The sequence below is a fragment of the Streptomyces sp. NPDC101151 genome (assembly GCF_044768335.1).
Lineage (GTDB): Bacteria > Actinomycetota > Actinomycetes > Streptomycetales > Streptomycetaceae > Streptomyces.
Map to the genome: position 1 here is coordinate 15,115 of NZ_JBIWPP010000042.1, position 49,552 is coordinate 64,666.

Sequence of the window (49,552 nt, forward strand, 5' to 3'; positions counted from 1 at the left end):
GGGGGGGGGGGGTGGGGGTGTGGCTGTGGGGGCCGGCCGGGCGGTCTTTGTGGGGGGGGGGCGGGGGGGGGGGGGGGGGGCCCCCGGGGGGGGGGGGGGGCCCCCCCCCCCCCCACGGACCCGTGGCCGCTGTCCCTGTCACCCATCGAGACACGAAGGTGTCCATGCTTCCCGCTGCCCCCGAGAAGGCCCCACCGTCACGCCCCGAGCGCACAGCCCGGACCGGACCGGAGCGAAGAAGGGCGAGGCGCCGCGCTCCGAGCGGGCTGTTCGAACCAGCGCAACTCGTCCGCTCCTTCCCCGAGGCGCTGCGTAAGCTCCACCCGCGCGTATTGGTGAAGAACCCGGTGCTGTTCGTCGTCTCCGTCGGCGCGGTGCTCACCACACTGTCGGCGTTACTTCACCCCACCGTCTTCACCTGGGTCATCAGCCTCTGGCTGTGGCTGACGGTCGTCTTCGCCAACCTCGCCGAGGCCGTCGCCGAGGGCCGCGGCAAGGCCCAGGCCGAGTCGCTGCGCAAGGCCCGTACGGACACGGTGGCGCTGCGGCTCCTGCACTGGAGCTACGGCACGAACCTCGCCGCCGCCCGCACGGAGGCCGTCGCCGCCACCGACCTGAAACCGCTGGACGTCGTGCTCGTCGAGGCGGGCGAGATGATCCCGGCGGACGGCGACGTCGTCGACGGTGCCGCCGCCGTGGACGAGTCCGCCGTCACCGGCGAGTCGGCGCCGGTCATCCGGGAGTCGGGCGGGGACCGCAGCGGGGTCACGGGCGGTACGACGGTCCTGTCCGACCGGATCGTCGTCCGGGTCAGCGCCCGACCGGGCCACAGCTTCCTGGACCGGATGATCGCCCTCGTGGAGGGCGCGTCCCGGCAGAAGACGCCGAACGAGATCGCACTGAACATCCTGCTGGCCTCCCTGACCATCATCTTCATCCTGGTGGTGGTCACCCTTCAGCCGATGGGCGAGTACGCGGACGCCGCCCAGTCGACGACCGTGCTGGTCGCGCTCCTCGTCACCCTCATCCCGACCACGATCGGCGCCCTGCTCTCCGCGATCGGCATCGCAGGCATGGACCGGCTGGTGCAGCGCAACGTACTGGCCATGTCCGGCCGGGCGGTCGAGGCGGCGGGTGACGTGAACACCCTGCTGCTCGACAAGACCGGCACCATCACCCTCGGCAACCGCGAGGCCGCCGCCTTCGTCCCGCTGCCCGGCGTCGACGAACGGCAACTGGCCGACGCCGCCCAGCTCTCCTCACTGGCCGACGAGACCCCGGAGGGCCGCTCCGTCGTCATCCTCGCCAAGGAGCGGTACGGGCTGCGGGCGCCCGCCGAGGGCGAGTTGACGAACGCCCGCTGGGTCGCCTTCAGCGCGCAGACCCGCATGAGCGGCGTCGACCTGCGCTGGGACAACGGAGCCGTGTGCGCCATCCGCAAGGGCGCCGCCCAGCAGGTGATCGAGTGGACGCAGATGTACGGCGGCCAAGTGCCGCCCGAGGCACGGATGTACGCCGACGCCGTGGCCGCGTCCGGCGGCACCCCGCTGCTGGTCGCCGTGCACGACTGGGACGGCCCGCGCGTCCTCGGCCTCATCCACCTCAAGGACGTCGTCAAGGACGGCATCCGCGAACGCTTCGCCGAACTGCGCCGCATGGGCATCCGCACGGTCATGGTCACCGGCGACAACCCGCTCACCGCCCGCGCCATCGCCCAGGAGGCGGGCGTAGACGACTACTTGGCCGAGGCGACGCCGGAGGACAAGCTCGCGCTGATCAAGCGGGAGCAGGAGGGCGGCAAGCTGGTCGCGATGACCGGCGACGGCACCAACGACGCGCCCGCGCTCGCCCAGGCGGACGTCGGCGTAGCCATGAACACCGGCACGTCGGCCGCGAAGGAGGCCGGCAACATGGTCGACCTCGACTCCAACCCGACCAAGCTGATCGAGATCGTCGAGATCGGCAAGCAACTCCTCATCACACGCGGTGCGTTGACCACATTCTCCATCACGAACGACGTGGCGAAGTACTTCGCGATCATCCCGGCGATGTTCGCGGGCTCGTACCCGGGCCTGGAGTCGCTGAACGTGATGGGCCTGCACAGCCCCACCTCCGCCATCACCTCCGCGATCATCTTCAACGCCCTGATCATCGTCGCGCTGATCCCGCTGGCCCTGCGCGGGGTGCGCTGCACACCCTCCTCGGCCCACGACCTGCTCCGCCGCAACCTCCTCGTCTACGGCCTCGGCGGACTCGCGCTCCCCTTCATCGGCATCAAGCTGATCGACCTGCTCGTGTCGGGGGTGCCGGGCCTTGACTGAGCCCCGCCAAGTTCCCCGTCAAGGACGCGTATGCTCACGTCAGAGCCCCGTCAGAGAACGAGGTTCCGCCTTGCCCGGCGGCTGCGGGACGGCTTCCATAGAGCCTGTGAACAGCGCCTGGCTTCTCTTCGACCGACCGCCGAGTCCCGCTCGGCCGTCGCGTCGTGTGCCGCGCTGACCGGAAGCGTCCGCGTCCCGCCGACGCTGTGTCCCGCCGACGCCGCTTTCCGTGACCCGAGGGGCGCCGTGATCGGCTCCGGCGCCCCTCGACCCACCTTCCTCACCGCACGCCCACCGCCCCTCGCCGGGCCGTGTCGGCGTGCCTGTATCCCCGGATGGGAACATGTCCGACTCAAACCTTTCCTCCCGCACCGTCCTGGTCACCGGAGCCACTTCCGGCATCGGCTACGAGACCGCCCGTCAGCTCGCCGAGCAGGGCGCCACCGTGCTGCTGCACGGCCGCACCGCCGAGGAGACCCAGGCCGCCGCCGACAGCCTCATCGCGACCGCGGGCATCGACGCCGCCCAACTGTGCACGTTCGCGGCCGACTTCTCGCGGCTCGACGAAGTGGAGACCCTCGCCCACCGCGTCGTCACCGAACACCCGCACCTGGACGTGCTCGTCAACAACGCGGCCATGGCCGCCCCCGAGCGGCACACCGTCACCGCCGACGGCAACGAGGTCGCCTTCCAGGTCAACTTCCTGGCCCACTACCTCCTCACCTGCCTGCTGGAGCCTGCGCTCACCAGCGACCCGGGCGGCCGGGTCGTCAACGTCTCCTCCTCGCTGCACCGCACGGCCTCCATCCAGTGGGCCGACCCCAACCGCGCCCGCCGCTACTCCCGCCTCGCCGCCTACGCCCAGTCCCAGCTCGCTCTGACCGTCTTCGCCGCCGACCCGCGCGTCACCGCGGTCTCCGTGCACCCGGGCGTCTGCGACACCGCCCTGCTGCCGCTGTACTCGCACGAGGGCGTCACTCCGGCCGAGGGCGCCGCGCACGTGGTCCGGCTGTGCGACCCGGCCGTCGAGATCGTCAACGGCGCCTACTACGACCGCGACGAGCGCGTCGACCCGGCACCGGCCGCGACCGAGGACCGCACCGTCAAGCGCCTCAACAAGCTCGCGGACCTGCTCGTCGGCCGCACCGCTTGAAGAACCCCCCAGAACGAAGGAACTGACAGACATGTCGAAGCGAGCCCGCAAGAAGAAGGACCGCCGCAAGAAGAAGGCCAACCACGGCAGCAAGGCCGGCCAGAGCTGAACGAGCGACGCAGGGGCGGGCGACTGGGAGAAGCGATGCCTGGTCGCCCGCCCGGCTCATGTCCATTCCCACACCTACGAGGCATTGATGATCGAGATCTCACCGCCGGACCCACGGGCGCTCGCGCGCTGGTTCCCCACCGGCTCCCCCGGACTCGCCACGATCGCCGAACACGTGCTGGCCACGGGAATCGGCCGCTGGTGGGGCGACCGGCCCGTCCAGCCGCGCACCGTCGCCGTCTCCTGCGCCGGCCACGTCGTGCTGCGCGGCAGCCCGGAGGAGCTCACGCCGAGTGTCCTCGCCCAGCTGGCCGGCAACCGCGTCGAAGCTCCGGCACGGTTCCTGCCCGCCCTCGGGGCAGCCTTCGACCGGCTCACTCCCTGGGAGCGCATGGTCTGGACACTCCAGGCCACGCCCCAGCCCGCCACCGTCCCGCACGCGGTGACCGTACGGCATCTGGAACCAGCGGATGCCGACGCCGTGCACGCCCTCGGCCCGGACGCCTCCTGGCTCTCGGCCAGCTGGGGCGGACCGCGCGGCCTCGCCGCCTCCGGACACGCCTGGGCGGCAGTGGGCCGCACCGGCCGCATCCTGGCGGTGGCCTGCACCTACTTCCGCGGCACCGGATACGAGGACGTAGCCGTGTACACCGTCCCCGACCGCAGACGCCACCACCTTGCCCTGGCCTGCGTCACCTCCATGTGCGCGGACATCACCTCCCGCGGCCACGCCCCAAGCTGGAACTGCTCGGTACACAACCGCGCCAGCCGCCTCCTGGCCTGGAATTCCGGGTTCCGCCTGGTCCGCGAATACGTCCACTACGCGGTGGGGAGCCCGGTGTCACACCATCGGCTCAGCGCCTAGCGACGCCCCCGAAAAAGAAGGAGACACCAGTGCCCAGGAAGCCGCCTCTCCTCACCCTCCCGATCCTCGAAGGCAGCCACGAGCTCACGATCACCCGGCTCAAGCGCGCAGACGACTCCTTCACCGTCCACTACCGGATCTCGCCGCCGCTCCCCGAGACCGACGGCGAGTCCCTCGTAGTGCCGCTCCTGGAGGCTTTGGACGACCTCGGCAACGAGTACGACGACCGCGGCGGCGCCTACGGCACCCATCCGGACGGCACTTTCACCGACGGCAGCCTCACCGCCCAGCCCTCCCTGCATCCGGACGCGAGCAGCCTGCAGGTCCGTATCACCTGGCTGAGGGGCGGCGAGGAAACGTCGTGCGACATGACGCTGGATGTCAGGCCCTGACCCAGGAGTCGGTCCTCCTCTTCGGTCGGGGCGAGGCGGCCCCGTCACCCGCGAGGTCCTGCGCGAGGCGGAACCGGACCACCGGCAGCGACTGTGCGCGTGCACGCCGGCTGAGGCAAGATGACGCGTATAGATCCTGTCAAGATCGCCCCGGAGGGCGTTAGGACTCCGTCAGCAGCGGTCGCCGGACCACGTACGGCGGCCTAGCGTCGGCGACATGCGACGGAGCAGACCGGCGGGCCCGGCCGGCGATCGCCACTGGCGTGGCAGCACTCGGCTCGCGGTGAGCTGCGCCCTGGTCTTCTGCACCATGAGCCTCTTGGTCGACTGGGACGCGGGAAGCCTGACGCCGCTCCGCGCCCTGCTCTGGTCCACCTTGTCGACCGCCGTATGCGCCGTACTGCTGCCGCAGCAGGTGAGTGCGGGTCCTGGCTGGCTGGCGGTACGGACCCTCTGGCGCCGGCGCATCGTCCGCACCGACGCGCTGGCAGTCGTACGGCAGTACGACGGCGTCTCCTCCCACCTGGTCCTGCGGGATGTCTACGGCCACCGCCTGGAGCTCGACCCACGCGTCCTCGCCGCCAATCCCCTGCTCTGGCACGAACTCGACACGGGTGTCCGCCGCTCTCTGGAGCGCGGAACGCTGCGCCACGGAGTGGATGTCCTTAACCGCCTGGGCCACCGCATCGACGACGAGACCGTGCAGGAGGTTCTCCGGGCTTCCGGCCTTTCCTGACCTCGCAATAACCGGAGACCCCACCGCGACCGACCGGCTCATCGGGGGAATCGCCATCCGTTCCAATCCGTATGAAGATCGCTAAGCCCTTGTCATTCCCAGCAGCCACAGAGTGCACGACCCCTACGGTCAAGCAAGTTCAAAGATCGCAGTGGCGTTTCGTACGGGGGAGGGTCTCGCATGGCGTGGGATGAATGGGAACAGCTCAAGGCAGAGGCGAAGCAGCGCAGGGCAACCCACATGCAGCTGAACCAGGTGGCCGACCCGGGCGGAGGCGGAGGACCCCACCATGGCGATCTGACGGTGTGCGAGAAGGACCTGAAGGCCGTGGGTGACGCGGCCTTCTCGCTGTATACGGACTTCAACCAGTACAGCGATCTCGCGCGCATCTCGTCGATGAAGGCCGCCGGAGGGCTGATGGATCAGGGGTTCCTGATCGGAGAGGCCCTCGACCATGTGGCGACGCGGTGGGTGGACCAGGTGCAGTCGCTGCTCGACGCGTGCGTGCACATCTACTCCCATCTGGACTTCACACAGGCTGTCCACAAGGGCGACGACGAACGGATCTACGCCACGATCAGCAGCATCTCCACACTCGACAACGGCTTCGACCAGCACCGGGGCTACTGATGGATCTGAACGTACTGCTGCATGGCAACTTCGCCCAGCTCGGCTCAGCGATCTCCGACTGGGAGTCCATGACCAAGAAGCTGGAAACCCTCGAACGGGACGCGCGTGACAACCTCAAGACCAAGGCCGTGAAGGCGCGCTGGGAGGGAATCAACGCCACGGTCTCCCGGGAGTTCGTGTCGAAGACGGCCGACGAGTTCACGGACGCACACACACAGGCCCAGAGCGTCACCAACATCCTCCGCGACACCCGTGAAGAGCTCATCGACTACCGCACTCATCTCGAAGAGGCCATCGAGCGCGGCCGGAAGAAGAACCTGACGGTGGTCGACGACGGATGCGGGATGTTCCACGTCCAGATGATCGTCCACCCCGACCGCGCCGCAAAGGGCACGACGGTGCCCGACCACGACGAGCTCGACGCGGAGTTACTGCGCGACGAAGTGAAGAGGATTCTCACCAAGGCCACGGAGAGCGACAGTTCCGCCGCGAAGGTCCTCAAGTCTCTGGTCGACAGTGTCAAGGCCGGTTTCGCCGACTCCGACTACCGAGACCGGGACGAGGCCGTTGACGCGGACAGCAAGGCCGTACAGGACAAGAAGAACGCAAAAGAGGCTGCAGACCTGTACGCCCGGCTCGACGGGCTGTCCGACGACGAGATGAACCGGCTCGCCAAGCTGACCGAGCAGGGCAAGAACTCCCCGGTCTTCGCCGGCGAGCTCATGAAGGACTTGAACTTCCGCGGTCGGGACGGGCAGGAGGCTCTGCTTCTGCTGGCCGGCAACCTGGAGGGCGGCGGCCGTGACGGCCAGGTGTCGTCCGCCGAACGCCGCCTGCGGGATGCCCTGTCGGCCAACCTGGCCACCGCCACCCGTCCCGACGCCCCGCTAGGCCCCAGCGGCGGTGTCCCCTCGGACTGGACCGAGAAGCTCCTCAAGACGGCCCGTGAGGGCAACGGCCTGCCCGCGCAGCATCCCGGAGCCCTGGAGGGCGAGGCCACGGGCCTGGGCACCCTCACCAAGCTGATGGGTGCCGGAGACGCGGTGTACGACGGCAACCTGCTGTCGGCCACCGGTGACGAGATCCGCGACTACGAGACGCACACCAAGGATCCGTATCCGGGGATCGGGGACAACTGGAAGGGCACCCAGGAGGACCCGATGGGCGGCCTGATGAAGGCCATGAGCCGCAACCCGGAGGCGGCCGAGTCCTATTTCGACCCGCACAAGAACGACAACCTCGACTACTTCCTCAAGGGACGCCACTGGCCCGGCTCCAACGTCGAGAGCGAGATGCCCGACGATCTCGTCAAGACTTCGGCGCGGGCGAGTTTTGGCGACGCTCTGGAAGCCGCCGCGACCGGCCGCCAGCCCGGCACCCCGCTGCACGCCCAGATCCCCGTTCATCACAGCGCCGCTCAGGCGGACATCTTCGAGAAGTCCGTCAATTACTACGGCGAGCAGTCCAAGGGTCAGCAGGACGCGCTACCCGCGGCGCTGCGGCACCCCATGGGTGACATGATCGGCGACTACGCGTCGGACGTGCACGACATCCTCGGCAAGGACCTCAACGGCTCCAGCCAGTTCAACCACCTCGATATCCAACGCGAGGCACTTACGCGCGTCATGCGGGGCGCAGCTGAAGATCCCAAGGCCTTCCAGACGATGCACCAGTCGCAGAGCGCCGTGATCGCCGAAGGTCTCCGGCATTTCGGGAAGGGGTCCTTCGAACACAGCGATCCCGCTCTGCACGCCTGGGTCAAGCAGTCGTCATCGGTCCTCGGATACATGGACGGAATCCGCGGGGACGTCATCTACGACATGGGTCAGGCCCAGAAAGACACCAACAGCTGGAACAAGATGATGAACTACCACGTCATCGGAGCCCCGATCACGGGCATCCCGATCGTCGGCGACACCATGCAGCGCCTGGTCGACGTCGGCACGGCCGAATACATGAACGATCTCAACGCCCAAGTGGACAAGGAGACCCGGGAACACATGGCCGACCACTTCTCCAACGGCCGGCGCCAAATGGACGCGATGCTGGAACAGCAGGCTCTGGACATGGGTATGAAGCGTGAGGACCTCGACCGTTCTCCGGGTGAGTACGAGGACAACCTCCAGAGCATCGAGGAATCCTGGTACAACCACGGCATCAAGGGAGCCGACCAGGCCATGGGCGAGCGGTACTGAGAGATGATCCAGCCCCGTACACCGGTTTCTGCCGATGCCAACGCCCCGGTGTCGCCGTCCAGACGGAGTGGCGTACGCAAGGCCCTGTTCGGAGCCGCTGCGGCCCTTGCCGTGTTGGTGGTCGTCACCGCGATCAAGCTGTGGCCACGCGACGAGACCACCGACTCGAACGCGATGTGCTGGGGCGCGCTGTCCCGGGCACAGGCGAGGCCGCTCCTGGTGACTGAAGAACCCGTCTCCGCCACTGAGACGGGCGCGCAGGAGCAGGAGGCTATGTGCGACGTCAGATCCGGCAAGGATGTCGCCGACATCCAGTTCCAGTTGTCGTTGCGCGATGGAACAGCGAACAGCGTCACCCCACCCAGAGGGACTGAGCGCCTCACGGGCAGCCGGGCGGGCTGGGTCACGCAGGCGGGGGGCCGGCTCCGTCTTTCGGCCTCCTGTGTGGACGCGCTCCACCGCACCACTGCGAGCCGGGTCGACCTCCTTCTCCTCACCACGATCCAGGTACGCAAGCACTACGGCTGGAAATCCTCAGCCCTGGTTCCTCGGGTCAGGCAGGTGCTGACGGAAGCGGCGCGGGGCATGGAACGGCACTACAAGTGCGCATCGTGATGAGGAAGACTGCCACGGTCAAAGTCGTCCTGGTCGTGGCAGCCTTGCTGGTTATGGCCACCGTGGGCCTGGCCTGCACCATGCTGCGCGGCGACGGCAGCCCGACAGCAGAGCAGACCGTTTTCTGCTGGGGCACACTGAAGCGCGGTGACGTCGCCGCGCTGAGTGTGCACTCGCTTCAGCGGTACGCGTCCAACGAGGGAGACTTGAAGGGCACCACACGCGCGGACTGCGAGGTCGGGGCGGGCCTCAACGAGCACGGAGCGATGAAGCAGCCGCAGTTCCGGCTGACCGTCGACGGTTCGCCCATGATCGATGTCTGGTACATGGCGGACGACGTCGCAGGAGTCTCCCCCTTCCGGGCGCCGATCGCGGGCGTGCCCGGCTGGGTCAACCGAAGCATGGCGGGGGTACTGCTGCCCGCGTCGTGCTCCGGCAAGCTGCAGTTCGGCAGCCCGCTGTACGTCCGACTGAAAGCGGAAGACGACCAGAAAGCAACGTGGCGTGACGGCACGCTGCAAAAGCGGATGGCGGATGTCCTGATGACGTCCGCGACCAGGCTCACACTTCAACTCGGCTGCTCGAACGCGTCGTTCAAGACATCGGCCGCTGCTCCGCGATTGCTCGAAAAGCACGCCCCGACCGCCGGAAAGGCATGCGGTCTGCCAGGCTTCAGCACGCCCGCGAAGTACACCGAGGAGTACGTGGCCGAGGGCGACTTCAGGCTCTGGAGCTGCTCGCTTCGCGCCGGAAGCGAGGAGCTGCACTTCACCGTCACGCAGGATCCGTACCTGATCTGGCTGAACGGCTCCGAGTCCGGCCCCTGGTCGAAGACGCTGAAGTGCGACGGCAGGCAGACCCTCGTACAGACCGGATCGGACGACGCAGCACTCACCCGAAGCTTCCGGACAGCAGTGGCACGCAAGGGCAACTGCACATGACGTCCGAGCAGCACCCAGTAGGCGTCTGGACTGCGCCGACCGCTGCCCTGCGGAAAGCAGGGGTTCAGCGGGCGGTCTGCCGAGCCTCGCGGATGCAGGTGTAGAGGATGTCGAGGGCGGTGTCGACGTCGTCGTCGGTTGGTCCGCCATGGCCTGGAGGCGGAAGCGGGCCGCGTCGGAGGCGACCGCGGGCTGCTCGACGAGGCCGGCGCGTGCGATGAGGCCGGAGACCGTACGGCCGGTCGGAGTATCGCCGATGAGGACCGGGACGACCGGGCAGACCACGTCGCCCATGACCTCCAGACCACATGTCGTCGAGCCCACCACCGATACGGTTCGATGTCTGGTCACGGTGGTGAAGATCCGCACATGGGGCTCTCGTGCCTCGGTCATCGTCCCGGCGTATGTGTTCTCGGCCAGGCCGACTGGGCCTCCTTGGTGCCGGTGCCTCGGAGCGGTGCGCTGGGCACCCTCAGCCAACGAGTCGCCCACGTCGCGGGGAACGCCACAACCGCGATGACCAGGGCTGCCAGCGGGACCTGGCCGAGGCCGTGTGCCGCCACGACCCAGCCTCCGAAGGCTGCACCGGCCGCGATACCGGCGTTGACCGCGGAGGCTCCCAGGGTGACGGCCAAGTCTTCACCCTCGCCGGCCAGAGACATGATCCGCAGCTGCAGGGAAGGCGTGACGCCCATACCGACCAGGCCCCAGCCCGCCAGTGCCACGGCGACGAGCACGGCATGCGTCCCGAACGCATAGAGCCCGCCGAGCGCGAGCACGAGCAAGGCGTTGCCCGCCAGCAGGGTGCCGGACGCGTTTCTGTCGGCGAATCTGCCGCCGGCGAACGTGCCGATCGCGCTGGTCACTCCGAAGATCAGCAAGAAGACACCGACGCTGCCTCCCCCGACGCCGGTGACGTCCTGAACGTACGGCGCGAGGTAGGTGAAGGCCGTGAACTGGGCGCCCATCAGCAGCACTCCGGCCCCCAGCATCCCCAGCACTCGCGGTGCGAACGCGTGGCGGGCCTGGGCGGCCAGTCCGGCCGGAGCGCCGCCGCCCGCCTCCGGTACGCACAACAGCGTGGCGACCAGGGCGAGGGCGCACAGGACGACGACGCCGACAAACGTGGCGCGCCAGCCGAACGTCTGCCCGAGCCAGGTGCCGAGCGGGACACCGAGCACGGTGGAGACTGCGATGCCGCCGAAGACCAACGAGATGGCATGGCCGCGGCGTTCGGCGGGTACCAGCCCGGTGGCGACGGATGCGGCCGCGCCCAGGAACAGTCCGTGCAGGACGCCGGTGAGTGCTCGGGCGGCCAGCAGCACACCGAACTCCACGGCTGTCAGCGCGACCATGTTGACTGCGATGAAGGCGGCCAGCGCCAGCCACAGGACCCGGCGCCGCCCCATCTTGATGGTCAGCGCGGTCACTACGGGCCCTCCGACGGAGATGCCGAGCGCGTAGGCCGTGACGAGGAGTCCGGCGGCGCCGACCGAGACCTCCAGGTCGTCCGCGATCAGGTCCAGTACGCCGACGATGACGAGCTCGGCCGTACCGATCACGAAGGCGCCGAGCCCCAGGGCAGCGAGGGCAAATCGTCCCCCAGGCAGACGGGATTCCCCGACGGCCATCATGGACGGGTCCTCTCTGCGGGAAGCCCGGCGGACGGCTGTTCTCCGATGAACGCAGCCGTCTGGCGCCAGATCCGTCCCTCGCGCAGGACGAGCGTTCCCACGGCCGGCCGTTCCTGGCCGCCCACGTTCATGACGGCCCGGTAGAGCAGCGTGTCGCCCTGTTCCGCGTACTCCTCGAGAGTCACCAGGCGTGGCTTCAGGGCGAGGTAGACGGACAGCCCCATCCGGATGGCCTGGGCTCCGACGAAGACCTGGTCGAATCTGATGAGCGTGGCGTCCGGCGTGTAGTTCTCCATCACCGCCTCCAGGTCTCCCGAGGCGAGCGCCGCCAGTTGCCGTTCGAGTACGGCGTGCATCTCAGCAATCTCCCTTCGTGTGTGTCGCGTTGACGGGTATCCGTACGGTCATCCAGGTGCCGCCGGGGTCGGAGCGAGCGGACATCGACCCGCCGTGGCGCTGGGTGACGATCCGGTACGACAGATGCAGTCCGAGACCGGTCCCCTTGCCCACGTCCTTGGTGGTGTAGAAGGGCTCGAAGATCCGCGAGAGCGAGTCGGCCGGAACGCCGCAGCCGGTGTCCCCGATCTCGACGGTCAGGCAGTTGCCCTGGAGGCACGTGCGCACGGTGAGGACGCCCTCTCCGCCCATGGCGTCCACGGCGTTGTCGATCAGGTTGGTCCACACCTGGTTGAGCTCGGTCGGATACCCCGTGATCGGCGGGATGTCCGGGGCGTACTGACGAACGATCCTCACCTTCGCGAGCTTGGGGCGCAGCATCGTCAGCGTTGCCTCCAGTCCTGCGGGCACCCAGAACTCCTGCCGCGGTGCCCGGTCGAGGTTGGTGTAGTCGCGGGTTGCGGCGACCAGCGCGGAGATCCGCGGGCCCGCCGTGCAGAGCTGGGTGGTCAGACCGCGAGCCTCGAGGAGCACCGACAGCTGGTCGAGCGCCGCCGGGAGAACGTGCTGTCGTATCCCGTTCACCCTCCCCACGAGCCATGCGCGGTCCAGTCCCCGCTCCGCGAGGGCGGACGCGAGCGCGGTGGGCCGCCGCGCGCCCCGCTCCCTTGCCCAGTCGTCCAATTCGTCCTCCAGGTCCGTGAGCGCGAAGGGATCGGTGTCCGCCGAGGGTGGCGTGCCTACAATCTCGGCGAGGATCTCCCGCAGGACGGAGCAATCCCGGTCGTCGGCCTCGCGGCCCCACTCCTCGGCGGTTCCGGCGAGCGCGTCGACCACCGGGCCGAGGTCCTGGGCGGCGCGCGCCACGGCGGCGGCGGGGTTGTTGAGCTCATGGGCCAGTCCGGCGGCGAGTGTGCCCAGGGCCGTGACGGTGGCCCGGTTCCTGGCCTGGACCTCCGAGGAGGTGATGCGCCAGGCCAGCACCGGCAGCAGGACGCCCGCCACGCTCGGACAGCGCGCCAGCATGTCGAAGAATGCCTGCTTGGGGCAGGAAAGGACGGTCGTCGATCCCACGGCGACTGCGGTTGCCACGTAGTCGCCGCCGGTCAGCAGCGGGAGCTCGCCGGTGAAGCGGTGGGCGGCGGGCGGCTTGCCCTCGTGTCCGTCGCCGGGGCGGGGCCGGGTGGTGTGCCGGGTCAGCAGCTCCTCGCGCCCGTCCACGATCTTGGTGACAACCAGTTCCCCGTCGAGGAGCACATGGAAATGGCTCGCGGGGTCTCCGTCTTCGAAGAGGATCTCGCCGTCCCTCAGCTGCCGTTCCCGGGTGACCGAAGCCAGCCAGTCCAGCTGGTCGTCGGTGAGGGCCGCGAAGAGCTCGATTTCCCGCAGCCGTGGGCCGCGGTGCACGGCGGGGCTCATCGCTGTGACCCGATGAGCGGGCGTCCCGGTAAGGGCTGTTCGGCGAGCGACCGATGGCGTCCGTGGTCTCGTGAGAGGACCGATATCGCGTGCGCGATGGAGACGAGGGTGGCGTGGTGGTGCCAGCCTCGGAAGGAGCGGCCCGCGAAGTCCCGGACGCCCACGTTGTCGCAGACCTCGTGCAGGTCGCGGGAGACCCGCCGGGTGAGCTTGGCGATGCGGAACAGGGCAGGGGCAGGGAGATGTCCGATGTTGGACAGCCAGTACTCCGCCGGCCTGTTGTTGGTGGGATCCGTCCAGGCTCCCACCAGGGTGAACGTGGAGGCACCCGCTCCGTGCGAGAGGGGGTCGACGGACATCGGCAGTCTGACCCGCGTGCCGGCGACCCTGGTGACACGTCGGCGCGACTGCCCGAGGTCCTGCCACTCCACGGCACCCGCCTGGTCGCCCAGCTCGCCCGCCACCCGGGAGACCGTCGCGATGCGTTGGCCGCCCAGCCCTTGGGCCGGGTCGTTGGTGACGACGGGGAGCGAGCCTTCGACCCGGAGTACGAAGGGGATGTGGCGCATGCCGAACGACATCATGACGTACGGGAGGTCGGCGTCGGTCACCGCCATCACCACGGGGCGGGGCGTGAGGCCCCAGTGCTCAGCCATCGCCAGCACCGAGTCGACGGCGCACTGGACGGGGGTCCTTGCCTGGATGTGGTCAGGGATGGCGGCACGCCTGCGCTGCTCTGGGCAGGCCACCCAGCTGGCAGGCAGGGCGAGTTGCCAGTCCGCGGGGCAGCTCGCTTCCTGGGAGGCCAGCCAGATGCCGGAGCTCTGCTGGCAGTTGGTCACCCGGCCGAGGCCGGTCGCGAACTGGCGCTCCACGCCCACGGAGTGTTTTCCGGCCTTGGGCACGGCGAGGGTTTCCACGATCCAGGCATGCGGCCTGATTTCGCGGTCCAGGTAGCCGGCGAGGGACTGCCGAACCGGCTTCCAGTCCCACGGGGACGTGCTGATGAATTGCTGGAGGCTCTGCATCGCCGCACTACCGACGACAGCGGCTATACCCCTCATCGTCTTGCGCCCCTCCGCCAGGAGCAGGCCGCGGACGTACATTTCTCCCCAGCGCCGCTGATCACTTCTCGGGATGGAGGAGAGCAGGAGCCGACACAGTCTGTCCACGCGGTCCTGAGAAAGCGAAAGCCGATCGAATCCGTTGGGCCCGACGTCCACACAAATCCCTCCTCGCGGCAGAGCGCGAATACCAGAACTGGCGGGAAAGATTCACTGAACCGGGCGATCCGGAATAAGAATGCGCCATCCGGTCGGCGGGGGTTCCCGGATACAGTCTGCACCCCTGCGCTCACTTCAACCTCTGGGAACGACTCTCAGAGAGGGCTGACTGCCAAGCCACATCAACACCATTCATCGGCGCCTTTCGCCCACCCCTGAACCAGGCGGTGGGCCGTTTTCCGCCAGCAATTAAACCGGATCACGCAAGTCCGGCCAAGCCCGCCGGGTCCACCCTTAGCGTGTTCCATATGTGCAAAGGCCACCGAAACCAAGAGACCTAACAAATCGAAGCAGGCGCCATTGACAGTGTGTAAGGCCGTGGGTATTGCATGGAGTTCGCCGGTACAGGCCAAAAGGAAGGCCGCACGAAGAAATGTCTGCAAACCTCCCGAATGTGGCCGTGACGGATGTGCCGGTCGTTCTTGGGGTGGTACTCCGGATCCTGGCGCAGGTAGGGCTGATCCTGTACCTCGTGGGTGTTGGCCATGAACTCGGCCGGTACTCCTGCCTGCAGGGCGGTCGCGCGGTCACGGGTGTGGCCATCAAGGTCTCGGACTGCCGATGGCCCTGGAGGTGTCGGGCGGCGCCGTCGTCCACGGCAAGCTGAGCGTGGACGGCGGCGTACCCCTCGCCCTGTACACGAGACTCGGAGGCGTACACCGCGTTCGTCATCATGGCCCTGGCCACCACGGCCATGACCGGCCCTCTGCTGTCCCGGCGCACTCTGACGCCGGCGGGCATCAGTCATGGCACAGCACCGACTCCTCGAGGTCGAGGTCGTGCATGACGCGTCGCAGCACCTCGTGGGTGATCCGGCCCTGTCTGCACAGCTCGACGAAGACCCGGCGTTCGGCCGCGAGCATCTCCCGCCGAAGTCTCCGGTAGGCGGCGGTCGGAGTCTCACGCCGCTCCACCGACGTGTTCGCCCGCACCCGCTCCCAGGCGGTGGCGCGGCGGTGCTCGGCCACCTGTCTCAGCCGGTCGATCACATGCTGGGGCGGCGTGTCGCCGTCCGCGCCGACCAGTTCTTCGACCCGGGCCCAGCCCGCGTCGGCGGCCGCCTCCTGCGCCACGGCCTCGGCCAGGTCGTCCTTGTGCGCCTCCCTCGACTCCTTCGGTCCGATCAGGCGCACCACCAGGGGGAAGGTGAGCCCTTGGAGCAGGAGCGTGCCGAGGACGACACTGAAGGTCAGGAAGAGCAGGAGTTCACGGTGCGGCAGTTCCGCCGGGACAGCGAAGGCGGCGGCCAGCGATACGACCCCGCGCATGCCGGCCCAGGAGATCAGGGCAGGCAACTGCCAGGGTGGGGAGGGGTCGCGTTCGCGGATGCGGGCCGAGAGCCGGCGTGGGAGGTAGGTCGCCGGGAAGATCCAGCAGATACGCACCACCAGGACAGTTGCGAAGACCGCGGCCCCGTACCGGCCGAGAGCGGCGGGGTCCATGCTGTGCAACGCAGCGAGCACCGGCCGGAGTTGGAGGCCGATCAGGGCGAAGACGACCGATTCCAGCAGGCAGGTGGTCAGCCGCCAGGTGGCCCTCTCCTGCAGCCGGGCCTCGTGCGAGAGCCCGGTGGAGTGATGCCCGAGGTACAGCCCGGCGGCCAGCACAGCCAGCACGCCCGAGGCATGCAGGGACTCAGCCACCGCGTACGCGGCGAACGGTACGACCAGCGACAGCGCGTTCTCCGCGACCGGGTCGCCGAGCCAGTTCCGCAGCCGCCGCACCGGAACGGCGAGCAGCAGTCCGACCGCCACACCCCCGCAGGAGACGATGAGGAACTCGCCGACACCGTGCAGGATTGAGCTGGTGGCGCCGAGGGCGACCGCCACCGTGAGCCGGAAGGCCGTCAGACCGGTGGCGTCGTTGACGATGCTCTCCGCCACCAGGATGGTCACGATCCGGCGCGGCAGCCCCAGCCGGCGGGCCAGGGCGACGGCCGCCACCGCGTCGGTCGGCGCGAGGATCGCCCCGAGGACGAAGGCCACGGGCCACGGCATCCCCGGAACGACCGCGTGGGCCACCACCCCGACCACGCCGGTGGTGAACAGGACGAGGCCGACGGAGAGCAGGCCGATGGGGCGGGCGTTGGCCCGCAGGTTCAGGTACGAGCTCTCCAGAGCGTCGGCGTAGACCAGCGGTGGGAGGAAGACCAACAGGGCGAGTTCGGGGTCGAGGTGGTAGTCGGGCACGCCCGGGACGAAGGAGACCACGAGTCCCGCGACGACCAGGGCGATCGGCACCGACACCCCGGCCCGCCGGGCTCCAGCCGACACCAGGGTCGCGCCGACGGCGAGGAGCAGGACCTCCGTCATGACTCCTCCGGCCGCAGCCACAGGGCGCCCAGCGGAGGCAGCACCACCGAGGCGCTGGCCGGGAATCCCTGCCAGTCCCGCGGCTCGACCTCGACGGCGCCGAGATTACCGATGCCGCTGCCGCCGTAGTACAGGGCATCAGTGTTGAGGACCTCTCGCCAGCCACCGGAGCAAGGGAACGCGAGCCGTGGGGTGCGGCGTTGCGGGGAGAAGTTGTAGGCGCACACGAGTGGGTCGCCGTGGGCGTCGTACCGGACGAACGAAAGGACATTGTCCCCGGCCGCGTCCGCGTCGATCCAGCGGAACCCCTCGGGGGAGGTATCGCGTTGCCAGAGCGCCGGGGTCCCCCGGTGGATCCGGTTGAGATCGCGGACCAGATCGCGTACGCCTCGATGGGCGGCGGACTCAGGGGACGCCCCGTCGAGCAGCTCCCAGTGCAGGGAGCCGTCGTGCCACCACTCGTCCGGTTGCGCGAACTCCTGGCCCATGAAGAGCAGTTGCTTCCCCGGGTGAGCCCACATGAAGGCCAGGTAGGCGCGCAGGTCGGCGAGCTGCCGGCACCGCTCCCCGGGCATCTTGCCCAGCAGGGAGCCCTTGCCATGCACGACCTCGTCGTGGCTGATCGGCAGGACGAAATTCTCGGCGTGGGCGTACACCATGGGGAAGGTCATGCCGGTGTGGTGGTGCCGCCGGTGCTCGGGGTCCTGGCGCATGTAGTCGAGCGAGTCGTGCATCCAGCCCATGTTCCACTTCAGGCCGAAGCCGAGTCCGCCGGAGTCGGTGGGGCGGGTCACGCCGTCCCAGGCGGTGGATTCCTCGGCGATGGTGAAGACGCCCGGGCAGCGCCGGTAGACGGTTGAGTTGAGCTCCTGGAGGAAGGCGATCGCGTCGAGGTTCTCCCGGCCGCCATGGGCGTTGGGCCGCCACTGACCGTCCTCCCGGGAGTAGTCGAGGTAGAGCATCGAGGCCACGGCGTCCACGCGCAGGCCGTCGACGTGGAACTCCTCGCACCAGTACACGGCGTTCGCCACCAGGAAGTTGCGCACCTCCGGGCGGCCGTAGTCGAAGACGAGCGTCCCCCAGTCGGGATGGACGCCCCGCAGTGGGTCAGGGTGCTCGTACAGCGGGAATCCGTCGAACCGGGCGAGCGCCCAGTCGTCCTTGGGGAAATGCGCGGGGACCCAGTCGACGATCACGCCGATTCCGGCGCGGTGGAAGGCGTCGACGAGGTGGCGGAAGTCGTCCGGGGTACCGAGGCGGGCGCTGGGGGCGTAGTACGAGGTGACCTGGTAACCCCAGGAACCGCCGAAGGGGTGCTCGGCAACCGGCAGGAACTCGACGTGCGTGAAGCCGAGATTCTTGACGTATCCCGGCAGAACGTCGGCGAGTTGGCGGTACGACAGTCCCGGCCGCCAGGAGCCGAGGTGAACCTCGTAGATGCTCAGCGGCGCCTCGTGCGGCGGCTGCGAATCCCGCCCCGCCATCCACTCTGCGTCCGTCCACTCGAACCGGGAGGCGTGGATCCGCGAGGCCGTCCCGGGTGGGCACTCGGCGGCGAAGGCGAAGGGGTCCGCCTTCTGCCGGACGCGGCCGTCGACGCCGCGGATCTCGTACTTGTACAGGTCGCCTTCCTCCGCCCCGGGGATGAACAGCTCCCACACCCCGGACGAGCCCAGCCGCCGCATCGGATGCGCGCCGCCGTCCCAGTCGTTGAAGTCGCCGACCACGCGCACGGAATGGGCGCCGGGCGCCCACACCGCGAACGACGTGCCGCCCGCGCGGGGGTGCGCGCCCAGGACGCGCCAGAGCTGCTCGTGCCTCCCCTCGGCGATCAGATGGAGGTCGAGCTCCCCGAAGGCGGCCGGGGTCCTGGTGTCAGTGACGGTCACCATGAAGTCCTCGAAGTCCTCGTCAGGCGTCGGATGGTGAAGATGTGGGCGACCTGGCCCCGGTACGGATCAAGCCGCACGTAGTTCTCCCGGCCCCAGCGGTACGTGGCGCCGCCCAGCTCGTCGCGGACGTCGAACAACTCTGCGTCCTGTAGACCGAGTTCGGCGAGATCCGGGCGGACCGTGGCGTGGTGGGCCCGGTGCGGATCGAGGTTGATCACCACCAGGACGGTGTCGTCGCCGTCGGGGGTCTGCAGCCGCTTGGAGAAGCAGAGGATCGCCTCGTTGTCGCGGCGGTGGAAACGGAGGTTGCGCAGGTGATGCAGGGCCGGATGGGCCTCACGGATCCGGTTGAGGGTGGTGATGAGGGGTGCGATGGACCGCCCGTCGGCCTCTGCGTCCCAGTCGCGCGGCCGGTACTCGTACTTCTCGGAGTGGGCGTACTCCTCGGCACCGGGTGTCGCGGGGGTCGCCTCACACAGCTCGAAGCCGGCGTAGACGCCCCAGGCCGGGGACGCCATGGCCGCGAGCACGGCACGAACCGCGAAGGCCGCGCGCCCGCCCGTCTGCAGGTACTCGGGGAGGATGTCCGGGGTGTTCACGAAAAGGTTGGGCCGCAGGTACGCGGCCGACCCCTCGCCGTCGAGACCGGACAGTTCACACAGGTACGACTCCACCTCGGGGCCGGTGTTGCGCCAGGTGAAGTAGGTGTAGGACTGGTGGAATCCGACCCGGGCCAGGGTGCGCAGCATCGCCGGACGGGTGAACGCCTCGGAGAGGAAAAGCACGTCCGGGTCGATGCGGTGGATGTCGGCGATCAGCCGTTCCCAGAAATTGACGGGTTTGGTGTGCGGGTTGTCCACGCGGAAGATCCGCACGCCCTGCTCCATCCAGTGCCTGAGGAGCCCCACGCACGCCTCATGGATGCCGTCCGGGTCCGCGTCGAAGTCCAGGGGATGGATGTCCTGGTACTTCTTCGGTGGGTTCTCGGCGCAGGCGATGGTGCCGTCGGCCTGTCGCCGGAACCATTCGGGGTGCTCACGCAGCCACGGGTGGTCCGGGGAGCACTGGAGCGCGAAGTCGAGGGCGACCTCCATGCCGAGGTCGCGCGCGGTGCGCACGAAGTGGCGGAAGTCCTCAGGCGTACCGAGGTCCGGATGGATCACGTCGTGCCCACCGGCCGGTGAGCCGATGGCCCACGGCGAGCCGGGGTCGTGCGGGCCGGCGGTCAGAGTGTTGCCGGGTCCCTTACGGTGCCGAATTCCGATGGGATGGATGGGCGGCAGGTACACCACCTGGAAGCCCATCGCGGCGATGGCGGGCAGCCGCCGGGCAGCCGTGCGGAAGGTTCCGGAGACGGGCGGGCTGTCCGCGCTGAGGACGGCGCCCTCCGAGCGCGGGAAGAACTCGTACCAGGCGCCGTACAGCGCCCGTTCACGGTCCACCCGCAGCGGCAACTCCACACCGTGGGTGAGGAGTTCGCGCAGCGGATGCCGTTCCAGCACGTCGCTCACATCGGGGGCCAGCGCGGCAGCGAGCCGTACGGCCCTGGGGCGGCCGGTGTCCCTCAGAGCGGCCGCCGTATCGGCGAGAAGGACCTGGGCGGGGGTGCCGGCCACCGCCGGTGCGAGCGCCACACGTTCCAGCAGCCTGGCACCCTCCTCCAGGGTGAGGTCGACGTCGATGCCCGCGGGGACCTTGGCCGTGGCCGCCCGCCGCCAGGTGGCGAACGAGTCGCTCCAGGCGTCGACGCGGAAGGTCCACTCCCCCACCCGGTCCGCCACGATCCGAGCCGTGTAGCGGTCGGTGCCGCGGACCGGCTCCGTCATCCGGACCGGGAGATGCTGCTCGCCGTCCGGTCCAGTCACTACGACGTGTGCGGCCAACTCCTCATGTCCCTCACGGAAGATCGTGGCGGCGACCTCGACAGGCTCACCTGGTACCGCTCGCGCGGGCCTGCGTCCGCCGTCGACGCACGGACGGACATCCGTGATCGGGATACGGCCCACGGCGGCATCGGAGGTGATGCAGCGAGGGCGGAACTCCTCTTCCAGCAGCCGTGCCAGGACGACCCGTCCCAGCAGGCCGTCGTCGGTCAGTTCGATCGTCATCGGAACGCGGAACCTCCCCATCCTCGGTGCTGTCGGTTCAGATCAGTGACTGGTAGACCGCGTGTACCCGCTGAGCAACCGTGGTCCAGGAGAATCGGTCCTCCGCTCGACGGCGGCCCGCTCGCCCCATGCGGTGGGCCCGCTCCGGATCCGCCAGCAGCCCATTGACGTGCACCGCTAGGCCCTTGGCGAACGCCTCCTCGTCGGTTACGGGTGGGACCAGCAGACCCGTCTCCCCGTCGGCAACCACTTCCGGAATGCCACCGACGGCTGTGGCCACGACTGGCGTACCGCACGCCATCGCTTCGAGGTTGACGATGCCCATCGGCTCGTACACGGACGGGCAGACGAACGCATCAGCCCGCGACAGGAGTTGGCGCAAGGCGTCGTGCGACAGCGGTTCCCGGACGAGCACCACGTCGGCACCCCTGCCGGTCACCTCCCGGGCGAGCGCGGTGAACTCCTCCGCGAGCTCGGGCGTGTCCGGGGCACTCACGCACATCACCAACTGGGTGCCGGGGGTCAGATGGGGCGCGGCCCGGAGCAGACGGAGCAGCCCCTTCTGCCGTGTCAGGCGAGCAACGCAGGCCACGACAGGCCGGTCGGTGCGCACTCCCAGAGGCGCGAGCCGGGAGGTGTCGGTCGCGGGGGTGAACTCATCGGTGTCGATGCCGTTGTGGATCACGACGACCCGGTGGGGGTCCAGGCCGGGCCAGCAGCGCAGGAGGTCCTGCCGCATCGCGCCCGACACGGCGATCACCACGTCTGCGGCCTCGATGGCGGTGCGTTCGGCCCAGCTGGAGAGTGCGTAACCGCCGCCGAGCTGCTCCGCCTTCCACGGGCGCAGCGGCTCCAGGCTGTGGGCGGTGACGACGTGCGGTATGCCGTGGTACAGCTTGGCGAGGTGGCCGGCGATGTTGGCGTACCAGGTGTGACTGTGGACCACATCGGCTCCGGCTGTGGCCGCCGCCATGGCCGGGGCGATGCCCATCGTCTGCAACGCGGCGTTGGCGTCGGCGAGTTCAGCGGGCGTGCGGAGGCCGGTGACGTTCGCCTCCTGGCGGGGCTCGCCGAAGCAGTGCACCCGTAGGTCGACCAGTCGCCTCAGCTGCCGGGTCAGGTGGTCGACATGGACGCCTGCGCCGCCGTAGACGTGCGGTGGGTACTCGCGGCTGAGCAGGTCGACACGCATCATGCCGCCTCCCCGAGTCCGCGCAGCACGTCCTGCAGGCTGGCCAGGTCGGAGCCGGGCGGGATGCTCGCGCCACTGCGGATGTCGAGCCGCGGATACACTCTGACGCCGCTCAGCCGGACGCCCTCGCCCACCCGCACTTCGTCCCCGAGGGCGCAGAAGCCCCAGAGGACCACGGCATGGTCGGCGGTGGAGCGGATGTCGACCATCGCCCCGAGGTAGGCGTCGAAGATCCTCGCGCCGGGCCCGATCATGCTGTGGTCGCCGCAGGCGACGCCCCGCAGCACACTGCCCGCGCCGATGTCCACGCCGTCGCCGATGTCGGACTCGGCGATGACGGCGCCGGGTCCTATCTCCACGTCCCGTCCGATGCGGACGCCGGGTCCGATCAGGACCGTCCCGTCGGCGATCTTCTCCGCGAGTGTGCGCCCGGTGGCCTCGTCCTTCAGGTGCAGACTGCTTTCGTGGATCCGGGCGCGGCCGCTGAGCACCGGGTACTCGTCGCGGAGCACCTCGCGGAGTGTGGTCAGGTAGTCGCGGGGGCTTCCCAGGTCGCCGAACCTGGTGATCGGGTGGGAGGCGACACGGTGGCCGTGGCCGACGAGGTACGGCAGCAGGTTCCCGCCCCAGTCCAGGCTGCGGCGGGCGAGTGAGTCGAGCGCCGGTTCACGGCCGGCGATGCGCAGCCGCTCGCAGTCGACCAGGTACATGCCCGCGTTCGTCTCGACCCGTCCACCGCCAATGGTCCGCAGGGCCGGCTTTTCGAGGAAACGGTTCACCAGACCGTCGGGGCCACGTCGTACGACCCCGTACTTGCCCGCCGCCTCGGCGGCCGGCCGGAGCACCGTGGCCACCGTGACCACGGCGTCGGCGGCCCGGTGGGCGCGGACCATGGCGGCCAGGTCGAAGTCGAAGACCGAGTCGGACGGGAAGACGAGCGCGAGGCCGCCGAGGTCCCAGTGCTCCAGGCAGCGCAGCGTGGCCTCGCCGGAGCCGGTGTTGGCGCCGTCGAAGCGGGTCCGGGAGTAGCGGACCGAGACGCCGAGCCGCTCGCCGTGCTCCAAGATGGCTTTGGTCTGGGCGCGGTTCTCGCCGCCGTTGGCGGCCACGTAGAACCGGTGAACACCCTGGGCGCGCAGGGCGTCCACGGCCCACTCGATCAGGCTGCGGCCGGCCAGGCCCATCACGGCCTTGCTGCGCAGATGGTCGCGGGAGTTCAGGGTCAGCGGCCTGGCCCGCACTCCCTGGCCGCCGACCAGGGCTATCGCGGAGATCCGATCCGTTGTCGCACTCACCGGAGTCCTCTCAGTCCTCTCAGTTCTGGTGCAGCTCAGTTCTCGTGCAGCAGGGAGGGAATGACCGAGCGCAGCCGTGCCACCAGGGGATGGTCCGGGTGGGCGTCGGCGAACAGCCGATCACCGGCGACGCAGGCCAGCTCCGGCGCGTACGGCAGCACGGCCCGCGCGGTCGAGCCGTAGGCGGCCTCGGCGCGCTTACGGGCCGCCTCGCCGGGCACGCCGGGCGGCACCATGTTCACCACGAGCGCCCGGCGTGGGCAGCCGAGCTGGCTCGCGAACTCGAGGGTCTCGGCGGCGCCGGTGAGATCGAGGCGGCAGGACCGCGTCATCACGACCAGGGTCTGCGCGCTGGCCACCGCGGTCACCGTCTCGTTGTTGATGCCCGCGTGGGTGTCGAGCAACAGCACGTCGAGGCGGAGGGCCTCGATGAGCTGGTCGAAGCCCTCGCGCAGCAGGCCCACGTCATATCCCTGGGCGATGATCTCGTGGATGCCGGCGGCCTCTGCCCGTGCGGGCACCAGGAACAGCTCTCCGCCCGACGTAGCGCCGGGCACCGGGCTCGCGGCTTCCTCGACCTCGCACCGGCCGATCAGGTAGTCGGCGAGGGTGCGCCGCGGCGCGAGGTCCGTGATACCGAAGAGCACATGGGCCGCCGGTGACTGGATGTCGGTGTCCACCAGGGCGACGCGGTGTCCGGCCGCGGCCGTCAGCCGGGCCAGGTTCGCCGCGACGCTGGACCTTCCGGTACCGCCCCGGTGCGAATGCATTGCGATGATCTGTGCCATGAACCGTCCGATCCTGTCCGGTCGTCGTCCAACCTCGTAGGGGGTGCACCGAGGCCGGGTCAGCCCGGGGTGACCGTGCGGTGGACGGCCATCATGGTGATGTCGTCGTGCTGCTCCGCCGCACCGCTGTGCTCCCGCAGCGCCGACTCCACGCGCTCCAGCAGCGCCCGGCCGGACGGTGCGGGCTCGCGCAGCAGCTGAAGGACGCGTTCGTCACCGAAGAACTCGCCCTCGGCGTTGCGGGCCTCGGGTACGCCGTCGGTGTAGACGAAGAGCGTGTCGCCGGGACGTACTTGCGCATGCCCAAGGGAGAACGCGCAGTCGGGGATGACACCGACGGCCGGACCGGTCGGCTCCAGGGGCTGGGGGTCGCCGCCCTCCGCGGCGACGAGGAGCGGAGGGTTGTGCCCACCGTTGATGTAGACGAGGCTTCCGGTGGCCGGATCCAGGACGCTGAAGAACATCGTCGCGAAGTAGCCCTGTCCGCTGTGGTTGCGGGTGAGGTAGCCGTTCGTGCCGACGACCGCGTTCATCAGCGGCGTCGCGCCCACGACCGGGATCACGGGCGAGTGGTCACTGCTCACCGTGGGCTGATGGGTGGTCATCAGGTTCTGCAGGCCGCTGTGTTCGGCGGTGTGCCGCAGCAGGCTGCGGATCAGCGCCATGAACAGGGCGGCGCCCACACCCTTGTCACAGACGTCGGCGACGACGAGGGCGAGCCTGCGACGGTTGACCATCTCGAAGACGTCGTAGAAGTCGCCGGCCACGTTGCGGGCCGGGCTGAAGCGCACATCGAGGTCCCAGCCGTCGAGCGTCGGAAGCCCCTCGGGCAGGAAGCCCTCCTGGATCTCCCGCCCGATCTTCAACTCGCGCTCATAGCTGAGGAGTTCGGCCTGCGCCGCCACCTCCTCCATGGTCCGGCTCAGCTTGGCGCGTTCGTAGCAGCTGCGCAGCCGCGCACGGACCAGGGGCGGCAGGAAGGGCGGGACGATGTAGTCGTGGCCGAGCCTGATGTGCTGCTCGATGGTGGTGAAGTCCTGGTCGGCGTAGACCACGACGATCGGTGTCCGGCCCGACTCGCTCATCCTGCGGCTCACCGCCCGGACAGCACGCGGCTGCATGGCTGCCGGTGCCAGCAGAACCTCGGCGGCGGGGGCCGGTCCGCCGACGGCGGCCGCGACGGCCTCGTCGGGGGTGCGGATCTCGACCGCCACGTCGGCGTGGGCGAGGGCGGTCAGCAGGTCTTGGGGCGGATTCCTCTCCTGGTCCACCAGGAGAGCGGTGACGTCGGGCATGTCGGCCTCACTTCGGGGGCTCTGCGTGATCGTGGCGACGGATCACGAGCGTGCTGCTGTTGTGACCGTCGGTGTAGTGGTGGCGGAAGTCGTCGAGGGCGGTGAGCGCGAGGTGGATGCCGAGGCCGCCGATGGGGCGCTCGGACAACGGGAGGTCGGTGCGTGGGGGAAGGCGGTTCGCGCTGGGGTCGAAGCGGGGCGTGTCGTCCTCCAGCCGGATCCAGACGGTGTGCTCGTCCATCCCGCCCGTGAGGCGTAACTCCCCCTCGCTGCCGCGGTATCCGTGCATGACCACGTTGGTGGCCAGCTCGTCGGTGGCGAGCCGCAACCGGTAGGCAGCCTCGGTGGGCAGCCCGGCCCGTTCGGTCAGCTCCCCCACATAGGCCGCGACGTCCTCGAGGGAGGTGAGTGCGGCGGACAGGCGTAGGGCGTTCATCTGCGCGGCCCGTCTGTCGTCACTCGTCGGCGAGCGTGACGCTGCGGTCGAAGCCGGCCTGCCGTATCGTCCGGGCCACGGGTGCGCTCGCCCCCGCGACGGTGATCCGGACGTCGTCGCCCATCTTCTGGCGGGCGAAGACGAGTGAGCGCAGCCCCGCACTCGCCATGTAGGTGAGGTCGTGGGCGCGGATGACGACGTGGGTGACGCCGGCGGCCGCGGCCTTCTCGATCGTGTCGTGGAAGGCGGGGGCGCCGACGGCGTCGAGTTCGCCGCTGAGGCTGATGGTCGCGGTGTCGGTCGTCGTGGTGACCGAGACGGTGAAGGCCACGGCTGAGGTCTCCGTTTCTGTGCGTGTCGTCGGGTGGTGCGGGGCTCAGGTGCGGGCGAGCAGGATCACGGTCGAGCGGGGCGCGATCCGGTAACTGTCCGGGACCGTCAGGGGTGCTTCGTCGCCGGTCTCGCGGACGTCGTAGGGGGATGCCGCCGCGGTGTCGGCGACGAGGTGCCAGGTGGTTCCGGGTTCTGGGCGCGGCAGCTGAAGGTCGTGCGCATCCCAGTGGCCGTTCATCGCGATGTAGATCTGCTCGCCGCCGGTGGAGCGCATCAGCGCCAGGAGTCTGCTCTCCGGGGACCAGTCGGGTTCCCAGGCCCGTACGCCGTGCCAACTGATGCCGTCGGGCGAGTGGGCGGCGCCGCGCAGGGCCGGGTGCGCCCGGCGGAAGGCGATCAGGGAGCGCGCGAACCGGTGCAGTTCCGCGTGGGTGTCGCGCAGGGTCCAGTCCAGCCACGACAGCTCGTTGTCCTGGCAATAGGTGTTGTTGTTGCCCAGCTGGGTGCGGGCCGTCTCGTCACCCGCGAGCAGCATCGGGACCCCCTGGCTGGTGAGCAGGATCGCCAGGGCGTTCTTCATCTGCCGCATCCGCAGCCGGAGGATCTCCGGGTCGTCGGTGGGGCCCTCGGCACCGCAGTTCCAGCTGTTGTTGTCGTTCGCCCCGTCGGCGTTGCCCTCCCCGTTGGCCTCGTTGTGCTTGTCGTTGTACGCGACCAGGTCATGGAGGGTGAATCCGTCGTGTGCGGTGACGAAGTTGACGGAGGCGGTGGCGCCGCGACCCGTGTAGAGGTCCGGTGAGCCGACGAGCCGGGTCGCCAGTTCGGAAACCGTGCCGGCGTCGCCCTTGAGGAACCGCCGCACGGTGTCGCGGTACTTGCCGTTCCACTCCGCCCAGCGCCCGTACGCGGGGAATGTGCCGACCTCGTACAGCCCGGCCGCGTCCCACGCCTCGGCGATCAGCTTGCAGTGGCGCAGGACCGGGTCGTGGGCGAGCTGCTCGAGGAGCGGCGGGTTGCTGAGGGGGGTCCCGTCCGGGGCCCGGTCGAGGATGGCGGCCAGGTCGAAGCGGAAGCCGTCCACGTGGTATTGCGACACCCAGTGGCGCAGACACCCGAGGACGAAGTCGCGCACCACGGGGTGGTTGCAGTTGACCGTGTTGCCGGTGCCGCTGAAGTTGTAGTAGTCACCGGTCGGCGTGAGCATGTAGTAGGTGGCGTTGTCGAGGCCGCGGAAGGAGATCGTCGGCCCCTGTTCGTTGCCTTCCGCCGTGTGGTTGAAGACGACGTCGAGGATGACCTCGATGCCCGCCGCGTGCAGTTCCTTGACGAGGGTCTTGAACTCGTCGGCCTGCATGCCGAAGCGGCCCGTCGCGGCGTATCCGGCCTTCGGGGAGAAGAAGCCGATGGTGTTGTAGCCCCAGTAGTCGAGGAGCGGCTCCCCCGTTGTGGGGTGACTGCGCGGATTGTCGTGCTCGTCGAACTCGAAGACGGGCATGAGTTCGACGCAGTTGACGCCCAGGTCCTTCAGGTACGGGATCTTCTCCCGCAGGCCCGCGTAGGTACCCGGGGCCGACACCCCCGACGAGGGGTGCCGGGTGAAGCCGCGTACGTGCAGCTCGTAGACGACCAGGTCCTCGGCCGGGATGCGCAGCGGTGCGTCGTCGCCCCAGTCGAAGTCGTCGAGGACCAGCCGGGACCGGTAGGGACAGGGGCGGTCGCGGTCCGATGCGGTGCCCCACTCGTCCCGCCCCGAGATCATCCGGGCGTACGGGTCGGTCAGCACCTGGGACACGTCGAACCGGTCACCGCGCTCCGGGTCGAAGGGGCCCTCGGCGCGGAAGCCGTACTCCAGGCTCTCCGCCTCCAGGCCGAACACGGTCATCGCGTACACGCTGCCGATGCGGAACGACGGCGGGAACTCCAGTTCTGACAGCGGCTCCCGCGCTCCGGGCTCGAAGAGCACCAGCCACATCCGGGTGGCGCGGTCGGAGTAGACCGAGAAGTTGACCCCGCCGGGGACGAGGGTGGCGCCGAACGGCAGCGGGTGGCCGGCCCGGACTCCGTAGCCGGAGATCTGGTGCGTGGGGTAGGCGTCGATGCGCTCACGGCTGTCGAGTGACGTCATTGGCCCGCCGCTCCTGGTTCGAGGGACGCCTTGTCGCGGACGTCGAAGAAGTCGAGGAAACCGGTGGAGGACATGACGAACCTGACCTCCTCCGACAGACCGACCAGGATGGTCGTGCTCTGCCGGCGCACCGCCTGGCGGTGCACCAGGAGCAGGGTGCGCAGCCCCGCGCTGGAGATGTACGGCACGTGGGTGAGGTCGATGACTGTGGTGCGGTCGGATCCGACGAGCGGCAGGATCCGCTCCTGAAGCGCGGCCGAGGTGACGCTGGTGATCTCGCCCATGAGTTCCACGACCGTGGCACCGTCCACGTCATGGGATCGGACCTGCACTTCGGCGGTCATGAGCGCGGCTCCCGTTCCGGGGAGGGTTCCAGGCGCACACGCACCTTCACGCGCTCCAAACCCCGCTGGGGCAGCCGTACGGTGAGGGCGTCGGCGTCGTAGTCGTCGTGCGCAGAACCCGCGACCTCGACTTCCGCGATGCGCACGGAGCCCGCCGGCAACAGGTCGGGCGCGACGCGCAGCACACCGCCGTCGAGTCCGGACGGGTCCGGCTTGAACCAGAAGTCCATCGGCTTGCCGTGGATCAGCAGGTTGTTGTAGACGGCGGCCAGGTAGCACAGCTCGGCGGAGTGGTACATGGACATCGAGTGACTGCCCTTGAGCCGCTCGGTGCCGAGCAGATACGGCAGGCCGGAGGCGAGGACGTTGAAGTAGACGGCGCCCTCGTCGTGGTCGAGGAAGAACGTGTTGTAGAAGGACTCCGCCCGGCGCGCCTCCTGCAGGAAGTCCTCACGGCCGGTCGTCCCGCGCAGGATCAGATAGGCGAGGATCGCCTGCTCCTGCTGCCACCACGCCTTGCGGTCGTGCCAGGCGAAGCGGTGGAACTCCTGCCCGGCGGAGCGGAGCCGCTCGACGACGTCGTACCAGCCGCCGCGTCGGAGGTCACTGCCGACCGCGGGCATCGACTCGCCGATTCCGACAGCGGTGTCGAGGTACTCCGGCTTGGGACGCAGCGAGTGCATCCGCATCAGGTTCCAGGCGATCTTGAGGTTGTGGCCGACGACCGCCCGGTCCTGCTGCCAGCCGTGGGTGGTGTCGTGCGACCAGTCGCGGTGGAACCGCTCCTGCACGAACGGGCTGTTCTTGCGGTCGGGGAAGCGCTCGACGATGGTGTCGAAGGTGTACTCGAGCATGCGCGCGTACCGCTCGTCGCCCGTGGCCAGGTAGAGGTTGATCAGGTAGGCCGGCGCGTGGTCGCCGACCGAGTTCCAGTTCTTGCGGTCCCGGTTGGGGCCCAGGGACTCGTGGTCGGCGCGGAAGAGGATCGGGTCGACGTGCGAGAAGTAGCCGCCCTGCTCCCGGTCGAGGAAGAACTTGTCGAACAGCCGCAGCGTCGCGTCGGCGTCGCTCTTGATCCGAGGGTCGGCGGTGACGCGATAGGTCTGGACGGGACCCGCGAGCGCGTAGATCTGCTCGTACATCGGGATCGCGTCGTAGTCGTCGGAGAACTCCGAGGTGAACAGCTTCTTCTCGGTCTCTCCGTCCACGCTGAGCCCGTGGTACCAGTAGACGACGTCCTCCTCGGGGTCGACGACGCGCATGTGCTCCCGCAGGTAGGCGGTGCCGCGCTCGGCGACCTCCAGGTACTCGTCGTTGCCCGTCAGCATGAACGCGGACGCCATGCCGTAGACCAGCCGGGAGATGGTGTCGGTCTCCTGGATGTGGCTGGCTGTCTTGTCACCGCCGAGCCTCAGCTGGGTGCGGTACTGCGTGTAGTCCACGGGTCCGTCGCCGAACTGGGCGCGGCGATAGAAGCCGGCGATGCTCTCCAGCTGCCGTATCCACCAGTCGGACTCCTCGAACCGGAAGGTGCCGGGCCGCCGCCCCGGGAAGACCAGGCGCTTGGCCTCGATACGGGTCGTGCCGCCCTCGGGGTAGAAGACCGCGTACGCGAAGAGGAAGCGGTCGGGTTCGAGCATCGCGTCGAGATGGGAGCCTGCGTCGGCGTACGGTTCCTCGAGGTTGTGCAGGACCTCGGCGGCCACCTCGCCGGAGACGAAGACCTCGAGTTCGCGGTCGTCGGCGGTGGACAGCCGCAGGAGCCGGGTCTCGCGGTCGTACGAGGTGACGTGGCCTGCGATGGTCTCGGAGAACGTGAAGTTCATCGCGTCAGGTGTCTCAGACATGGAGTGGGGCGTCCCCTTCCTGAATGTGGTCGTCCTGGAATCCCTGGCCGACTTCCACGACCACGCCGTCGGGGTCGCGGAGCCATACGGTGCGCCAGCCGGGGACGACGTCGTCGAAGCCGAGCGGGCCGAGAGTGACGTCGGCCGCGTCGCCCATGGCGGCGAGGAGCTCGTCGACGCTGTCGGTCTGGAACGCGATGTGGCGGACCGCGCCGGGGGCCGTGGGGCCGTCGTCGCGGCCGGGGACGGCCCGTTCCTCGCGGGCCGGGAAGAGTTCGAGGTAGGCGTCGCCCTGGCGGAGGAAGACGATCTGCCGGTCGCCCACGGGCACCACACGGGCCCGGTGGAATCCGAACCAGCGGGTGTAGAACTCCTCGGTCCGCCGCTGGTCGCGGCAGTTGAGGCCGACGTGGGACCAGTGCATCAACGGGCCCTTCTCTGGATGAGCAGGTCGATGAGCCGGCGGGCGAAGACGTGGTGATGCTCGCCGGTGCGGGCGGTCAGCAGGTCGCCGTCGAGGACGACGTCCTGGTCCACGTACTCGGCGCCCATGTTCCGCACGTCGCCGACGAGGTTGTTGTGGCAGACGACCTTGCGGCCGCGGACCACCTGGGGGACGGCGGAGGCCAGCCACATGCCGTGGCAGATGATCCCCTTGACCAGGTCCGGCTCGGCGAAAGCGCGGCGCAGCAGCTCGGTGGCGGGGGCGGGCCGGGTGACGTCCTCGCTGTAGCGCAGGCGGTCGGCGACCATGCCGGAGGGCACGATGAGCGCGGCGTACTCGCGCAGTTCGGCGTCCGTGAGGTCTTCGATGCCGCGTACGACGGTGAACGGGGCCCGGTACTCGTGCCCGGTGAAGGTCAGCTCGGGATTGCCCCACAGCCGGGTGAGGAAGTCGACCTGAGCGCCCTCCTCGGCGAACCGGTGGCGGTAGTAGAAGATCTCGGGCTCGTAGAAGTCGCTCTCCAGCAGCACCGCGATGCGGGTGCCGGTCAGCGGCCCGTCGTCGACGGCGACGTCAGGCATGCGGTGCTCCTTTGCGGAGGTCGGCCGGGAGGGGCTCGGCCTTGATGAGGTCCGCCGCTCGCTCGGCGATCACGAGGACGGCGCTGTGGCAGTTGCCAGAGGGCACTTGGGGCATGACGCTCGCGTCCACCACCCGCAGGCCCCGGACTCCGTAGACACGGAGCCGCGGGTCGACCACCGACATGTCGTCGGTGCCCATGCGGCAGGAGCCGGCATGGTGGTGGTAGCTGTCCGCGGTGCGGCGCACGAAGGCCCGCAGGTCCTCGTCCGTGGTGACCGTGGGGCCCGGCCAGTGCTCCTGCTTGTTCCACGGGGAGAAGGCCGAGGTGCCGATGATCTCCCTGGCCAGCTTCACGCCCTGCACCAGCCGCTCCACATCGGATCGGTCGGCGAGGTAGTTCGGGTTGACCAGCGGCTTGGCCAGCGCGTCCCCGTGGGCGAGCCGGACCCAGCCACGCGAGGCCGGGCGGATCACTCCGGGCAGGATGCTCACCGTGCCGGGATGCCGCTCGCCCACGGCGGGGTCGAACGGGACGTGGACGAAGGCGAGCTGGAGGTCGGGTCCGGTCAGCCCGGGGGTGGAGGAGGTGAACAGCGCGCTCTCGGAGAGGTTCTGCCGGGGGGCCGGAACGGCGGTGCGGGACTCCGTCATGACGGCGGTGAGCACATGGTTGTGGAAGTTCTCCCCCACACCCGGTAGCGCCGCCCTGACCGCGATGCCCTGGGCCCGGAGACGGTCGGGGTTGCCGATGCCCGAGAGCATCAGCAGCTTGGGCGACTCGATGGCACCGCACGCGACGATCACCTCGCGGGTGGCCCGGACCTGGTGCACGCCGGGCCGGAGGCGTTCCGCGTGCGTGTCCCGTACCGGGCGGCCGGCGGCTCCCGGCGGTTCCGGGCGCTGGAGGTACTCCACTCCCACGCAGGTGTCGCCGATCACGGTGAGCCCGATGCTCTGGGCGCTGGTGCGCAGCGTGAGGTTGGGACGCTCCAGTGCGGGCTCCAGGTAGGAGGCCAGCGCACCGTGGCGCCGACCGTCGGCGATGTCCAGCCGGTGCCAGCCGGCGCCCGACATGACTCCGGCGTTGAAGTGCGCGACCCGGGGGAAACCGAGTTCGGCGCAGGCGTCGAGGAACGCCTCGGAGGCCGGATTCGGGCCGCCCTGTCCCGCGTCCGCGGCGGGCCCGGTCGCCAGGCGCTCGAAGTACGGCCGGACGTCGTGGTACGACCAGCCCGCCGCCCCCTGGTGTGCCCAGTGGTCGTAGTCCGACGGGTGACCCCACACGTGCAACATCAGGTAGAGGTTGCTGCTTCCGCCCGGCGCGCGGCCGCGCGGTTCACGGATGACCCTCCCGTTCAGGCCCGGCTGCGGCACGCTGCGGTGCTTCCAGTCGATACGGCCGTCCAGGAGCCGGTGCCAGGCGGTGGGATCGTCCACTTCCGGGGGGATGCGGCTCGCGCCGGCCTCCAGCACGAGGACCCGTACGTCCGGGTCCTCGGTCAACCGGTTCGCCAGCACACAGCCGGCCGTGCCGGCGCCGACGACGACGTAGTCGAACTCGTCCTTCATCTTTCTCTCCGAGCGTCCCGTCCGGTTCAGCTCTGGGAGAGCACCTGGAAGGGCAGGGTGTCGTGGTAGTTGGCCATGTAGGTGATGAGCCCGTTCTCGATGCGGAAGTAGTTCATGACGGCCGCCTCGATGGGCTTGCCCGACGCACTGCGGGCGGTGATGCGGGAGACAACCGCCGCCTGGTCGCCATCGACCACGACGTGCAGCGGGTTGTTCTCGAAGGAGGCGTACAGCTCCCCCATGCCGGTCATCATCGAGCGGAGCTTGTCGCGTCCCTCGATCCGGCCCGCGAGCTGTTCGTCCATGACCATGGTGTCGGCGAACAGCTCGCACCAGCGGTCCCATCGGCCGCTGTTGGCGTAGCGGTAGTAACGGGTGAGCACTTCACGCGCGGACATGACGTCCCCGGCTCCCATGGCGTTCCCAACTCCTCACAGGGCGGCTGAGCCCGGCATGGGCTCCAGCGCGTTGCAGATGTAGGTCTTGATGAGCGGGGCCGTACCGGCGTCGCCGGCCACGACGACCCAGGTCTGCTCGGCGTCGAAGCCGAGCCACTCGCTCCTGGCCGCCGGCGGGTCCCACACCCTGGCCTGCCAGTTGACGCGGACCTGGACGCGGGCCTCGGTTCCGTCGATGGCGGCGTGCACGTCGGTGACCGTGTGCTCCTCGTCGAAGAAGCGGTGGCAGACGGCCTTGTACCACTCGGCGAAGCCGGAGTGTCCTCGGAAGGTGCCCTCGGGGAAGCGCATCTCGAGCCCGTCGTCGACCACGAACTTCTTCACCCCGTCCAGGTCGTCGTGGCGGTCGAGGGCGGCGTACCACCGCTCCACGAAGGTGCGGATCGAGCGTGCGGTGAAGGACCGCATGGCGCACTCCTTGGTGACAGGGCCTGGAAGGGACGGTCAGACCTGGAGGTCGACCAGGAAGGGACCGGTCGCGGCGAGCATGCGCTCCACCGCGTCGGCGGCCTCCTCGGGCTTCTCGACCCGGATGCCGTCGGCGCCCAGAGCACGGGCCAGGTCGGCGAAGCGGATGTCGGGCCGGGACAGGTCGAAGGAGGACGGGAAGTCGTGCAGCGGGATGTCCCGCTCCTTCCAGTACTGCGCGATGTTGTCGTCGAGCAGCCGGTACTTGCGGTTGTTGCAGACGACGAACTTCGCCGCGATGTCGTACCGGGCGGCGGTCCACAGGGCCTGGTAGGTGTACATCGCGCCGCCGTCGCCGGTGAAGCCGACGACCGTACGGTCCGGGCGGGCCAGCTTCGCGCCGACCGCGCCCGGGATGCCGACGCCGAGCGAGCCGCCGCGGGTGAGGAAGTAGTCGCCGGGCCGGTTGGGGGGCAGGTGCTTCACCACGGCGGGCGAGGAGGTGAGCGCCTCGTCGAAGAGGACCAGGTCGTCGCCCGCCCGGCGGGCGAGCTCCCGCAGGAACCGCTCCAGCGTCGAGTCGCCGGACGCCCGCTCGCGGACGCACAGCTGCCGCTCCTCGCGCCGCGCCGCCAACCGTCCGGCGGCCTCCTGGCGTTGTTCTGAGGTCAGCCGGTGGTCCAGCTCGGTGGCGAGTGCAGCAAGAGTCGGCTTGGGGTCCGCGACGATGCCCAGGTCCACCGGGTGGTTCTTGGCGATCTCGTATGCGTCGAGGTCGACGTGGACGATGCGGGCGTCGGGCCGGAACGGGTTGGTGAGCCGGGGAAAGACCTCGGGGAAGACGTACGTGCCCACGATCAGCACGGAGTCGGCGTCCCCCACCACATCGGCGCTGCGCTCGCCGAACATGTGGCCGAGCTGTCCGCGGGAGAGCGGGTGCGAGGCCGGCATGTTGACCTCGGAGGAGTCCACGGACCAGACGTCCGCGCCCAGTTGCTCGGCCACACGCACCAGCTCCTGCTGTGCGCCGGCGAGTCCGACGCCGTCGCCCACCAGGATCAGCGGACGTCGGCCGGAGGCCATCAGCTCGGCGGCCCGGGTCACCGTCTCCGCCGGCGGGGTGGAGACGGTGACCGGGACGGTGGAAGTGAGCACGGGTTCGTCGTTGAGCTCGTCGAGGACGTCCATCGGCAGGGCCACGAAGACGGGGCCGCGCGGCGGCGTCATGGCGATCTTCACCGCCCGGCGCATGACACGCAGGACGGAGCGCGGGTCGGTCACCCGGGTCGCGTACTTGGTAACCGGGCGTGCCATGGCGACCAGATCGGACGCCATCTGCGCGTCCATCGCGTCGTAGCGCACGCCCGCGTCACCGGCGATGGCGACCAGCGGGGTGTGACCGCGCATCGACTGGTAGAGCATGCCGACGGCGTTGCCCAGTCCGACGCCGGTGTGGAGTTGCAGCAGAGCCGGCCCGCCGGTCGCCCGTGCGTAGCCGTCGGCGATGCCCGCGGCCACGGTCTCCTGGAGTGCCAGGACGTACCGGAACCCCGGGGTCTGCTCCGCCGCGTCGAGAAATCCCTGTTCCACGGTACCGGGGTTCCCGAACATGACGCCGAGACCGTCCGCCATGAACTGCTCGATGAGTTTGACGTTTCCTGACCTGCCCGCCACCGAATACTCCCTGCGGTTTCTTGTCGCGCCCGAATACGGAAAAGAGGAATTCAGGAATCCCTACCAGCCGTACCGGGTGAGGCCCTCTTCCAGAACCTCGACCATCTTCTGACCGGTGAGGAAGGAGTCCGGCGTGGAACGGCCCGTGATGAACGGGAAGTCGACGATCACCGAGGTCGGCTTTCCGAAATTCCCGTGGTACGCGCCACCGGGCGCGGTCGCGTCGCGCAGGATGTACTCCAGCGGGTACGGCGGCGGACCCATGACGAAGTCGGTCCCGAGGAACCCTGTGCCGTCCTTGTAGTCGTACTCCTTGCAGTGGCCGGTGACGTGCTTGCCCCGGATGATGCTCGCGCGGTCGTCCCAGTCGCGGGCGAAGGCGAGGCAGGCGACGCCGTAGCACTCGGCGCCGACCGGCTTGCCGGCCCGGACGAAGGACAGGATCAGGTCATGGACCCGCTCGTTGTTGGCGAGGTCGACGATGGGGCCGCTGCCGCCGACGATGAGCAGCGCGTCGTATTCCCGCAGGTCATCGTCGACCCGCTCGAGCGAGCGGTGGTAGTCCTCCAGCTTGCGCAGGTAGTCGGGCGCGCTGGTGTAGGGGCGCTCGGGAATCCAGCCGACGAGGCTGCGCGGGTTGTCGAGCCGGTTTCCGCTTTCCACCGTGCGGCCCAGCTCAGCCACCTCGGCGGTGGTCACCGAACGGCCGAGCGGAGGGTCGATGTACTCCTCGTCCAGGCTCGGCGGAAGGGCGTGGGCGCGCTTTCCAGTGGGCGTCGCGAAGGTCACTCGGTAACCGCGCTCGTCGAATGTGCTGAGCGGCCCGACCAGTTCTTCAGCCCAGTATCCGTATTCGGAGAGAACGATCAAAATATGCGTCACTTTCCGCCTCCGATGTGCACCGGTTGATGTCCGGAAACGACAGTGAGGCAGCCTTGAACCCCCTGTCAACGGGGCTCCGGTCCAGTTTGTGAGGTCACCCGGGAATTGATGAAGTCGCGATCGAGCGGCGTCAAGACTCCGCGGTAACGAACGAGAGTTTGTGAGGTTGCCGCATGCCCCGGCTGCCAGCTGGCTAATGTCCGTTCGCCGGATCATCTCCGACAGAAGGCGGAAGAAAAGGATGACGATTCCCACGCACGAGGAATTCCTCACGGCGGTGCAGGACGGCGACGCGCATACGGTCTCTGGACTGCTCGCCCTCGGCGCGGTCCCGGACCTCCGGGACCCGGTCAGCGGACTGACCGCCTTGATGATCGCGGCGGGGCGCGGCAACGCCCCGCTGGTGCGCCGGTTGCTGGCCGCGGGCACCGATCTGCACACCGGGGACTCCCGGGGCGGCGCCACGGCCCTGCACAAGGCGGTCCAGGGAGGCGACCCGGAAACGGTGCGCGTCCTGCTGGAGGCCGGCGCGTTCGTGGACGCCGTGGCGCCCACCACCGGTCACACCCCGCTCATGGACGCCCTCTGGTACAAGTGGCCCGAGGTTGTGGCCGTACTCCTGGAGCACCAGGCGGGTCTCAACTTGTCGACGCACTACGGCTTCTCGATGCGCGAGCACTTCGAGTACGAGCTGAACGTCAACACCCGCGGCAAGGACAAGCTCCTCGAGGCCGAGCGCCTGTTGGCGGCGCGGACCCAGGCCGACGAAAACGCCGTACGCGCACAGCACTTGATGGCCGCAGTCACCACCGGCGACCTCGACGCCGTACGGTGCCACCTCGCGGAGGGCGCCGAGGTCGACGCCCGCTACCCGGTGGTCAACGGCTTCAACGACGCGCACACCCCGCTGCTGGTCGCGTGCCGCGACGGGCACGAGGAGATCGCGGGGGAACTGCTCGCCGCCGGCGCCGACGTCAACGCGACCGAGCCGACGTTCGGAGCGGTGCCGCTGCACAAGGCCGTCTACAACGGCCGTGCAGGCATCACCGCCCTGCTCGTCGAGGCGCCCGGCATCGACCTGGACTACCAGGGCATTACAAACGGCTACACCCCGCTGCACGACGCCCTCTGGCACGGCTACGAGGAGTGCGCCCGGGTCCTGATCGACGCCGGTGCCCGGCTGGACCTCGTCGGCCACGACGGCAAGCGGCCCGCCGACATCGCCCGCGAGATCCTCGGCGCGCATCACCCCCTCACCAAGGCCATCGCGGGCGCGCCCCCTGTCGCCGCCTGACCAACCACCCGTACGCACCCTGGCAAGGAGTCACCGTGCTGTTCTACGTACAGATGAAGTGGAATCACGAGGGCCGGATCTCGCTGGACGAGCTCTGGGAGGTCGAGGCGGAGGAGACCCTCCACGCCAAGGAGACGATCGAGTCGGGCATGGTCGTCGGCATCTGGAAGGTCGCCGCCCAGAAGAGGGTCATCGCCGTCGTGGACTGCGAGTCGGCCGAAGAGCTCGACCGTACGGCGCTGGGGCGGCTGCCCATGCGCGAGTACCTGGAGTTCGAGGTGGTGTGGCCGCTGCGCGACTACCTCGGCTTCGCGGACGACGTCAACGCCCGCTACAGGGTCTGACCCCCGCACGCCCATCCCCCGAGGAGAGACAAGTGATCCACCAGATCATCCTGGCCCACCCCAAGCCCGGTATGTCGGAGGAGGAGTTCCAGCGCTACTGGGTCGAGGAGCACGCGGTCCGCTACGCGTCCAGGATCCCGCAGATCAAGCGGTACTGCGTCAACGCGCGGCTCCCCCGGCCCGGCGACGAGGCCGACCCCCTGTGGGGCGGGGCGGCCGAGATATGGCTGGACAACGAGGAGGAGCAGCTCGCCTCCCTGCAGACGCCGGAGTTCCTGGAGGGCGCGCGCCGCGACGAACCCCGCTGGGCGGCCTTCTGGCGCACGGTGGTCCTGGACACGGACGCGCACGTCGTGGTCGAGGGTGCCGGCACCGACGGCCCGACGACCAAGCTGCTCGTCCTGGTGAAGCGCCGCGAAGGACTGCCGCTTGCGGAGTTCCGCGACCGGAGCCTGAACCGGCACGCCAGGCTGGCCGAGAAGATCCCGGGGCTGCGTAGGTACATGCAGAACCACACGCGCGACGCCTTCTACGGGGTGGGCGAGGCCGTGCTGGACGGCGCCTACCAACTCTGGTTCGACAGCGCGCAAGCCTATGAGACCGCGCGCGAGACCCCCGAGTTCCGGGAGATGCTCGCCGACTTGGCGACCTTCACGGAAGCGCGCTACGTCCACACCCTCCTCTTCGAGGAGCACTGGATCTTCGGCCGTGAGGGAACCCGATGAGCGAGCAGGATCTCCGTGACCGCCTCGACATCGTCGAGGTGTGCACCCGCATGTGCTGGCACACCGACAAACGCGAGTGGGAATCGCTGCGTTCGTCGGTCTTCGCCGAGAAGGTGCTGGTCGACTACAGCAGCCTCAACGGGGGCGAACCCGCCGAGCTGGCGGCCGGCGACCTGGTCGAGGCATGGCGGACCCTGCTGTCCCCGCTGGCCTCGACGCAGCACCTGCTCACCAACCACCTGGTGCGCGCCTCGGGCGCCACCGCCGTCGCCACCGCCGACTTCCTGGCCACGCATCTGTTGCCCAACGCGCTCGGCGGTCCGCTGTGGACGCTCGGTGGTCACTACCGGTTCACGCTGAGCCGCACGCCGGGCGGGTGGCGGATCGATGGCCTGACGATGACCGCCGACTGGGCCGACGGCAACCGGAAGATCATGGAGAGGAGCAAGTGATGGCCGGCAGTACACGCGAGGTCGCCGAGGGATGGTTCGCCGCGCTCACCGGAGGTGACGCCGAGCGGGCCCTCGGGTTCCTGGCCGAAGACATCGAGTGGATCAACTACGCGCCGGTGCCCGGCTACAACGACCGGATGCCATGGATCGGTACCTGCCACGGTCCGGCGGAAGTGCTGGACAGCCTCAAGGTCTTCCTCGGCGTGGTCGACGTCGGTGACGAACAGCTCGTGGAGCTGGTCGTGGAGGGTGACCACGCCATGGGTGTGCTCTACGAGAAGTCCGTGGTCAAGGAGACAGGCCAGACCTTCGAGATCGAGTTCATCCAACACCTCACGGTCCGCGACGGGAAGATCGTGCGCTGGAAGTCCTACACCGACCCGTCGCAGATCCTGCGTGCCATCGACGGGAGGGCCGCATGACGTACACCGTGCGCACGGAGCGTGTCACCTTCGACAGCGCCGGGCACAGTCTCGTCGGCACCTTGTACCGGCCCGCTGTCCAGGGCCGCACGCCCGCCGTCGTCGTGGCCGGTTCGTGGACGACCGTCAAGGAACAGATGGCTGCGGTCTACGCGCGCCGGATGGCCGAAGCCGGGCTGACTGCGCTGGCCTTCGACTTCACGGGCTTCGGCGAGTCCGGCGGCGAGCCGCGCCAACTGGAGGTGCCGGACCGTAAGATCCGCGACATCCGCAGCGCCGTAGGCTTCCTCGCCGAGCACGAGTCCGCGGCCCCGGGCCGGATCGGCGCACTGGGGATCTGCGCCGGCAGCGGCTACATCGCGGTGAACGCCGCGGAGGACCGGCGCGTGCGCAGCCTGGCCCTCGTGGCGCCGTGGCTGCACGACCCGGAACTGGTGAAGGGGGTCTACGGCGGGACGAACGGAGTACAGAAGAGGCTCGACGCCGGCCTCGCAGCGCGGCGACGTTACGAGAAGGGCGAGGCCGTCCAGTACGTACCGGCCGTCAGCGCCACGGACCCGGACGCCGCCATGTTCGGCCCCTTCGACTACTACCTGGACGACAAGCGCGGGGCCGTGCCCTCATGGGACAACCGGTTCGCCGTGATGTCCTGGCTCGACTGGCTGTCCTTCGACCCGCACCCGGCAGCCGCCGGCATCACGGCCCCGACCATGATGGTGCACAGCCGTGACGCCGCCCTTCCGCAGGGTGCGCAGAAGTTCCACGAAGCCCTCGGCGGCCCCAAGCGCATCGTGTGGACCGACGGCACGCAGTTCGACTTCTACGACCAGGACGAGAAGGTCGCCGAGGCCGCGGACATCGCCGCCCGGCACTTCACCGAAACCCTGGCCTAGTACGGCAGACGGACGGGGCGCGGCGGCGAGCGACCGAGTACCGCCGCGCCCCGGCAACCGCCCCGACGGAGGCATCCCACACCCATGCCCGAATGCATACACCTCGACCAGATCACCCCCGTGGCCGCCGCGTCGAACGACGGATGCCAGGAGTGCCTGAAGGCCGGCGACGGCTGGGTCCACCTGCGCAGGTGTCTCAGCTGCGGGCACGTCGGCTGCTGCGACTCCTCTCCGAACCAGCACGCGAGTCGGCACTACACCGCCACCGGCCACCCGATCGTCCTCTCCCACCAGCCGGGCGAGTTCTGGGGCTGGTGCTTCCCCGAGGGACTCTTCCTGGAGTTCGACGAAGGGACCTGTCCATGAGTACGACGATGCAGGGGACCTCCGTCGACGAGACACGCAAACCGGTCATCCTCGCCGTCGACGACGACCCCCAGGTACTGCGGGCGGTCCGGCGCGACCTGCGCAGCGTCTACGCCGACCGCTACCGGATCCTCGGCGCCTCGTCCGCCGGTGAGGCGTTGAAGGTCCTGGACTCCCTGGAGGAGCGCGGACACGATCCGGCGCTGTTCCTCGTGGACCAGCGCATGCCCGACATGACTGGCGTCGACTTCCTGCTGGAGGCGGTGAGCCGCTTCCCCGACGCCCGGCGGGTGCTCCTGACCGCCTACGCCGAGACCGATGCGGCCATCACCGCGATCAACAGGGTGCGGCTCGACTACTACCTGATGAAACCGTGGGACCCGCCCACCGAACGGCTGTTCCCCGTCCTCGATGACCTACTCTCTGACTGGATCGCGGCGTACCGCCCCGCCTACCAGGGCATCCGGGTCGCCGGCCATGTCGTATCGGCCCGCACGCACGCCGTGCGGGACTTCCTCACCCGCAACGGCCAGCCTTTCCGGTTCCTCGACGTGACGAGCGATCCCGAGGCCCGGAAGCTGGTGGAGCAGCACGCCGGGGCGGAGCTTCCGCTCGTCGCCTTCCCCGACGGCGCCGTGCTCGCTGCCCCGTCGAACGCCGAACTCGCCGGCCGACTCGGCCTGCCCACCACCGCGTCCCGCCCGCACTACGACACGGTCATCGTCGGCGCGGGACCCGCCGGGCTCGCCGCGGGTGTGTACGCGGCGTCGGAGGGACTTTCCACACTCCTTCTGGACGCCGACTCACCCGGCGGGCAGGCGGGGACCTCCAGCCTCATCGAGAACTACCTCGGCTTCCCCGCCGGACTGTCGGGCGGCGACCTCACCCGGCGGGCCGTGAGCCAGGCGGGGCGGTTCGGCGCCGAGTTGCTGTCTCCGGTGGAGGCCGTCGGGCTGCGTCCCGTCGGTCCCACGAAAATCATCACTCTGGCCGACGGCTCGGAGATCAGCGCCGAGACCGTGCTCCTCGCCACGGGGGTGTCGTACAACCGCCTGGACATCCCCGGTGCCGAGCAGTTCGAGGGCGAGGGGCTGTACTACGGAGCCGCCACGACCGAGAGCAGTTCCTGCATCTCGCACCATGTGTTCATCGTCGGCGGCGCGAACTCCGCCGGGCAGGCGGCGATTCACTTCGCGAAGTACGCGGCCAAGGTCACGGTGCTGGTCCGGGCCGACTCGCTCGAAGCCGGGATGTCCCAGTACCTCGTCGACGAGATACACCGGACGCCCAACATCGAGGTACGGGTGAGCACCCGGGTCCTCGCCCTGCACGGCGGCAAGCACCTGGAGCACATCACGCTCGTCGACGACACGACGGGAACCGAGACCGAGGAGCCGGCGAGGTTCGTCTTCACATTCATCGGTGCACGGCCCCGCACCGACTGGCTTGCCGGGGTGGCGGAATGCGACGAGCGCGGCTTCGTGTTGACGGGTCCCGATCTGTCACGCGCCGGTGAGCTTCCCTCCGTCTGGCCGTCGACGCGCGAGCCCTTGTTGCTCGAGACCAGCGTTCCGGGGGTCTTCGCGGCCGGTGACGTGCGCGCTCACTCGATCAAGCGGGTGGCTTCCGGTGTGGGCGAAGGTGCGATGGCCGTCGCGCTGATCCACCGCTATCGGGCGTCGTCCGGCCGGTAGCAGCCCGGGGTCCGCAGGGCGGCGTGCCCGGCCGGCGGGCGCGCACGGCACCCCGGGACCGATGGCTGCGGGCCCGAAGCAGATTCAAGATCGTCGGACCGGGCCACGGGCGGACAGCTCACCGCCGCGGCAGGCACACGATCGGCCCGTTCCTGCGGTGCCCGGGTGCCCACGACCGCACAGACTCACCACCGGTAGAGCCATGTTGTATGCCAGCTCCGGGAGCCCGGTCGCCGGCATGCCCAGATCCGGGACGCGTTTGAGTTGGAAGATTTCGGCGGCGACCAGGCTGTCGAGGTGGCGCGTGAGCCAGGTGGGCGAACCTGGCGGAAGGTGGGCACAGACGTGTTGCGGCAGGCGAGGCCCCCGGGGCTCGCGACACAACTGATCATTGGGCTTCCTCGCCTCATGTCACACGCGGCACAGTCCCATGCCCCACCGAGCTGTTCATGCTTCCAGGGACGCAAGGGTGTGAAAGCATGTCGCTCAATCAGGAGTGGGCGGAGCGGGAGGCGAAGGCCCGGATGCGGCTGAACTGCGTGCCCGGCATGGATCCTGGCAGGGCCGTCGCCCGGTGACGGCGATACTGCGCGGAGACGTCAACAGCGCGATACACGGCGCGATCGGCAGCGCCCCCCTCCGCGGCCGGCGGCAAGGACAGCTGGGACCTCGCCAAGGTCAGCGCAGGGCGACACTCATGTGGACGCCCTGGGGAGCCGGGAAAGGTGAGGTGCAAATGACGCACTCTGTCGGCCCACCCTCGCCGGGTCGCCGTCGCCCGGCCCTGCGGAACTGGCTGAGACCCCAGGGTTCGCGCTTCCTCGTCCTCGGCGTGAGCATGGCCGTCGGCGGGCTCGCCGGTGCGGTGCGCTCTGCGATGGACGGCAAGGGGATCTGGACGATCCTCGGCACCTTCGGCTTGGGGATTGTCGGCGTGCTCATTGCTGTGAGCTACTTCGTCAACTACGAGGACCGGCGAGGCCGCCACTGAAGCCCTTGCAAGGTCGACGTGGTCGGCTGCGCCACCATCGCCGTGACGACGTCATGGCGCTTGCTTCGCGGCCCTTCGGTGTGTCCCCGCAGTCACCGAGCACGGACGTCCGGGACTGCGCCCTCACTTCGGTTTCGGGGAAAGCCCTCACCGATTTTGGCGGTCTGCTCCACCGCGGAGCAGCTGAACGCAACCCGGACACCGGAAGTGAGGTTCCCGCTGTGGCAGCAGCTTCGGCCCTGGACACGGCACATCGAGCAGAACTCCATCGCACTGTGTCAGCTGGTGTCAGTCAGCTGGCCGTGTATGCCCCACAGATCCAGCTGGGCCCACTGCCCCGTAACTTTCCCCTCCCGGATCTTGACGATACGGATGGCCTGGAATGAGATCCGACGCCCGGTCGCCGGCATGTCCAGGAACTCCCCCACGTGCGTGGCATCGACGCGGAAGCGGATCGTGACGGCGTCCCGTCCCTCGACCACGTCTTCCTCGTGCATCTCCAGGTCATCCCAGGGTTCCACCATGTTCTTCACGTAATGAGTGACGGCGACCTGGAAGTCCGTGAGCCAGTCGGTGAGTCCGAGGCATTTCTCCTCCCATCGATCGGAGTCGATGAGCCGGGCCGCGCCTTCGATGTCTCCGGCCAGCAGGCAGGTGTTCCATGCGCGATATACCTCAAGTGGTGCGGCATCGCGCAGCATTTCAGTCCGCTTCTCACTCATGTTCCGATGACCTCCGCTGTCTGTCGTCAGAAATGTCCGCCACTGATCATCAGCTTTCTCATGACCCGACTTCTCACCACCCATTGAACCGGGTTCACCCGACTTCGGTCACCTGGTCGGTCATCGATTTAGCGGCATCCATATGAAAGCCCGCGCAAGCAAACACACGAGCTACCATCGACAGCACCGACGCAATCACAGACCTCACAAACTGTCATCCGGATCGAGGCCGGCTCCTGTGCCGGCACGGCAGCGGCACGACGGCCAGTCGGTCGTATGAGAACAGCTTCCTCGTGAGCGAGTTCACGTATGACACGGCGCAACACCTCGAGCGGACGAGAGTTGCCGGCATCACGGTGAAGGCAACGCAGTGCCCTCAGGTATGCGTTCGCACCGGCGGTGCAGTCGCCGGCATGCGGTGAGCCAGGCGATGGTTCGTTCCACGACCAAGCGGTGGTCTCGCACGAGCGGTTTGAGTGCCGACAACTGCAAGAGCGGACTTGACGACAGCGCCGCGCCTCCGCGGAGCGCCGGCGAGCGGCCGACCGCCACGCTGTGGACCTTGTGCACTGACAACTCACTCACGCCGCAGTCATCCCTTCGGCTCATCGTCATTAGAGTGCCGACAAGAACGGTCGGAATCGCTTGAGTACGCGCGCGGCGACCCGGTTGGATGAGCGGCGAGAGCAGTGGAATCGGCGGATGGCCGCGCCGTCGACGGAGGGGGCCTCGGCAGAGATCCATGGGATGTCGCGCGGAGGCTGGAGGGACCGTCGTGTCCAAACGCATTGAAGCCTTCACCGACAGGGCCTTCGCCTTTGCCTTCGCACTGTTGATCCTGGTGATCCCCCCGCCCGAGGAGACAGGCCACAACTTGACCGAAACGCTGGTCCACCAGTGGTCGTCATACCTCACCTACGTCGTCGGCCTTGTGGTTATCGGCGCGATGTGGATCAACAACCATGCGTTCTTCACGGAGGTGAGAAGGACAGACCGCACCCTGACGCTCCTCAACCTCCTTCTCCTCATGGTGGTCTCCGCACTGTTCTGGTCAACGGGCTTCCTGGCCGGTCGGCTTCGCGAGGGCCAGTACGCGACGTACGCCGCCCTGCTCTACGGCGTCCTGGTGACGATCCACGCCCTCGTCCACACTGCAATGTGGCGGCACGTCACACGGCGTGTAGCCCTGTCTCACCCGAAGCCGAGCCCAGCCGAAGAGTCCAACCGCGTCCCTCTCACGGTGGGCTTCGTGGCGTATCCCGCAGCACTTGCTCTGTCTCTGTTCTCTCCGGTGGCGATGCTCGTGACGTACGGGCTGCTGGCCGTGTACTACGCGCTCAATCCTGTGTCGGCGCCCCGCGGCGCGTGACCCTCTTCCTTTACACGCTCGCATGCCACAACTGCTGCCGCTTCCCGGCGCCCGCGAACCTCAAGCTCATCGTCGCCGCCAGCCTCACGGCACCACCATCGACTGGTACAGCTCCCTCCTGTGCGACTCAGCCATAGCGGTGGGCGCCAGTCAGTGTTTGTACAGCCCCTCGCCGAGCGCGATCGAACACCCGCGAGCGGCGAGCAGCCGCTGGACGTCCCGGAGCAGCAGCGGTGAGCAGGGACGTTTTCGGCCAGCGTAGCGATCGGATACAGGACGCTCGCCCCAGCGGGGCTACACACCGTCTCACGGGATACATAGATGATCAGCCCTTCGGCAGTAGGCCGGCCCGCATCGCCTCTCCCAATCCAAGATGCGGACCAGTCCCGGGCCAAGGCAATGCGAACTGCCTCATCCATCTCCGTTTCAGCAGGTCATCAGGTATCACACTCGTGTACCACCAGCAGACGAAGAACCTGCTGGTGTCGTACTCGCCGAAGAAGCTCGGCTTCTTCTGAGGGTACAGAAAAGGGCGCCCGACCTGGCTGAAGGGATCCCGCCTGGTGAACGACCGGGTGGTATTCGGCCGGGTCGTCGGGCCTGACAGGCGTCTGGTGTCGCCGGGCCACCCACGTCCTGTGCGGGTGCGGGCTCGCTGAGTACAGGACCTCGCCGCTGTCAGGACGCGAGCAGGTCGGCAAGCTCCGTTCGTGAACTGACGCCCAGCTTGGGAAAGGCGCGGTAGAGGTGGTGTCCCACGGTGCGCGGGCTCAGGAACAGTTGGGTCGCGATTTCACGGTTGGTGGCCCCGGTGGCTGCGAGTCGGACGACTTCACGTTCCTGCGAGCTCAGGCGGCTGATGGGTGAGTCGATGGCATCGGCCGGGTGATGGGTCTCGCCGGCAGCCTGTAGTTCTGTGGCCGCCCGGCGGGCCCATGGCTGTGCGCCCAGTTTGTCGAAGAGCTCCCTCGCGGTGCGCAGATGGTCGCGGGCGTCGAGCTTGCGGCGGCCCCGGCGCAGCCACTCGCCGTAGAGCAGTTCGGTGCGGGCCCGCTCGAAGTCACCGCCCACGGTGTGCAGGTCAAGGGCCGATGCGTAGTACTTCTCGGCGGAAGCGTCCGGACCGGTCAGGGCGGCGCAGCGGTGGGCCTGTGCCGTGAAGTGGGGCTGTTGGAGGTCATCCGCCCAGCTCGTGATCTGTTTCGCGCTTTCCCTCGCCCGCTCCGGATGGCCCGCTCGAACGGCGGCCTCGATCAGATCGGGCATCAGGTGCCGGGCCAGGAGGGGGTGGCCCGCTGCCTGCCTGGCCGCTTTTAGGTGTTCCAGCGCAGCCTGAGCACGCCCGAGGCCGAGATCGAGCAGGCCCAGCGCCCACAGCGCATCCGCCGTGCCCCGTCCGACGTCGCGGGGGCGGGTGTATTCCAGCGCCATGCAGGCCAGTTCGCGGGCATGTTCCTCCTCCCCCCGGGCGGCCGCGAGCACCGCAAGCAGGGCACGCAGGTGGGCGGATCGGTGGTCCAGGTCGTAAGCCTCCGCAAGCCGTAGTGCTTCGGCGGCGTGTGCGTATGCGTCGTCCCACCGGCCCAGCGCCAGCTCCGCTTGGGCAAGCAGATGCAGCGTGGTGGGCAGCCATCCGCCGATGCCTTGTTCCCGGCAGTGGGTGACCGCCGCGGCGGCCAGCTCGTGCGCGCTCTCGTGGTCGGCGACCAGGTGGCAGTAAATCCCGGCCATCAACCGGTCCATGAGGCCGCTTCCGGCGAGGCGAGCGGCCTCTACTTGATCGTCCAGCGTCCGAAGTGCGCCGGGAATGTCGTCGGCCAGCAGCTTCGCGGGCGTAGCCACCACGGGCAGGCAGGGAGTGCGCGCAGCGATCTCCACCATGAGGGCTGCGTCGCCGGCTGAGAAGGCCGCGTGGATGGCGTCGGTCAACAGAGGGGCGAGTTTGTCGGGACGGCTGACGGAAACCGCGTCGGTGCATTCGGCCAGCAGGCGGGCGGCTTGCCCCGGGCTGCCGTAGCCCAGCTCGACCACCGAGCGTACGCGGGCGAAGTCCGCCGCCATGCCCACGTCCAGGAGAGGCAGCGGCACCTGGTCGGTGAGGGCACGGCATCGTTCGTCCTGGCCGGCTTCGCTCGCCTTCTGCGCAGCGTTGATCAGACGGCGGGCGCGCCTCGGCGTGTCCACAGTGAGGTGAGCGGCTCGCTCGTACGCGGCAGACGCGGACGCCATGGCCTGTCTGCTGCCTGCCCACTCGGCGACCCGCTCCAATTCGCCGGCGACCTGCTCGTCCGGGCCGGTCGCCGCGGCAGCCAGGTGCCAGGCGCGTCGGTGCGCGTGCACGGGACCGTCCAGGACCGCGACGAGCGCCTGGTGCACCGCCAGCCGCCAGGCCAGCGGAGCGCGTTGATAGGCAGCGAACCGAATGAGGGGATGTCGAAAACGCAGCCTCTGCGCGGAGACGAGGATCAGCTCCGCACGCTCGGCCGGCTCCAGATCCCTGACCTCCCCGCCAAGCCTGGCTCCGGCGGCCAGCACCGTGGGCAGGTCGCCGGTGTCGTCCGCGGCGGCCACCGTAAGGAGGCGCCGAGTGGCGTCGGGGAGGCGGCGGATCTGCTCGGCGAAGGCGTCCTGCAGTCGACTCGGTGGCGCCGACTGCGCATCGGGAAGCGTCAACGGCCCCAACTGTCCGGCCCGCTGAGCCGGGGTCAGGGCCGCCGCAAGTTCCTGCAGCGCCAGCGGGTTGCCTTGGGCCTGATCGATGATCCACTCGGTGACCGGGGGTGCAAGGCCGGTCAGCAGTGACGCGGCCGACTGTCGGTCGACGCCGGTGAGGGGCACGTGGGGCAGAGCCTTCGTTCCGCTCGCCGAGGAGGTTTCGCGAGTGGCGAAGAGCATGACGACGCCTTCGGCCCGCAGCCGCCGGGCGGCGAAGACCAGCGCATCCACGGACGGTTGGTCGAGCCACTGCAAGTCGTCGACCACACACAACAAGTAGGACTCCGTTAGGTCTGTCGATCGGTCCTGTCTGGGGCATGTTGGAGGTGTGGACGCACACGAAGTGAACCGGGCTCGGGCGAAGTTGGCGTTATTCATCGCTGATGTGTTCGCCTCGATGCCGCGTAAGGATCAGCGGGCGAAGGGCGACTGTTATCTGCGGGGGCTGATGCTGGACGGGCGGCGTAAGTCGATCCAGCCGATGGCGGAACGGCTGGCGGACGGCAACGAGCAGAACCTGCAGCAGTTCGTGAACCAGTCGACCTGGGACCCGGTGCCGGTGCGGCGTCGGATCGCACAGCGGATGGCGCCGCTGATCGGCCCGGATGCCTGGGCGATCGATGACGTGTCCTTCCCGAAGGACGGGAGGATGTCGGTGGCGGTCGCCCACCAGTACTGCGGAGCCTTGGGCAAGCAGGCCAACTGCCAGGTCGCGGTGAGCGTGCACGCGGTCTCCGACACCGCTTCCTGTCCGCTGCAGTGGCGGTTGTTCGTGCCCAAGGAATGGGCGGACGATGCCGGACGGCGGCGCAAGACCGGGATTCCGCAGGAGATCGGCCACCAGGAGAAGTGGCGCCTGGCGCTGGGCACCATCGATGAGCTGGCCGGCTGG

Annotated in this window: 46 protein-coding genes; 21 read left to right on the plus strand and 25 right to left on the minus strand. The window is 69.0% G+C overall.

From position 1 onward, the window contains the following. The first annotated feature begins 164 nt into the window (after nt 1-164). From kdpB to ACIRU3_RS40670, 10 genes are all read left to right on the plus strand, one after another. Nucleotides 165-2,321, plus strand: a complete 2,157-nt coding sequence (gene kdpB, locus ACIRU3_RS40625) for a potassium-transporting ATPase subunit KdpB (RefSeq protein ID WP_404067939.1) — start codon at nt 165-167, stop codon at nt 2,319-2,321. A 343-nt stretch (nt 2,322-2,664) separates the two neighbouring features. After that, nucleotides 2,665-3,474 (plus strand): SDR family NAD(P)-dependent oxidoreductase, encoded by an 810-nt coding sequence (locus tag ACIRU3_RS40630; RefSeq protein ID WP_404067942.1) that lies wholly within the window; start codon nt 2,665-2,667, stop codon nt 3,472-3,474. Nucleotides 3,475-3,505: 31 nt separating this feature from the next. After that, nucleotides 3,506-3,583, plus strand: a complete 78-nt coding sequence (locus ACIRU3_RS40635; RefSeq protein WP_373310759.1) for a 50S ribosomal protein bL37 — start codon at nt 3,506-3,508, stop codon at nt 3,581-3,583. Nucleotides 3,584-3,670: 87 nt separating this feature from the next. Continuing rightward, on the plus strand, nt 3,671-4,447 hold the full coding sequence (locus ACIRU3_RS40640) for a GNAT family N-acetyltransferase (protein WP_404067945.1): 777 nt from the start codon (nt 3,671-3,673) through the stop codon (nt 4,445-4,447). Nucleotides 4,448-4,476: 29 nt separating this feature from the next. Continuing rightward, nucleotides 4,477-4,839 carry a hypothetical protein gene (locus tag ACIRU3_RS40645; RefSeq protein ID WP_404067948.1) on the plus strand — a complete coding sequence of 121 codons (363 nt, stop codon included), beginning with the start codon at nt 4,477-4,479 and terminating at the stop codon, nt 4,837-4,839. A 217-nt stretch (nt 4,840-5,056) separates the two neighbouring features. Further along, the gene (locus tag ACIRU3_RS40650) at nt 5,057-5,575 is read left to right on the plus strand and encodes a hypothetical protein (RefSeq protein WP_404067951.1); all 519 of its coding nucleotides are present in this window, start codon (nt 5,057-5,059) and stop codon (nt 5,573-5,575) included. Nucleotides 5,576-5,755: 180 nt separating this feature from the next. Then, complete coding sequence (locus tag ACIRU3_RS40655) at nt 5,756-6,205, plus strand: hypothetical protein (protein WP_404067954.1); 450 nt, start codon at nt 5,756-5,758, stop codon at nt 6,203-6,205. Beyond that, a complete protein-coding gene (locus ACIRU3_RS40660; protein WP_404067957.1) occupies nt 6,205-8,400 on the plus strand; it encodes a DUF6571 family protein in 2,196 nt (731 codons plus the stop codon). The genes ACIRU3_RS40655 and ACIRU3_RS40660 overlap by 1 nt, the downstream gene beginning before the upstream one ends. Nucleotides 8,401-8,403: 3 nt before the next feature. Further along, on the plus strand, nt 8,404-9,015 hold the full coding sequence (locus ACIRU3_RS40665; protein ID WP_404067958.1) for a hypothetical protein: 612 nt from the start codon (nt 8,404-8,406) through the stop codon (nt 9,013-9,015). Continuing rightward, entirely contained in the window at nt 9,003-9,956 is a 954-nt protein-coding gene (locus tag ACIRU3_RS40670) for a hypothetical protein (protein ID WP_404067961.1), read from the plus strand. The genes ACIRU3_RS40665 and ACIRU3_RS40670 overlap by 13 nt, the downstream gene beginning before the upstream one ends. 389 nt (nt 9,957-10,345) lie before the next feature. Here the strand turns inward: ACIRU3_RS40670 and ACIRU3_RS40675 are convergent, their stop codons facing one another. From ACIRU3_RS40675 to ACIRU3_RS40785, 23 genes are all read right to left on the minus strand, one after another. Next, nucleotides 10,346-11,590: an MFS transporter gene (locus ACIRU3_RS40675; RefSeq protein WP_404067963.1), complete on the minus strand. Its 1,245-nt coding sequence runs from the start codon at nt 11,588-11,590 to the stop codon at nt 10,346-10,348. After that, nucleotides 11,587-11,946, minus strand: a complete 360-nt coding sequence (locus ACIRU3_RS40680; RefSeq protein ID WP_404067966.1) for a nuclear transport factor 2 family protein — start codon at nt 11,944-11,946, stop codon at nt 11,587-11,589. Before ACIRU3_RS40680 ends, ACIRU3_RS40675 begins: the two co-directional genes overlap by 4 nt. A 1-nt stretch (nt 11,947) precedes the next feature. Continuing rightward, nucleotides 11,948-13,405, minus strand: a complete 1,458-nt coding sequence (locus tag ACIRU3_RS40685) for an ATP-binding protein (protein ID WP_404067969.1) — start codon at nt 13,403-13,405, stop codon at nt 11,948-11,950. Next, nucleotides 13,402-14,628 carry an IS701 family transposase gene (locus ACIRU3_RS40690; RefSeq protein ID WP_404067972.1) on the minus strand — a complete coding sequence of 409 codons (1,227 nt, stop codon included), beginning with the start codon at nt 14,626-14,628 and terminating at the stop codon, nt 13,402-13,404. Before ACIRU3_RS40690 ends, ACIRU3_RS40685 begins: the two co-directional genes overlap by 4 nt. A gap of 800 nt (nt 14,629-15,428) precedes the next feature. Then, nucleotides 15,429-17,000: a Na+/H+ antiporter gene (locus ACIRU3_RS40695; protein ID WP_404067974.1), complete on the minus strand. Its 1,572-nt coding sequence runs from the start codon at nt 16,998-17,000 to the stop codon at nt 15,429-15,431. Then, entirely contained in the window at nt 16,997-18,892 is a 1,896-nt protein-coding gene (gene glgB, locus ACIRU3_RS40700; RefSeq protein ID WP_404067977.1) for a 1,4-alpha-glucan branching protein GlgB, read from the minus strand. The genes ACIRU3_RS40695 and glgB overlap by 4 nt, the downstream gene beginning before the upstream one ends. Continuing rightward, nucleotides 18,886-21,000, minus strand: coding sequence for an alpha-1,4-glucan--maltose-1-phosphate maltosyltransferase (locus tag ACIRU3_RS40705; RefSeq protein WP_404067980.1), 2,115 nt, complete (start codon nt 20,998-21,000; stop codon nt 18,886-18,888). The genes glgB and ACIRU3_RS40705 overlap by 7 nt, the downstream gene beginning before the upstream one ends. A gap of 37 nt (nt 21,001-21,037) precedes the next feature. Next, nucleotides 21,038-22,192 (minus strand): glycogen synthase, encoded by a 1,155-nt coding sequence (glgA, locus tag ACIRU3_RS40710; protein WP_404068054.1) that lies wholly within the window; start codon nt 22,190-22,192, stop codon nt 21,038-21,040. Next, entirely contained in the window at nt 22,192-23,487 is a 1,296-nt protein-coding gene (locus tag ACIRU3_RS40715) for a sugar phosphate nucleotidyltransferase (protein WP_404067982.1), read from the minus strand. The genes glgA and ACIRU3_RS40715 overlap by 1 nt, the downstream gene beginning before the upstream one ends. Before the next feature lie 35 nt (nt 23,488-23,522). Continuing rightward, complete coding sequence (locus tag ACIRU3_RS40720; protein WP_404067985.1) at nt 23,523-24,275, minus strand: MinD/ParA family protein; 753 nt, start codon at nt 24,273-24,275, stop codon at nt 23,523-23,525. 59 nt (nt 24,276-24,334) lie between these two features. Further along, nucleotides 24,335-25,570, minus strand: coding sequence for a PP2C family protein-serine/threonine phosphatase (locus ACIRU3_RS40725; protein WP_404067987.1), 1,236 nt, complete (start codon nt 25,568-25,570; stop codon nt 24,335-24,337). Nucleotides 25,571-25,577: 7 nt separating this feature from the next. Next, a complete protein-coding gene (locus tag ACIRU3_RS40730) occupies nt 25,578-26,006 on the minus strand; it encodes an ATP-binding protein (RefSeq protein ID WP_404067990.1) in 429 nt (142 codons plus the stop codon). 19 nt (nt 26,007-26,025) lie between these two features. Next, a complete protein-coding gene (locus tag ACIRU3_RS40735) occupies nt 26,026-26,337 on the minus strand; it encodes an anti-sigma factor antagonist (RefSeq protein ID WP_404067993.1) in 312 nt (103 codons plus the stop codon). 45 nt (nt 26,338-26,382) lie between these two features. Then, nucleotides 26,383-28,464: a glycogen debranching protein GlgX gene (gene glgX / locus ACIRU3_RS40740; protein WP_404067996.1), complete on the minus strand. Its 2,082-nt coding sequence runs from the start codon at nt 28,462-28,464 to the stop codon at nt 26,383-26,385. After that, nucleotides 28,461-28,808 (minus strand): STAS domain-containing protein, encoded by a 348-nt coding sequence (locus ACIRU3_RS40745; protein ID WP_404067999.1) that lies wholly within the window; start codon nt 28,806-28,808, stop codon nt 28,461-28,463. Before ACIRU3_RS40745 ends, glgX begins: the two co-directional genes overlap by 4 nt. Next, nucleotides 28,805-30,655: an AGE family epimerase/isomerase gene (locus ACIRU3_RS40750; protein ID WP_404068001.1), complete on the minus strand. Its 1,851-nt coding sequence runs from the start codon at nt 30,653-30,655 to the stop codon at nt 28,805-28,807. The genes ACIRU3_RS40745 and ACIRU3_RS40750 overlap by 4 nt, the downstream gene beginning before the upstream one ends. Beyond that, a complete protein-coding gene (locus ACIRU3_RS40755) occupies nt 30,648-31,079 on the minus strand; it encodes a VOC family protein (RefSeq protein ID WP_404068004.1) in 432 nt (143 codons plus the stop codon). The genes ACIRU3_RS40750 and ACIRU3_RS40755 overlap by 8 nt, the downstream gene beginning before the upstream one ends. After that, nucleotides 31,079-31,681, minus strand: coding sequence for a DJ-1/PfpI family protein (locus ACIRU3_RS40760; RefSeq protein WP_404068007.1), 603 nt, complete (start codon nt 31,679-31,681; stop codon nt 31,079-31,081). Before ACIRU3_RS40760 ends, ACIRU3_RS40755 begins: the two co-directional genes overlap by 1 nt. Next, nucleotides 31,674-33,251: a GMC family oxidoreductase gene (locus ACIRU3_RS40765; RefSeq protein WP_404068009.1), complete on the minus strand. Its 1,578-nt coding sequence runs from the start codon at nt 33,249-33,251 to the stop codon at nt 31,674-31,676. The genes ACIRU3_RS40760 and ACIRU3_RS40765 overlap by 8 nt, the downstream gene beginning before the upstream one ends. Before the next feature lie 26 nt (nt 33,252-33,277). Continuing rightward, entirely contained in the window at nt 33,278-33,667 is a 390-nt protein-coding gene (locus ACIRU3_RS40770) for a nuclear transport factor 2 family protein (RefSeq protein WP_404068011.1), read from the minus strand. A 15-nt stretch (nt 33,668-33,682) separates the two neighbouring features. After that, nucleotides 33,683-34,117, minus strand: coding sequence for a nuclear transport factor 2 family protein (locus ACIRU3_RS40775; RefSeq protein WP_404068014.1), 435 nt, complete (start codon nt 34,115-34,117; stop codon nt 33,683-33,685). 36 nt (nt 34,118-34,153) lie between these two features. Beyond that, on the minus strand, nt 34,154-35,791 hold the full coding sequence (locus ACIRU3_RS40780; protein ID WP_404068016.1) for a thiamine pyrophosphate-binding protein: 1,638 nt from the start codon (nt 35,789-35,791) through the stop codon (nt 34,154-34,156). 60 nt (nt 35,792-35,851) lie between these two features. Then, nucleotides 35,852-36,673 carry a type 1 glutamine amidotransferase domain-containing protein gene (locus ACIRU3_RS40785; RefSeq protein ID WP_404068019.1) on the minus strand — a complete coding sequence of 274 codons (822 nt, stop codon included), beginning with the start codon at nt 36,671-36,673 and terminating at the stop codon, nt 35,852-35,854. 241 nt (nt 36,674-36,914) lie between these two features. Here ACIRU3_RS40785 and ACIRU3_RS40790 point away from each other — a divergent pair, with 241 nt between their 5' ends. The 9 genes from ACIRU3_RS40790 (at nt 36,915) to ACIRU3_RS40830 (ending at nt 43,854) form a co-directional block, all read left to right on the plus strand. Next, a complete protein-coding gene (locus tag ACIRU3_RS40790; protein WP_404068022.1) occupies nt 36,915-37,967 on the plus strand; it encodes an ankyrin repeat domain-containing protein in 1,053 nt (350 codons plus the stop codon). 35 nt (nt 37,968-38,002) lie between these two features. Continuing rightward, nucleotides 38,003-38,311 (plus strand): muconolactone Delta-isomerase family protein, encoded by a 309-nt coding sequence (locus tag ACIRU3_RS40795; RefSeq protein ID WP_384036000.1) that lies wholly within the window; start codon nt 38,003-38,005, stop codon nt 38,309-38,311. A 32-nt stretch (nt 38,312-38,343) separates the two neighbouring features. Continuing rightward, a complete protein-coding gene (locus tag ACIRU3_RS40800) occupies nt 38,344-39,036 on the plus strand; it encodes an EthD family reductase (RefSeq protein WP_404068025.1) in 693 nt (230 codons plus the stop codon). Continuing rightward, a complete protein-coding gene (locus tag ACIRU3_RS40805; protein ID WP_404068027.1) occupies nt 39,033-39,488 on the plus strand; it encodes a nuclear transport factor 2 family protein in 456 nt (151 codons plus the stop codon). The genes ACIRU3_RS40800 and ACIRU3_RS40805 overlap by 4 nt, the downstream gene beginning before the upstream one ends. After that, nucleotides 39,488-39,910, plus strand: a complete 423-nt coding sequence (locus ACIRU3_RS40810) for a nuclear transport factor 2 family protein (RefSeq protein ID WP_404068029.1) — start codon at nt 39,488-39,490, stop codon at nt 39,908-39,910. The genes ACIRU3_RS40805 and ACIRU3_RS40810 overlap by 1 nt, the downstream gene beginning before the upstream one ends. Beyond that, a complete protein-coding gene (locus tag ACIRU3_RS40815; protein WP_404068031.1) occupies nt 39,907-40,803 on the plus strand; it encodes an alpha/beta hydrolase in 897 nt (298 codons plus the stop codon). The genes ACIRU3_RS40810 and ACIRU3_RS40815 overlap by 4 nt, the downstream gene beginning before the upstream one ends. A gap of 84 nt (nt 40,804-40,887) precedes the next feature. Beyond that, nucleotides 40,888-41,169: a UBP-type zinc finger domain-containing protein gene (locus tag ACIRU3_RS40820; RefSeq protein WP_404068034.1), complete on the plus strand. Its 282-nt coding sequence runs from the start codon at nt 40,888-40,890 to the stop codon at nt 41,167-41,169. Continuing rightward, the gene (locus ACIRU3_RS40825) at nt 41,166-42,863 is read left to right on the plus strand and encodes an FAD-dependent oxidoreductase (RefSeq protein ID WP_404068036.1); all 1,698 of its coding nucleotides are present in this window, start codon (nt 41,166-41,168) and stop codon (nt 42,861-42,863) included. Before ACIRU3_RS40820 ends, ACIRU3_RS40825 begins: the two co-directional genes overlap by 4 nt. A 736-nt stretch (nt 42,864-43,599) precedes the next feature. Continuing rightward, on the plus strand, nt 43,600-43,854 hold the full coding sequence (locus ACIRU3_RS40830) for a hypothetical protein (protein ID WP_404068038.1): 255 nt from the start codon (nt 43,600-43,602) through the stop codon (nt 43,852-43,854). A 278-nt stretch (nt 43,855-44,132) separates the two neighbouring features. Here ACIRU3_RS40830 and ACIRU3_RS40835 read toward each other — a convergent pair whose 3' ends face one another. Further along, a complete protein-coding gene (locus ACIRU3_RS40835; RefSeq protein ID WP_404068040.1) occupies nt 44,133-44,576 on the minus strand; it encodes an ester cyclase in 444 nt (147 codons plus the stop codon). A 775-nt stretch (nt 44,577-45,351) separates the two neighbouring features. Between ACIRU3_RS40835 and ACIRU3_RS40840 the strand changes: the two genes are divergently transcribed. Beyond that, nucleotides 45,352-45,945: a TMEM175 family protein gene (locus tag ACIRU3_RS40840; RefSeq protein WP_404068043.1), complete on the plus strand. Its 594-nt coding sequence runs from the start codon at nt 45,352-45,354 to the stop codon at nt 45,943-45,945. A 678-nt stretch (nt 45,946-46,623) separates the two neighbouring features. Here the strand turns inward: ACIRU3_RS40840 and ACIRU3_RS40845 are convergent. Further along, nucleotides 46,624-48,927 (minus strand): LuxR C-terminal-related transcriptional regulator, encoded by a 2,304-nt coding sequence (locus tag ACIRU3_RS40845; RefSeq protein ID WP_404068046.1) that lies wholly within the window; start codon nt 48,925-48,927, stop codon nt 46,624-46,626. 61 nt (nt 48,928-48,988) lie between these two features. Between ACIRU3_RS40845 and ACIRU3_RS40850 the strand changes: the two genes are divergently transcribed. Next, nucleotides 48,989-49,552: IS701 family transposase (locus ACIRU3_RS40850; protein WP_404068048.1), on the plus strand; the 564-nt coding region annotated here is incomplete at its 3' end.

Excerpts from the sequence above, each read along its gene's own strand:
- kdpB (WP_404067939.1), top strand. The coding sequence starts at position 165 with ATGCTTCCCGCTGCCCCCGAGAAGGCCCCACCGTCACGCCCCGAGCGC.
- ACIRU3_RS40630 (WP_404067942.1), top strand. The coding sequence starts at position 2,665 with ATGTCCGACTCAAACCTTTCCTCCCGCACCGTCCTGGTCACCGGAGCC.
- ACIRU3_RS40635 (WP_373310759.1), top strand. The coding sequence starts at position 3,506 with ATGTCGAAGCGAGCCCGCAAGAAGAAGGACCGCCGCAAGAAGAAGGCC.
- ACIRU3_RS40640 (WP_404067945.1), top strand. The coding sequence starts at position 3,671 with ATGATCGAGATCTCACCGCCGGACCCACGGGCGCTCGCGCGCTGGTTC.
- ACIRU3_RS40650 (WP_404067951.1), top strand. The coding sequence starts at position 5,057 with ATGCGACGGAGCAGACCGGCGGGCCCGGCCGGCGATCGCCACTGGCGT.
- ACIRU3_RS40655 (WP_404067954.1), top strand. The coding sequence starts at position 5,756 with ATGGCGTGGGATGAATGGGAACAGCTCAAGGCAGAGGCGAAGCAGCGC.
- ACIRU3_RS40660 (WP_404067957.1), top strand. The coding sequence starts at position 6,205 with ATGGATCTGAACGTACTGCTGCATGGCAACTTCGCCCAGCTCGGCTCA.
- ACIRU3_RS40665 (WP_404067958.1), top strand. The coding sequence starts at position 8,404 with ATGATCCAGCCCCGTACACCGGTTTCTGCCGATGCCAACGCCCCGGTG.
- ACIRU3_RS40675 (WP_404067963.1), bottom strand. The coding sequence starts at position 11,590 with ATGATGGCCGTCGGGGAATCCCGTCTGCCTGGGGGACGATTTGCCCTC.
- ACIRU3_RS40680 (WP_404067966.1), bottom strand. The coding sequence starts at position 11,946 with ATGCACGCCGTACTCGAACGGCAACTGGCGGCGCTCGCCTCGGGAGAC.
- ACIRU3_RS40685 (WP_404067969.1), bottom strand. The coding sequence starts at position 13,405 with ATGAGCCCCGCCGTGCACCGCGGCCCACGGCTGCGGGAAATCGAGCTC.
- ACIRU3_RS40695 (WP_404067974.1), bottom strand. The coding sequence starts at position 17,000 with ATGACGGAGGTCCTGCTCCTCGCCGTCGGCGCGACCCTGGTGTCGGCT.
- glgB (WP_404067977.1), bottom strand. The coding sequence starts at position 18,892 with ATGGTGACCGTCACTGACACCAGGACCCCGGCCGCCTTCGGGGAGCTC.
- ACIRU3_RS40705 (WP_404067980.1), bottom strand. The coding sequence starts at position 21,000 with ATGACGATCGAACTGACCGACGACGGCCTGCTGGGACGGGTCGTCCTG.
- glgA (WP_404068054.1), bottom strand. The coding sequence starts at position 22,192 with ATGCGTGTCGACCTGCTCAGCCGCGAGTACCCACCGCACGTCTACGGC.
- ACIRU3_RS40720 (WP_404067985.1), bottom strand. The coding sequence starts at position 24,275 with ATGGCACAGATCATCGCAATGCATTCGCACCGGGGCGGTACCGGAAGG.
- ACIRU3_RS40725 (WP_404067987.1), bottom strand. The coding sequence starts at position 25,570 with ATGCCCGACGTCACCGCTCTCCTGGTGGACCAGGAGAGGAATCCGCCC.
- ACIRU3_RS40730 (WP_404067990.1), bottom strand. The coding sequence starts at position 26,006 with ATGAACGCCCTACGCCTGTCCGCCGCACTCACCTCCCTCGAGGACGTC.
- glgX (WP_404067996.1), bottom strand. The coding sequence starts at position 28,464 with ATGACGTCACTCGACAGCCGTGAGCGCATCGACGCCTACCCCACGCAC.
- ACIRU3_RS40745 (WP_404067999.1), bottom strand. The coding sequence starts at position 28,808 with ATGACCGCCGAAGTGCAGGTCCGATCCCATGACGTGGACGGTGCCACG.
- ACIRU3_RS40750 (WP_404068001.1), bottom strand. The coding sequence starts at position 30,655 with ATGTCTGAGACACCTGACGCGATGAACTTCACGTTCTCCGAGACCATC.
- ACIRU3_RS40755 (WP_404068004.1), bottom strand. The coding sequence starts at position 31,079 with ATGCACTGGTCCCACGTCGGCCTCAACTGCCGCGACCAGCGGCGGACC.
- ACIRU3_RS40760 (WP_404068007.1), bottom strand. The coding sequence starts at position 31,681 with ATGCCTGACGTCGCCGTCGACGACGGGCCGCTGACCGGCACCCGCATC.
- ACIRU3_RS40765 (WP_404068009.1), bottom strand. The coding sequence starts at position 33,251 with ATGAAGGACGAGTTCGACTACGTCGTCGTCGGCGCCGGCACGGCCGGC.
- ACIRU3_RS40770 (WP_404068011.1), bottom strand. The coding sequence starts at position 33,667 with ATGGGAGCCGGGGACGTCATGTCCGCGCGTGAAGTGCTCACCCGTTAC.
- ACIRU3_RS40775 (WP_404068014.1), bottom strand. The coding sequence starts at position 34,117 with ATGCGGTCCTTCACCGCACGCTCGATCCGCACCTTCGTGGAGCGGTGG.
- ACIRU3_RS40790 (WP_404068022.1), top strand. The coding sequence starts at position 36,915 with ATGACGATTCCCACGCACGAGGAATTCCTCACGGCGGTGCAGGACGGC.
- ACIRU3_RS40805 (WP_404068027.1), top strand. The coding sequence starts at position 39,033 with ATGAGCGAGCAGGATCTCCGTGACCGCCTCGACATCGTCGAGGTGTGC.
- ACIRU3_RS40810 (WP_404068029.1), top strand. The coding sequence starts at position 39,488 with ATGGCCGGCAGTACACGCGAGGTCGCCGAGGGATGGTTCGCCGCGCTC.
- ACIRU3_RS40815 (WP_404068031.1), top strand. The coding sequence starts at position 39,907 with ATGACGTACACCGTGCGCACGGAGCGTGTCACCTTCGACAGCGCCGGG.
- ACIRU3_RS40820 (WP_404068034.1), top strand. The coding sequence starts at position 40,888 with ATGCCCGAATGCATACACCTCGACCAGATCACCCCCGTGGCCGCCGCG.
- ACIRU3_RS40825 (WP_404068036.1), top strand. The coding sequence starts at position 41,166 with ATGAGTACGACGATGCAGGGGACCTCCGTCGACGAGACACGCAAACCG.
- ACIRU3_RS40830 (WP_404068038.1), top strand. The coding sequence starts at position 43,600 with ATGACGCACTCTGTCGGCCCACCCTCGCCGGGTCGCCGTCGCCCGGCC.
- ACIRU3_RS40835 (WP_404068040.1), bottom strand. The coding sequence starts at position 44,576 with ATGAGTGAGAAGCGGACTGAAATGCTGCGCGATGCCGCACCACTTGAG.